We start from the raw sequence: 57,299 nt of genomic DNA on the forward strand, positions 1-57,299 counted from the left end.
GCCGTCTCCACCACGTCGTCCAGCGTCGCGACCTGGTACCCGTCCATCGCCGCCTGCAGCGCACAGATCGGGTCGATCTCCGTCACGATCACACGCGCACCCTGACCGCGCAGCGACTCGGCGCAGCCCTTGCCGACGTCGCCGTAACCGAAGACGACCGCCGTCTTGCCACCGATGAGGACGTCCGTGGCGCGGTTGATGCCGTCGATCAGCGAGTGGCGGCAGCCGTACTTGTTGTCGAACTTCGACTTGGTGACGGCGTCGTTCACGTTGATCGCCGGGAAGAGCAGGTCGCCCTCCGCCATCATTTCGTACAGGCGGTGGACACCGGTGGTGGTCTCCTCGGTGACGCCGCGGATCTCGGACGCGAGCTGCGTCCACTTCTGCGGGGACTCGCCGAGGGTGCGGTTGAGCAGCGTGAGGATGTAGGAGTACTCCTCGGAGTCCGCCGTCGACGGGTCCGGGGCCGCGCCGGCCTTCTCGAACTCGACGCCCTTGTGGACGAGGAGGGTGGCGTCACCACCGTCGTCGAGGATCATGTTCGGGCCGCCGGTGGGGGTGTTCGGCCAGGTCAGCGCCTGCTCCGTGCACCACCAGTACTCCTCCAGGGTCTCGCCCTTCCAGGCGAAGACGGGGACGCCGGCCGGGGCCTCGGGGGTACCGGTCGGGCCGACCGCGATGGCGGCGGCCGCGTGGTCCTGCGTGGAGTAGATGTTGCAGGAGGCCCAGCGGACGTCGGCGCCGAGCGCGACGAGGGTCTCGATCAGCACCGCGGTCTGGACCGTCATGTGCAGGGAGCCGGTGACGCGGGCACCCGCGAGCGGCTGCGAGGGGGCGTACTCCTTGCGGATCGACATCAGGCCGGGCATCTCGTGCTCGGCCAGGGTGATCTCCTTGCGGCCGAAGGCGGCGAGGGAAAGATCAGCGACCTTGAAGTCGGTCAAGTCGGCAGTCATGCGTGTGCTCCTCGTGGTCGAGAGGTGGGTACGGCTGAGCCGTGCACCAGCGGGACCGGTGCACCGAGCACAGTCCGTCGGAGGCCCTCTCTCCCCACGGCCGGTCGCGAGGACCGCCCGACCGCCATCAGCGGCGACGCCTGACACTGCTGAAGAATCTACACCGATCGGCGCAGTGCGCCCCAGCTAGTCGCGGAACCGTCCACGCCGGGCTTCCGGGCCGTCCGGTGGGTCGCGGAACCGGCCAGGTCCCGGCTTCGGGCCGTCCGACGGAACTTTTTAGGGTCTTTTGGACTTTTGATCCACCCCTTATGTGGGAGACGATGCCGGTGGATCGGAACATCCGCGCGGTCCACGGCGTGAGGAGACAGCAGTGACCAGTCCGGCAGGCCCTTCGGGCAGTGGGGGCGCGAGCGGGCAGGAGCGCGTCAAGCTGCTCGCCGTGACCGCGTGCCCCACGGGAATCGCGCACACCTACATGGCCGCGGAAAAGCTCCAGCAGGCGGCCGAGCGCCTCGGCATCGACATGAAGGTGGAGACGCAGGGCTCGATCGGAGCCGAGAACGTCCTCACTGACAACGATGTCAGGCAGGCGGACGGCATCATCATCGCCGCCGACAAGGAGGTCGACCGCGAGCGCTTCATAGGCAAGCGGGTCCTGTCCGTCGGCGTCGCGGACGGCATCCACAGGCCCGAGGAACTCATCGCGCGCGTGCGGACCGCGCCGGTGCAGGAGGGCACGGCGGCCGCGGCCGGTTCCGGCGGCGGCGGCAAGGAGCGCAGCCTCGCGTACAAGGCGCTGATGAACGGCGTCTCGTACATGATCCCGTTCGTGGTGGTCGGCGGTCTGCTGATCGCGATCGCGCTGGCGCTCGGCGGCCACGCCACCGAGACGGGCTACGTGGTCACTCCGGGCACCTTCTGGGACCACATCTTCCAGATCGGTGTCCTGGGCTTCACCCTGATGATCCCGATCCTGTCCGGCTACATCGCCTACGCCATCGGCGACCGGCCCGCGCTGGTGCCGGGCATGATCGGCGGCTTCATCGCGAACACCGGCTCGCTCTACGACTCCAAGGCGGGCGCGGGCTTCATCGGCGCCATCGTCACGGGCTTCCTGGCCGGCTTCCTGGTCCTGTGGATCAAGAAGGTCAAGGTTCCCAAGGTCGTCCAGCCGATCATGCCGATCATCGTGATCCCGATCATCGCCACGACGGCGCTGGGCCTCTTCTTCATCTACGTCATCGGCAAGCCGATCTCGTGGATCTTCGAGAACCTGACCAGCTGGCTGTCCGGGATGACCGGCACCAGCGCGATCCTGCTCGGCGCGCTGCTCGGCCTGATGATCGCCTTCGACATGGGCGGTCCGGTCAACAAGACGGCCTTCCTCTTCGGTACGGGCCTCATCGCCTCCGGCAACTACGCGGTCATGGGCATGTGCGCCGCGGCCATTCCGGTCATGCCGCTCGGCCAGGGCCTGGCCACGGTGCTGCGCCGCAAGCTGTACTCCGACCAGGAGCGGGACACCGGCATGGCGGCCCTCTTCATGGGCATGTTCGGCATCTCGGAAGGCGCCATTCCCTTCGCCGCGGCCCGCCCCGCCATCGTCATCCCCGCGAACATGCTCGGCGGCGCCGTCGCCGGTGCCATCGCGGGCGTCGCCGGCGTCGGCGACCACGTCCCCCACGGCGGCCCCGTCGTCGCCGCCCTCGGCGCGATCAGCGGCTGGGTCTGGTTCCTCATCGCCATCGCGGCCGGCACGGTGGTCACCGCGCTCACCACGAACGCGCTGATCGAGCTGAAGGCGCGCAAGCAGAACGGCGGCGCGGCCGTCTCCGGGAGCGGCGCGCTCGCCCCCGAGCCGGCCCTCGCGGGGGTCGGAGCGGGTACCGGCGCCGGCGCCGGTACGGCCGTACGGACGGCCCCCGCGGGCACGGCGGGCCTCGCGCCCGCCACGGCGGACGGGAAGGCGGAGGTGCTCTCCGGCTACCTGACCGAGCAGACGGTGAAGACCGAGCTGGCCGCGGACGGCAAGGAGGCCGCGATCCGCGAGATGGCGGCGATGCTGGCCACCACCGGCAACGTCCGGGACACCGAGGAACTGGTCCGGGTCGCCCTGGCCCGCGAGGCGCAGGGCACCACGGGGCTCGGCGAGTCGATCGCCATCCCGCACGCCAAGACGGACGCGGTCAGCCGCCCCACCGTCGGCTTCGCCCGGTCCACCGAGGGCATCGAGTGGGGCGCCCTGGACGGTACGAAGGCCCAGCTGGTCTTCATGATCTCCGTACCGGAAGCCGCCGCCGGCGACGAGCACCTGCGGATCCTCGCGCTGCTCTCGCGCAAGCTCATGGACTCCGACTTCCGGGCCCGGCTCCAGTCGGCGCCGGACGAGGCGGCCATCCTCGACGTGCTGCGCGAGATCCGGTAGCCCCCGCCCCCTCCTCGCGTCCCCCGGGCCCCGTACCGCCACCTCGGTGGTACGGGGCCCGCGTGCGCTGCGTACGCTTCCCCGCGCACACAGGTACGTCGGAGGGGCACGGCAGATGGAACAGGATCGGGAACGGCGCGGGCCGGGACGCAGACGCGGGATCTGGGCGGTGGCGCTGCTCGGGCTGGGCGCGCTGCTGGTCGTCGGGGTCGGGTGGGGCAGCGGACTGTTGTCGAAGAAGGAGTACGACCTGCGCTCCGTGCCCGGCGCCTCGATGGACCCGACCCATCCGCCCGGCAGCGAGGTGTGGCTCGAACGGCTGGCCGCGCGCGACGTGGCGCGCGGGGAGGTCGCGCTGCTCGCGCCCCCGGCGTCGTGGGGCGTCGACGGGGACCTCCTCACGCGCGTGGTGGCGGTCGGTGGGGACCGGATCTCCTGGGCCAAGGGCGATGCCGCGCTGACCTTGAACGGGAAGCCGCTGGTCGAGCCGTACCTGAAGGACCCGGCCGTGCCGGCGGTGGTCCCCTTCGACGTGACCGTGCCCGAGGGCCGGATGTTCGTCATGGGCGACAACCGCATCGACTCGGCCGATTCGCACATGCGGATCGCGGACGACGGCGGGAGCGTGCCGATGTCGGCCGCGTGGGGGGTCGCGGTCGGGGCCCCGACGGGGCTGCTGGCGGCCGGGGCGGTGGCCCTGCTGGGCGTGCCGGTCCTGCTGACCGGTGGCGGGCTCGGCATCGCGTCTCTGGTGGCGCGTCGGCGGGCGGCCCGGCGGACGTCGGGGCTCCCGTCTCCCGCGGCGCTCTGAACGCGCGAAGGCCCCCCGCACCCAGTGGTGCGGGGGGCCTTCGCGCGTACGGGGCCGGGGGCCGTCAGTGGCCGTCGGGGCCGCCGGGGGCGGCGGCCGGGTTGACGCCCTTGGCCGCCGCCTCCGCGTTGTAGATGTCGGGCTCCAGGTAGATCACGCGGGCGATCGGGACGGCCGCGCGGATGCGCGCCTCGGCCGCGTTGATGGCATTGGCGACCTCGGTGGCGGTGTCGTCGTGCTGCACCGCGATCTTGGCCGCGACCAGCAGTTCCTCCGGGCCGAGGTGCAGGGTGCGCATGTGGATGACGCCGGTGACGGTGTCCCCGTCGACGACCGCGGCCCGGATCTTCTCGACCTCGTCGGCGCCCGCGGCCTCGCCCAGCAGCAGGGACTTGGTCTCCGCCGCCAGGATGATCGCGATGGCGATGAGCAGGACGCCGATGCACAGGGTGCCGATGCCGTCCCAGACGCCGTCGCCGGTGGCCAGGGCGATGCCGACGCCGCCGAGGGCGAGGACGAGGCCGATCAGCGCGCCGAAGTCCTCCAGGAGGACGACGGGCAGCTCGGGGGCCTTGGCCCGCTTGATGAACTGGCCCCACGACAGCGAGCCGCGGATCTCGTTCGACTCCTTGATCGCGGTGCGGAAGGAGAAGGACTCGGCGACGATCGCGAAGATCAGGACGCCGACCGGCCAGTACCAGTGCTCGATGGCGTGCGGTTCCTTGATCTTCTCGACGCCCTCGTAGATGGCGAACATGCCACCGACGGTGAAGAGCACGATGGAGACGAGGAACGCGTAGATGTAGCGCTCGCGGCCGTAGCCGAAGGGGTGTTGCGGGGTCGCCTCGCGCTGGGCCTTCTTCCCGCCGAGGAGCAGCAGGCCCTGGTTCCCGGAGTCGGCGAGCGAGTGGACGCTTTCCGCGAGCATCGAGGACGAGCCGCTGAAGAGGAACGCCACGAACTTGGCTACAGCGATGGCGAGGTTGGCGGCGAGTGCCGCCACGATCGCCTTGGTACCGCCCGACGCGCTCATGGTGTGGTGACTTCCCTTCATCGGTACGGCGGCCCTGGCCGGGGCGCCGTGCTACGGCCGCACATTGTTGCAGCAGCCGTGGCCACGGACGGTACGTCAGAGCACCACCGTGGCGCGGAAAACCGTACCGGTACCGGACAGGACGGGCTTTTCGCCCGCCGGGACGAACACCGATTCGCCCGGGGCCAGGGTCAGTTCGCCGACGCTCGGGGCGCCCGCGGTGCAGAGCAGGATCTGCGGGGCGGCGTCCGGGAGGGTGCGCGCGGCGCCGCCGGGGGCGAGGACGAAGCGGGAGAGCCGGAATTCGTCGATGGGGGTCGCGTAGACCTCCTCGCCGTCGCCGTCGTCCTCGGGGCGCAGCACACCCGGGTCGCCGGACTCGAAGCGGACGATCTTCAGCAGCTCGGGCACGTCCACGTGCTTGGGGGTGAGTCCGGCGCGCAGCACGTTGTCGGAGTTGGCGAGGAGTTCCACGCCGAGCCCGTCGAGGTAGGCGTGCGGGACCCCGGCGCCGAGGAACACGGCTTCGCCGGGCTGGAGCCGGAAGTGGTTCAGCAGCATGGCCGCGATCACCCCGGGGTCGCCCGGGAAGTGGTGGACGAGCGCCGCGTAGGGCGCGTACGGGCCCCCCAGCCGCTCGGCGGCGGCCGCGGCCTCGGTCACGGTACGGGCCATCTCGGCGCGGTCCGCGGTCAGGACGGCGGTGAGCACCTCGCGCAGCGCCGCCTCCTGCGGGTGGGCGCGCAGCAGGTCGACGTACGGCTTGAGGCTGTCCACCTCCAGGCCCGCGAGCAGGTCGGCGGCCTCGCGCGGCGGGCGGAAGCCGCACAGCCCGTCGAAGGGGGTGAGGGCGCAGAGCATCTCGGGCTTGTGGTTGGCGTCCTTGTAGTTGCGCTCGCCCGCGTCGATCGGGACGCCGCGGCGCTCCTCGTCGGCGAAGCCCTCCCGCGCCTGGGCCAGGTCGGGGTGGACCTGGAGGGAGAGCGGGGCGCCGGCCGCGAGGAGCTTGAGCAGGAAGGGCAGCCGCGGCCCGAACCTGGCGACGGTGGCGGTGCCCAGCTCGCCCTCGGGGTCGGCGTCGATGACCTCGGACAGGGTCGTCCCGCCCGTGCCCCGGTCGAGCCGGGAGGGGGCGCCGGGGTGGGCGCCCATCCACATCTCGGCCTGGGGCTCGCCGGTGGGCTCGATGCCGAGCAGCGCCGGGATGGCGGTGGCCGAGCCCCAGGCGTAGGGGCGGATCGTGTTCGTGAGGCGGTCCATCGGTCTTCGTCTTCCTGGGTGGAGGGCGGGGCACAGGTGCGTGCCCTCAGGTACGTCCCCTGGTGGCCAGCGCGAGGTAGGCGGTGGCGAAGTCCGTGACGGCGAGGAGTTCGGCGAGCTGTTCGAGATCGCCGCCCTCCTCCGGTTCGATCTCGCTGATGGCCGTGTCGTGGCTGTGGGCGAGTTCGCGTGCGGCGGGCGCGGCGGAGAGTCCGCCGGTGGGCCGGTCACGCAGCAGGACGACCCGGGCGTGCAGAGCCTGCGGCTCCTCGACCCGGTCACGGAAGAAATCGTCGGGGTCGGCGCCCGCGGCGAGGGTGCCGGCGAGCAGGACCCCGTGGGCGGGCAGCGCCTCGGGCAGTTCGGCCGCCAGCGCGGGGCGCCCCGCCAGTTCGGCGAGGGTGGCGGCGAAGCGGCGGCCGGCCGGGCCGGCGGCGGCGCCCTCGCTCCAGATCAGGGCGAGGGAGTCGGCGAGCTCGGAGGCGAGGGTCTTGGCCGGGTTGCCGTACGTCGCGATCGCGGGTCCGCAGCGTTCGGCGGTGCGGTCGAGGCGGTCGGCGACCAGCTGGAGGGTGGCGGGGGCGGCGGCGACCAGGCCGAGCTTGTCGAGGAGGACGAGCAGCGGGGTCAGCAGGGCCCAAAGGGCTCCGGGGCCGGCGGCGGCGCTCTCGTCGTACTCCTGGTACGGCGCCTTGGCCATCGGTACGAAGAGCCCGTGCGCGCCGAGGACGGCCTCGCTGAGCGGGGAGCGCTCGGGGGCCACCGCGACGATGGTGCAGCCGCGCCGGTAGGACTGTTCGACGAGGGCTTCGAGGCCGGACTCGGTGCCGTCGGTGGTGGTCAGGAGCAGCAGGTCCACCGGTCCGGCCCAGCCGGGCAGGGTCCAGCGCATGGCGCCGGCGGCGGGGGCCACGCCGGCCGGGTGCAGTCGGGTGACCGGGGCCACGGCGCCCGCGAGGGCGGCGATCAGGTCCGCGACGCCGGTGGCGGCGGTGCCGGAGCCCGCGACCATGACGGCGCGCGGGCGCCCGTCGGGGCGCAGGTCGTCCAGGCCGGCCTCGGCCGCGTGCCGCACGGCGGTGCGGACCCGGGCTCCGGCGTCGGCCGCGCCGCGGAGCAGGCCGCTGCGGTCTGCGCGGGCCAGCTCCTCGGGTGCGTCGAGGAGCGAGTCGTCGAGCATGGCGGGCCTCCGGTCGTCGTCAGGGGCGTCTCGGGCCCAACGTAGCGCCCGGAGGGAGCGCGGGGTGCGGATTGCCGATCACCGCGCTCCGGACGCGACGGTTCACCGGATCAGGCCGGGCGGCGGGCCTCGTCGACGAGGAGGACGGGGATGCCGTCGCGCACGGGGTACGCGAGGCCGCAGTCCTGACCGGTGCAGATCAGCTCGGGCGTGTCTGCGTCGGCCGACTGGTCACGCAGCGGGGCGTGGCAGGCGGGGCAGGCGAGGATCTCCAGAAGGCCGGCTTCGAGCGGCATGGGGCGTCCCTTCGAACATGCGGATTGGGCTGCGGATTGGGCTGCGGATTGGGCTGCGGATTGGGCTGCGGATTGAGCCAGGTCAGCGTACCGCCGGGCCGCGACTCGCGCGGCCCGGCGGTGGGTGGTGCGGGGTGGAGCGGTGGTGCGGGGCGGCGGTCAGGCGCGCACGAGCGCCAGCACCTCGTCGCGCACCTTGTGCAGGGTCGCGGTGTCGCGGGCCTCCACGTTCAGGCGCAGCAGCGGCTCGGTGTTGGAGGGGCGCAGGTTGAACCACCAGTCGGCGCCGGTCACGGTGAGGCCGTCGAGCTCGTCGGTGTCCACGCCGTCCTGGCCGGCGTACGCCGCCTTGACGGCGGCCATCCGGCCGGCCTGGTCGGCGACGGTGGAGTTGATCTCGCCGGAGCCCTGGTAGCGGTCGTAGGAGGCGACCAGCTCGGAGAGCGGGCCTTCCTGGCCGCCGAGGGCCGCGAGGACGTGGAGCGCGGCGAGCATGCCGGTGTCCGCGTTCCAGAAGTCCTTGAAGTAGTAGTGCGCCGAGTGCTCGCCGCCGAAGATGGCGCCGGACTTGGCCATCTCCTCCTTGATGAAGGAGTGGCCGACGCGGGTGCGGACGGGGGTGCCGCCGTGCTCGCGGACGACCTCGGGGACGGACCAGGAGGTGATCAGGTTGTGGATCACGACGCCGGTGCCGCCGTTGCGGGCCAGCTCGCGGGCCGCGACGAGGGCGGTGATCGCGGAGGGGGAGACGCCCTCGCCGCGCTCGTCGACGACGAAGCAGCGGTCGGCGTCGCCGTCGAAGGCGAGGCCGAGGTCGGCGCCCTCGGCGAGGACGCGGGCCTGGAGGTCGACGATGTTCTTCGGGTCGAGGGGGTTGGCCTCGTGGTTCGGGAAGGTGCCGTCGAGCTCGAAGTACATCGGTACGAGCTCCAGCGGGAGCCCGTCGAAGACGGTGGGGACGGTGTGGCCGCCCATGCCGTTGCCCGCGTCGACGACGACCTTCAGGGGGCGGATCGAGGTGAGGTCGACCAGACCCTTGAGGTGCTCGGCGTACCCGGCGAGGGTGTCGCGCTCGGTGATGGTGCCCGCGGCGACCGGGGCGGTCTCGGGGACGCCCTCCTCGGACCACTTCTCGACCAGTTCGCGGATCTGCGAGAGGCCGGTGTCCTGGCCCACGGGGGCGGCGCCCGCGCGGCACAGCTTGATGCCGTTGTACTGGGCGGGGTTGTGCGAGGCGGTGAACATGGCGCCCGGCAGGTCGAGCAGGCCGGAGGCGTAGTAGAGCTGGTCCGTCGAGCAGAGCCCGATCAGGGTGACGTCGACTCCGCGGGCCGCGGCGCCGCGGGCGAAGGCGCCCGACAGGCCCGGCGAGGAGGGGCGCATGTCGTGGCCGATGACGATCGCCGAGGCGTTCGTGACCTCTACGAACGCCGCGCCGAAGAGCTCCGCCAAGCGCTCGTCCCACTCGTCCGGGACGACGCCCCGGACGTCGTACGCCTTGACGATGTTCGAAAGATCAGCAGCCACTGCCTGCCCTCCTGAGGGTTCTGTGCGGGGCACCAAACCTACCCTGGCCGCCGGGCATCTCTTCCGACGATCGGGTGAAGGGCAGGGGGTGTCCGGCGGGTTCAGGACTCCGGGGAGCGCAGGACCCGCAGGTGGCCGCGCCGGGTCGGCCCGTTGGCCTGGCCGGGGGTGGCGGAGGGATTCGTTCCGCCGGGGCCGCCGCTCTGCGGGCTGCCGCCCTGGGAGCCGGTGTTGCGTTCGATGCGCTCGTGCGGGCGCGCTGCCTCGCGCACGGCGTTGGCCAGGGCTTCTAGGTCGTCGCCGCTGGGCCGGGAGGGTGCGCCGGCGTCCGCCAGCCGTACGACGTCCCAGCCGCGGGGCGCGGTGAGGCGCTCCGAGTGCTCGGCGCACAGGTCGTAGCAGTGGGGTTCGGCGTAGGTGGCGAGCGGGCCGAGGACTGCGGTCGAATCGGCGTAGACGTACGTCAGTGTCGCGACGGCAGGGCGGCCGCACGCGGTGCGAGAACAGCGACGTACAAGGCTCACGACGTTGGACGGTACCGCACTCTTGACCGGGCCGCGACGACTCCCCCGCGGCCGGGTGCCGTGTCGTCAGCCGATCCCTGGCCGGGGGTCGTTGCGGGCCACCCCCGGCGTGGCGTCGAGGGCTACCCTGCGAGGGTGATGGACACCCCTCTGACTCCCCCTGCCGATGGACCTCCCCAGGAACCGCGCACGCGTAGGCGCGACCGGCACGGGCGGGGGATGCGCGGACCGCTCGCTCCCCCGCAGGTGCCGTTGGCCGCCAGTCGGGCGGAGCTCTTCGGGGATCTCGTGCGGGACTCGGTCGAGCGGTTGGAGCGGCGCTGGCCGCAGCTGGCCGAGGTGGAGTTCATGGTGGGCGAGGTGCCGGCGCCGCCCGGTGGGCCGGACGGCGGCTGGAACGACGAGGCGGTCCCGCTGGGCGGGACGGTCGCGCCCGACGGGGGTCGGGCCGCGCGGATCGTGGTCTACCGGCGGCCCGTGGAGATCCGGACGAAGTCGCGGGACGAGCGGGCGGTGCTCGTGCACGAGATCGTGGTGGAGCAGGTCGCGGAGCTGCTCGGGCTCACGCCCGAGACGGTGGATCCGCGTTACGGGCAGGAGTAGCTGGGGGGGCGGTCGGGGCGGGGGGCCGCTGGGCGGGGGCGGTCGGGGCGGGGGGCCGCTGGGCGGGGGCGGTCGGGGCGGGGCGGTCGGGCCGGGGCGGTCGGGCCGGGGCGGTCGGGCCGGGGCGGTCGGGCCGGGGACGGGCACGAGTGTCTCCTCGGCTCGCGGCTGCGGGGTGGTCGGAGGAGGGGCGCGGTGGGGACCGCTCGTCCTTGCGGGGACACTCCTGCCCGTCCCCGGCCCGACCTCGGGCGGACGCTCCCCTGCACGGCCCCGGCCCGACCTCGGGCGGGCGCTCCCCTGCACGGCCCCGGAGCGGCCGTGAGGGGGGGACAGGCCTGCCGCCCCGGAGGGGCCGTGAGGGGGTCAGCGGGTCAGGATGGAGAGGTCCTGGACGGCCTTGGGGACCTGGACCGAGCCGTGGTCGTCCACGAAGGTCTGGATCGTGAACATCGGGACGCCCTCGTGCGGCAGGGACAGCGTGCGGGACGCGTGGACCGGGCCGCCCGAGAGGGTTTCGACGGTCAGCGCGTAGGAGCCCTTGCCGCCCGTCGGCGCGGGCGGCTGCGGGACGAGCAGGGTGGTGCCCGCCTTGACGGTGAACTCCTTGGCGGCCGCTTCGCCGCCCTGGGTGCCCGGGGAGGCGGTGATGCGGACCTTCGCGTCCGCCGCGCCGGCCGGCACGGTCAGCGACATGGTGGTCGCACCCGTGTCGGTGCGGTTGTCGGCGACGGTGGCGCGGGCGCCGACCGGGCCGGAGGCCGCGATGAAGCCGAGTTCCTGCTTGGCCCCGGTGCCCCTGACGACGCGGAGCGCGGCCACCACCGGGACGGCCTTGCGGCTGTCCGAAGGCGTCAGGACGAGTGAACCGGCTTCGCCCCGGGTGACGTCCTTGAGGTCGACGCTCGCCGACATGCCGCCCTTGACGTGCAGTTGTTCGTTGCCCGCCGGGGTGATCGAGGCGCCGGGTCCGGCGAGCCGCAGCTTGAGGTCCGCGTCCTCCTCGCCGGGCGCGTAGGCGATCAGCCGTACGGAGGTGGCGTCGGCCGGGATCCCCGGCAGGACGAGGGAGCCCGCCGGGTCGGTGGAGGCGGGCAGCCAGTCCGTGCCGACGCCCTCCTCCGCGACCTGGACGGAGGCGCCGACCCGACCCGAACGGGTGGTCACGCGGGTGGTGACGTCGGCGATCTGGGCGGTGGGCGCGATGGTGGAGAGCAGTACCGAGACGCTGGACTTCGGGCCGATCTTGATGTTCTCGCCGCTGCCGGCCTCGGTCTTCAGGGCGCCTTCGGGGCCGAAGAGCTGGACGTCGACCACGGCGGGGGTGTCGTCCGCGTTCGTGAGGTGGACGTAGTCCTGGCGGCCCTTGGCCGTGCTCGTGCCGGGGAACCAGAACTCGGTGCCCGGCGCGGTGCAGGCGACCCCGAGCAGGCCGCGCGCCTGGCCCACGGCGACCTGGGTGGTCTGCTGGGCCGTCCAACCGGGGGCCAGGACGCCGTCGGCGGTGCCGGTGAGCGCGGGGGCCTCGGCGCCGGTGGAGGTGGCGCCGACGGGGGTGCCCGGGGTCTTGGGTTCCAGCACCGGCTTGGCGTCCTTGGTGGCGCCGGTGAGCCGGGCGCTGCCCTTGGCCTGCGGCTGGGGCTTGCCCGGGGTGATCGTCGTGTAGGTGGTGTCGGCGATGTCGGAGGTGCTGGGCGCGGGGCAGACCAGGGTGGAGCGTTCGACGGGGAGCCGGGCGGCGGACCGCTGGTGGCCCTTGGCGTCGGGGGCGGCCGGGGCCGCGGGCGCGGTGAGGACGGCGATGCCCGTCACGGCGGCGAGGGCGGCGGTGACGGCCGCGAGGGTCAGGGGGGCGCGCTTCACTGCTGGGGGCTCCCGTCCGGGCGCTGGATGGGCCGTCCGTAGGCGTCGTACTGGACGTACGCGTCGTAGTCGTGGGTGGGGGCGGGGGCGTAGCCGTTCGGCTGCTCCGGTGGGTACTGCTGCCGCGCGGACGGGTCGTACTGCTGGGCGGGCTGTTGGTAGTGGCCATACTGGGGGTCCGGCTGCTGGCCGTAGCCGGGGGCGTGGCCCTGGTCGGCGTACGTCGGGTCCTGCTGGGCGTACGCGGGGTCCTGCTGGGCGTACGCCGCGTACTCGCCGTGCGGGTGGTCCTGCTGGGTCGGGATCTGCGCGTACGGGTCGGCCACGGCGGCCTCCTGCGCGGCGGGGGCGGCGGCGGGCGCGGCCTCGGCGCGCAGGCGGCGGGCGCGGCGGCCCTCGCCGGCTTCGGCCGGTCCCGGCTGGGCCGGTACGGCGCCCTCCTCGTCCGGCAGGTCGTCGTCCAGGCTGCGGCGGCGGCCCGGCAGGGCCATCACGAGGAGCAGCACGGCGAGCGCGCCCTGGGCCCAGTGCCAGCCGGTGCGGGCCAGGGAGTCGGCGTGGACCAGGCTCAGGCGGCCGCCCGCGGCGGGGAGTTCGAAGCCCTGGGCCCAGCCGTCGACCGTCTTGGCCTTCAGCGGCTTGCCGTCGAGGGTGGCCCGCCAGCCGGGGGCGGCCCGGTCGGCGACCCGCAGGACGCGACCCGACTCACCGGCCCCGATCTTGGCGTGCACCTCGACGGGGCCGGAGGCGACCGGGATCGGGGCCTCGCCCGGCTTGCCCGGGACGATCACGACGCGGGCGACCTGGCGGTCGACCCGCCACAGCGCGTCGCCGTCGAGCTGGCTGAGGCGACTCAGGCCCGGGGTGGCGTCGAGGACCCGGCGGATCTGCTGCGGGGCGCCGTCGCGGACCAGGACGTAGCGGATCGCGAAGCCGCCGAGCTGGGCGCTCTGGTCGGCGCCGGAGCCCGCGACCAGGCTGGAGACGACCTTGTCGAGGCGGCCGTCGCTGCCCGCGGAGGCGGCGAGTTCGGCATCGCCGAGGCGGCCGCCGGAGCCGCGGACCAGGGTGTAGTCGACCTGGGCGGGCGAGGCGCCGCCGAGGACGAGGGTGCGGGCCTGGTCGCGGGTGCCGCTCTCCTCGGCGACGAAGGCGGGCACCTGGACGGGGTCGCGGCGCTCCAACGGGCCGTCGGCCCCGCCGAGCATCCACCCCGCGGCGAGCACCAGCGGGCCCGCGGCGGCGGCGAGGGCGACGAGCGCGGCGAGCGGCTGGCGCCAGCCGAAGCTGCGGGCGGCGACGCGTTCCTTGGCGCCGTCGGCCCCGACGGCGGCGGCGGCGAGCAGGGCCAGGCCGTAGACGAGGGTGCCGGGACCGGCCCAGGCGGTGCGGTTGACCAGGACGGCGAGGAGCAGCCCGGTGAGCGCGACGGCCCAGGCCGCGGTGACGGCGAAGCGGCGCTCGGCGCGCAGCAGGGCGGCCAGCGCGGCGACGACGACGCCGAGCAGGAGCAGCCCGGCGCCGGCGCGCGGCCCGCCGGGGCTGGTGCCGAGCAGGTCGAGGGCGGAGGCCCCGCCGGCGCCGTACGCCAGGCCCGCCTCGCGCAGGAAGGCGGCGGGGTGGGTGAACAGGCCCAGCGACCAGGGGGCGAGGACCAGGAGCGGGACGGTGAGGGCGGCGGCCAGCCGGGGGGCGTACGTCTTCCACTCGGCCCGGCGCACGACCAGCGCGGCGAGGCCGAGGACGGCGGCGAGCGGCCAGAGCACCGGGGTGAAGGCGCTCGCCACGGTCAGGAGCAGGGTGTACGTCCACACCGCGCGCCAGCTGCCCTTGACGCCCTCGGCCGGCGAGTCCGCGAACCCGCAGGCGCTGACGGCGCTGCGGGCGATGAGGGGCAGCAGGACGGCCAGGACCGCGGTGCCGAGGCGGCCGGTGGCCAGCGCGCCGGTGATGGCGGGGAGGAAGGCGTAGGCGACGGCGGCCCAGGCGCGCAGCAGCCGGGAACCGACCAGCGGCCGGGAGGCGAAGTAGGCGGTGAGTCCGGCGAGCGGGACCGAGCAGACGAGGAGCAGGGTCAGCGCGGTCTGGGTGGAGCCGAACAACAGCGTGGCGAGCGCGCCGAGGACGGCGAGGTAGGGGGGTGCGCCGGCGGTGGAGCCGGTGCCGACGGGGTGCCAGTCGTCGGTGTAGCCGTGCCAGAGGGCGAGGGCGCCGTCGGGGGCGGGGAGCAGGGCGCCGCCCATCAGGGAGCCGCCGCCGAGGAGGCCGCGGCAGGCGACGAGGGAGGCGAGGAGCAGGAGGGCGAAGAGGACGGGCGCGGGCTTGCGGGCGATCCGCTTGAGGCGCGCGAACTGCTCGATCTCCAGGAAGTCGGCGTCGTCGCCGCCGGGTCCGGATTCGACGGCGCCGCCGTGCCGGCTGGCGCGGGCCGGTTCGGAGTCGCGGTCGGCGCCGAAGTATCCGGCGAGTTGTTCGACGTTGGCGCGCAGGGTGGCGCCGGGCGGCGGGAAGAGCGGGCGCAGTTCCCCGGCGGGGACGGCGGGGCGGCCGCGGCGTCTGCGGGCGCCGAGGATCCTGCCCGGGCGCAGCAGGGTGCCGAGCAGGCCGGCCACCTCGTCGACGGCCTGGCCGGGAGCCTTGCCGACGAGGTAGGCGAGGGTGCGCAGGGCGGTGCCGAGGAGGATGCGGAGCAGGACGTAGGGCAGGGCCCGGCCGGAGGAGTTGACGAGCACCGTGTAGGTGGCGCCGGCCTTGTCGACGCGGTGGGGGCTGACGGCGGAGCGCCCGGCGCAGTCGACGGTGCGGCGTTCGCGGGCGGAGGCCTCGGCGTGGCGCAGTACGGCGTCGGGGGCGACCAGGACGGTGTGGCCCGCGTTCTGGACGCGCCAGCACAGGTCCACGTCGTCGCGCATCAGGGGCAGTCGGCGGTCGAAGCCGCCGAGCGCGTCGTAGACGTCGCGGCGCACCAGCATGCCCGCGGTGGAGACGGAGAGCACCGGGCGGACCTGGTCGTGTTGGCCCTGGTCCTGTTCGCGCCGGTCCAGGCCGGTCCAGCGGCGGCCGCTGCGGGCGATGCTGACACCGGCTTCGAGCAGTTGCTTGGCGTCGTACCAGCCGCGCAGCTTGGGGCCGATGACGGCGGCCTCGGGGTTCTCCTCGGCGACGCGCAGGAGTTCGGCGAGGGCGTCGGGGGCGGGCGCGCAGTCGTCGTGGAGCAGCCAGAGCCACTGGACGGGCTCGCCGTACGGCAGTTCGGGGAGGTCGTAGTGGTCGTCCTGCCAGGTGCGGCTGACGGGGTCCCAACCGCTGGGGCGCTTGAGGTAGGTCAGCTCCTCGGGGGTGAGGACGCCGGCGGTGCGGGCGGCCTCGTCGACCGCGGTGCCGAATCCGGTGCGGCGGGCGAGGTGCAGGACCCGGTCGTCGCCGAAGGCCTCGGCGAGCAGCCGCGCGGAGTCGTCGGAGCTGCCGTTGTCGGCGGCGACGTGGTTCTGCGCGGGCCGTTCCTGGCCGAGCAGTCCGGAGAGGGTCCGGGGCAGCCAGCGGGCACCGTCGTGGGCGACGACGACCGCGGTGACGACGTGCCGGGGGAACTCGGGTACGGCGGCGCCCTGGTGGGAGGACGAGTGGCTGTGCAGGGACATCGCGGTACGGGCCCTCCGGCCGGGGGTCCGGGGGTGGTGTGCCCTCGGAGACTGCTGGACAGCGCCCCACACTAACGGCTGGGAACACGACGGTCCGCCTCCTGCGGGGAAGGTGCGGGAGGCGGACCGTTTGCTCTGTTACCCATTTGATGTGGTGTGCGTATCGCCCCGGTGCGGCGGGCCGGACCGGGTGGGCCGGGACGTATCGGCGCAATCAGACTGCGGCCTTTTTCAGCCGCCGGCGTTCACGCTCGGACAGTCCGCCCCAGATGCCGAATCGCTCGTCGTTGGCGAGGGCGTACTCAAGGCATTCGGAGCGGACCTCACAGGCGAGGCAGACCTTCTTGGCCTCGCGGGTGGAGCCGCCCTTCTCGGGAAAGAAGGATTCGGGGTCGGTCTGGGCGCAGAGTGCGCGCTCCTGCCAGCCGAGCTCCTCGTCCGCCTCCTCGACCAGCAGTTCCTGAAACAGCTCGGTCATGTGCGCCCCTCGCTCTGTTTTCGCGTCCCCGTGGTGTTGTCGTCACCGATAGCTACGGAACGACACGAGTGAAATTACAAGGCGGGGCTGCTGTGCAGTCAAGCCGAGATCTGCTATTGGGCCCCTTATTCACTCTGCGGAACCAAGCGTATGCAGAAAGTGTTCATATCGCCAAAAATCGTGACACATGCAACACGTACGGACGGATGGTGACCAGATGGTGCGTCAAGCCGCCCACGTCCAAGATCGACGCGCCGTTCCCGATCGAGGTTGCATTCCGGTCACGGAAGCGGCGCAGATCACATTCCGGTCACGAGGTGACGGGGTCGGGGTTCCCGTCTTGGCGTGAATCCGGTGCGGTTGCACCGCCACATCCCCGGCCGGGGGTTGCACAAACCTTTCTCCAGGCAACTTAACCGGATGAGGTGAAAGTTTCGGACCAAACCGGACATTGGGTTGACAGTCGCCCCCCGGAACCGGTCTCCTTGTTGCCATGTCAGCGCCCGCAGTCGCCACCCGGACCCCCATTCGTGGGTTCCTGTGCGCTGCCCAGGTTCGCTGTTGCTGTTGCAGCTGTTGATGCCCACGGAGCTCCGGCTCCCCCGAGCACCGGCTTCGCACCCCCAGCAACCGCCCGCGCGACCGCGCCACTGACATCCGTCGAGGTACCTCCGCAATGAACGCGACGCACACGACGCACACCCCGCAGCACGTCCCGCAGCACTCCCCCGACGCCCAGCGGGCGCAGCGGGGCCGGCAGGCCGCATGGCCGGTCGGCATGGAGAGCGACCTCCAGATCGCGGGCGACATCCTCTCCGTCCAGCACCTCCTCCAGCCGCAGCGCGAGCACCCGAGCACCGTCGCCGAATTCGTCGGGCTCGCCCGCTCGATCGCCGGCGACCGCTCCCAGTGGGAGCACCTCGTCGAGTACGACACCGCCTCCCGCTGGTACCACCGGCTGCGCACCGGCCCCGGCTACGAGGTGTGGCTGCTCAGCTGGGTCCCCGGCCAGGGCAGCGGCACCCACGACCACGGCCCGTCCTCCGGCGTGCTCACCGTCCTGGAGGGCGAGCTCACCGAGCACACCGACCGCGGACCGCGCACCCTCGCCGCCGGCAGCCAGCGGGTCTTCGCCCCCGGCTACGCGCACGAGGTGGTCAACGACGCCCTCGACGGCGCGATCAGCCTGCACGTGTACTTCCCCGGCCTGACCGAGATGCCGATGCACGACGACGTGCGCGGCGGCGCCCGCGAGGGCTCCCCCGAGGGCTCCCGCGACACGGTCCGGAGTAACGCCGCTCACTCCTGCTCCCCGGCCCGCCAGACGCCGGTATCCGCCTGACACACTGCGCTACATGCGCATTGTTGTACTGGCCGGCGGCATCGGCGGCGCCCGTTTCCTGCGGGGCCTCAAGTCGGCCGAGCCCGACGCGGACATCACGGTCATCGGCAACACCGGTGACGACATTCACCTGTTCGGGCTCAAGGTGTGCCCCGACTTGGACACGGTGATGTACACCCTCGGCGGTGGCATCAACGAGGACCAGGGCTGGGGCCGCACCGACGAGTCCTTCAAGGTCAAGGAGGAACTCGCGGCCTACGGGGTCGGACCCGACTGGTTCGGCCTCGGCGACCGCGACTTCGCGACCCACATCGTGCGGACCCAGATGCTCGGCGCGGGCTACCCGCTGAGCGCCGTCACCGAAGCGCTGTGCGACCGCTGGCAGCCCGGGGTGCGACTGCTCCCGATGTCCGACGACCGGGTCGAGACCCACGTCGCGATCACCGAGGCGGCCACCGGCGAGCGCAAGGTCATCCACTTCCAGGAGTACTGGGTCCGGCTGCGCGCCGCGGTGGACGCGGAGGCCGTCGTACCCGTCGGGGCCGAGCAGGCCAAGCCCGCGCCCGGCGTCCTGGAGGCCATCGCGGCCGCCGACGTGATCGTCTTCCCGCCGTCCAACCCGGTCGTCTCGATCGGCACCATCCTCGCCGTGCCCGGGATCCGCGAGGCCGTGGCAGCCGCCGGGGCGCCCGTGGTCGGGCTCTCCCCCATCGTCGGGGGCGCGCCCGTGCGCGGCATGGCGGACAAGGTGCTGGCCGCCGTCGGCGTCGAGTCCTCGGCCGCCGCGGTCGCCCTGCACTACGGCACCGGGCTCCTGGACGCCTGGCTCGTCGACACCTCGGACGCGGACGCGACCGCCGAGGTCGAGGCCGCCGGGATCACCTGCCGCGCGGTACCGCTGATGATGACCGACCTGGCCGCCACCACCGCGATGGCCCGGGCCGCGCTGGACCTGGCGGAGGCCTCCCGATGACCGCGGACGTCCCCTCGTACGCGCCGCCCGCCGTCCCCTCGTACGAGGTGCGGGCGGTGGCCGGGCTGCCGGAGGTCCGCCCCGGCGACGACCTGGCGGAGCTGATCGCGGGCGCCGCGCCCGATCTGCGCGACGGGGACGTCCTGCTCGTCACCTCGAAGATCGTCTCCAAGGCGGAGGGCCGCGTCGTCGCCGCGGACTCGCGCGAGGAGGCCATAGACGCCGAGACGGTACGGGTGGTCGCCCGCCGCGGCGCGCTGCGCATCGTCGAGAACCGGCAGGGGCTGGTCATGGCCGCCGCCGGGGTCGACGCCTCCAACACGGCACCGGGCACGGTCCTGTTGCTGCCGCTCGATCCGGACGCCTCGGCGCGCGCGATCCGCGACGGACTGCGCGCGGCGCTGTCGGTGGACGTCGGCGTCCTGGTGACCGACACCTTCGGGCGGCCCTGGCGCTCCGGGCTCACGGACGTCGCGATCGGCGCCGCCGGGGTCCGGGTCCTGGACGACCTGCGCGGCGGCACCGACGCCCACGGCAACCCGCTCAGCGCGACCGTCGTGGCCACCGCCGACGAACTGGCCGCGGCCGGTGACCTGGTCAAGGGCAAGGCGACCGGGCTGCCGGTGGCCGTCGTGCGCGGGCTCGGCCACCTGGTCGCCGAGGGCGGCTCGGCGCGCGAGCTGATCCGCTCCCCCGCCGACGACATGTTCCGGCTGGGGACCTCCGAGGCGGTACGGGAAGCCGTGCACGGGCGTCGGACGGTACGGGAGTTCACCGCCGAGCCGGTCGACCCGGGCGCCGTGCGCCGGGCCGTCGCAGCGGCCGTCACCGCGCCCGCGCCGCACCACACGACGCCGTGGCGCTTCGTTCTGCTGGAGTCGGCCGCGGCGCGGCTGGAGCTGCTGGACGCGATGCGGGACGCGTGGATCGCGGACCTGCGCCGGGACGGCAGGTCGGCGGAGTCGATCGCCAAGCGGGTCCGGCGCGGGGACGTGCTGCGCGCGGCGCCCTATCTGGTGGTGCCCTGCCTGGTGACGGACGGGGCGCACGACTACGGGCACGCGCGGCGGGACGCGGCCGAGCGGGAGATGTTCGTGGTCGCGATGGGCGCGGGCGTGCAGAACTTCCTGGTCGCGCTGGCCGGGGAGCGGCTCGGTTCGGCGTGGGTGTCCTCGACGATGTTCTGCCGTGACGTGGTCCGCAAGGTGCTGGGGCTCCCGGACGACTGGGACCCGATGGGCGCGGTGGCGGTCGGCCACGCGGCCGGGGCGCCGCGCGAGCGGGCGGAGCGGGACGCGGCTGACTTCATCGCGGTGCGGTGACCTGCCGGTAGGGGTGGCCGTGGCCGTGGCGCTCAGAGCAGGCCGATGTCGCCCCGGGGCATGCGCGGGGTGCGGCGGGGCGGGGTGCGGCCCGCGAGCAGGATCAGCCGGGCGGCGCGGTGGCGCTGGCCGCCGCCTTGGTCGGCGTACGGGGCCAGGAGGTGCAGCATCGCGGCGTCGTCGGCGTCGCGGTCGCCGGTGAGGGCGTAGCCGATGGTGCCCGGCAGGTGCAGGTCGCCGGTGGTGACGGCGTCGGCGGCGCCGTTGCTGCGCTGGAGGGTTTCGGCGGAGGTCCACGGGCCGATGCCGGGGACGGCCTCCAGTCGGGCGACGGCGGCCGGCAGGTCCATCGCCGCGGCCTCCTCCATGCGGGGCGCGACGCGGGCGGCGCGGACGATGGTGGCCGAGCGCTTCGCGTCCACGCCCGCCTTGTGCCAGTCCCAGGACGGGATCAGGGTCCAGGTACGGGGGTCGGGCATGACGTACAGGTCCGGGTGCGGGCCCGGGGCCCGCTCGCCGTACTGGCGCACCAGGCGGCGCCAGGCGCGGTAGGCCTCGTCGGTGGTGACCTTCTGCTCCAGGACCGTGGGGATCAGGGACTGCAGGACCAGCCCGGTCCGGGTCAGCCGCAGGCCCGGGCGGCGGCGGTGGCTCGCGTGCACGAGGCGGTGGCGGGGGACGAAGACGGCCGGGTCGTCGTCGGCGCCGAGCAGGGCGGGGAGGGCGTCGAGGGCCCATTCCGTACCGGGGCCCCAGGCGGCGGCGGTGACCGTGCGGTCGGCGGTGCGGGTCAGCCGGAGGGTGGCGGGGCCGGTGGGGGTGCGGGTGCCGAGCCAGACGGAGCCGTCGGGGGTGGTGCGGAAGGTGGGGTCGCCGGGGCCGTGGCGGAGCGGGCCGAGGGTCAGACCCAGCTCCAGGGGGCCGTCGGGGGTCCACTCCCGTTCCCGTGCCCGGGGGGCGGGTCCCTCCGGGGGGTGGGGCTGGGGGTGGGGCTGGGGGATGTCGGTGCGGCCGCCGCGGATCGCGGTGCGGGTGAGGGGATCGAAGCGGCCGGCCATGGCTCGAGCGTAGCCCTGCGGGTCGCTGGCCGGGGGCCGGGCCTCAAGCGCCGGCGGGCTGGGACGGGCCGGCCCGGGCCCATCGATCCCGCCCCAGCGGCTCCGCCCAGGCCCCCGCCTCAATCGCCGGCGGGGCTGGGGTGGCCGCGCCCAGGCTCCTGCCCGGGCTGAGGTGGGTGCGCCTCAAACGCCGGCGGGGCTGGAAGGGCCGGCCCCATCAAGCCCGCCCGGCGATTGAGGGCACCCGCCCGGAGGGCACACGGCCCGCAGCCAGAGGCTCCGCCCGAGGCCGCGCCTCAAACGCCGGCGGGGCTGGAAGGGCCGGCGCCATCGAGCCCGCCCGGCGATCGAGGGCACGGCGTCCGGCCCCCGTGGGCGCTATCGGCCCTGGAGGTGGGCCGAGGAGGTTCGGGTGGTGGGGAGCTTGCCGTAGAGGAGACGGCCCGGGCACTCCGTCGCGAAGCCGTCCCGGTGGCCGGAGATCACGTTCATCCGGACGTTCGTGCCCTTGTGGTAGAGGTTGCCCCCGGCCGACCGGAGCGTCGTCTTCGACAGCGGGTTCGCCCCGAACAGGCCCAGCTTCCACGCCGTCAGCCGCGCGACCGCGCTGACCGCCGCGGCCGGCGGCTGCGCGTCCGTGAAGGTGCCGATCACCGCGATGCCCATGCTGTCCGTGTTGAAGCCCATCGTGTGGGCCCCGAGCACCGGCTTGGCGACACCGCCCGCCCGGCCCTCGTACACGGTGCCGCACTTGTCGACGGCGAAGTTGTAGCCGATGTCCCGCCAGCCCTCGCTGACCACGTGGTAGCGGTACAGGCTGCGCAGCACCGCCGGGGCGTCCTTGCAGGCGTAGCCGTTGCCGGAGGCGGTGTGGTGCACGAAGGCCGCCTTGACCGTGTTCGTGTAGACGAACCCGGACTCGCGCAGCTGTTCGTCGGCGCCCCAGCCCCGCCGGGTGACGATGGCCGGGCGCGGGCCGATGTAGGGCCGGGCCGCCGGGCTGAGCGTGCCCTCGCTCGCGAGGATGGCGTCGGCGGTGGAGTCGGCCTTGTTCAGCGCCGGGATCAGGATGGCGCCGAGCGGTGCGTGCGGAACGTTGGCCGCCGAGGACTCGGCCATCTCCATGCTCATGCCGGGAGCCCCGACGGCCGTCTCCCCCTTGTCGTCCCCGGCCGGTTCGCCCGGCTCCGCGCCGTTCTTGGCGTCGGCGGCCGGGAGCGTGCGGACCGGTGCGGCCCCGGGGTCGACGAGCTCGATCCGCAGCCCGGACGGCAGCTTCGCGGCGCCCGGGACGCCCGGGACGGCCGCCCGGTCGCCGGAGCGGGGCGCGGCGGCCGGCTCGGCCATGACGCGGACCTCGACGCCGTCGGAGGCGCCGACCCACAGGGGGGCCGTGCCGCCCCGGACCCGGCCCGCGGCGCGTTCGGCGGTGTCCGGGTCGGCGGCGTGCTCGCTGTTGTGGGTCTCGACGTCCTGCCAGTCGGACCAGGTGCCGGCGGCGACGGAGCGGGTACGGACCTGGACCCGGCCGGTCAGTTGGGTGGCCGCGTCGTCCCAGACGACGCCGACCATGGAGAAGGTCCCCACGTCACGCGCGGGCAGACCCCTGGTTTCGGGGAGGCGGGGGGAGACGCTCATGCCGGGTACACCGGTGTCCCGGTCGGCCGCGGACCTGAGCGGGACGAGTGGCAGCGACTGGGTGGACCCGGCCGGGGCGGCCGGGGCCACGGGGGCCGCCGCCGTCACGGCCTGGGCCGCCGCCGCCGTGGGGAGGGCGAGGGCGAGCGGGAGGGACAGTGCGGCCGCGGTCGCGACGCCGATCGAGGAAGCAAGGAATCCACGCATGCAATGGATGCTGAACGCGCTTGTGGCCGGCCGCCATCCGAGAACTGACGGATCGTCGGTTGATCGGCCCGCCCCCTCCTCCGTACGGGGGAGGGGTATGACGGCCGTCCGGGGGAGGGCCCCGCGTAGCCTGAGCCGCGTGAACACCACTGACCGCACCCCTGCCGACCTGCTGCGATCCGCGCTCGCCGCCGACCCGGGCCGCCCTCTCGTCACCTTCTACGACGACGCGACGGGCGAGCGCGTCGAATTGTCCGTCGCGACCTTCGCCAATTGGGTGGCCAAGACCGCCAATCTGCTCCAGGGCGACCTCGGCGCCGAGCCCGGCGACCGGCTCGCGCTGCTGCTGCCCGCGCACTGGCAGAGCGCCGTGTGGCTGCTCGCCTGCGCCTCGGTCGGCGTGAGCGTCGAGGTCGGCGGGGATCCGGCCGACGCGGACCTCGTGGTGAGCGGGCCGGACACGCTGGAGGAGGCGCTGGCCTGTTCCGGGGAGCGGGTGGCCCTGGCGCTGCGGCCGCTGGGCGGGCGCTTCCCGCAGCCCCCGGCCGGCTTCGCGGACTACGCGGTGGAGGTGCCGGGGCAGGGCGACCGGTTCGCGCCCTTCGTGCCGGTCGATCCGGCGGGGCCCGCGCTGAGCGTCGGGGGCCGCACGCTCTCGTACGCGGAGCTGGTCGAGCTGGCCCGCACGGACGCGGCCGGGCGCGGGCTGGCCGCGGGCTCGCGGCTGCTGTCGGGACAGGGCTTCGACACCTGGGAGGGGCTGTCGGCGGGGCTGTTCGCACCGCTGGCCGCGGGCGCCTCCGTGGTGCTCTGCCGCCATCTGGAGCAGCTGACCGAGGGAGCCCTGGTCCAGCGGACCGAGAGCGAGCGCGTCACCCACACCGCCTAGGGGAGGTTTGAACCGTCGCGCCACCCCCACATCGCCCACCTGCGGGAACGCGCTATTTGTCACCCACACGGCCTAGTACGGCCCCCTGCCCCCGGGCCGCTCCGGCGACCCGGGGGCAGGATCGGCGTAGGCCCCGTACTCACCCGTACGGGGCTCTCGCCCAGCGGTGAGGGACGGACACGGACGTGACGGACGGCGCAGGCATAACCGGGCACACCGGTGCGGGCACGGGCGGTACGCCGCCCCCGCGCCGGCGGCGCCGGCTGCTGCGCTGGATCGGCCTCGGGCTGGTCCTCCTGGTCCTGCTGGGGGCCGCCGCGGGCTGGTGGATCTACCGCAGGCTCGACGGCAACATCAAGGAGGACACCTCCGCCGCCGCCGAGCTGCGCCGCTACGACCGCGAGCGCCCGGTGCACGTGGTGGACGGGGCGCAGAACGTCCTGCTGCTCGGCTCCGACTCGCGCTCCGGCGAGGAGAACTCCGGGTACGGGCAGGACGGCGGCACCCAGCGCTCGGACACCGCGATCCTGTTGCACCTGCCCGCGGACCGGCGCAGCGCCACCGCGGTGTCGATACCGCGGGACCTGATGACGACCGTACCGAGCTGCGTGAAGCCGGACGGGACCCGCACCGTCGAGCAGTTGGCCCAGTTCAACTGGGCCTTCGAGTGGGGCGGGGCGGGCTGCACGGTCCGCACCGTCGAGAAGCTGACCGGCATCCGGGTCGATCACCACATCGTGGTGGACTTCGGCGGCTTCAAGAAGGTGGTCGACGCGGTCGGCGGGGTCGAGGTCTGCCTCAAGGAGCCCGTCGACGACACCGACGCCAAGCTGAAGCTGCCCGCCGGCCGGCAGACCCTCCAGGGGGAACAGGCGCTCGGCTTCGTCCGGGCGCGGCACGGCCTGGGCGACGGCAGCGACACCGAACGCATGGACCGCCAGCAGGAGTTCCTGGGCTCGCTGGTGAAGAAGGTGCAGAGCAACGGGGTGTTGCTCAATCCGGCGAAGCTCTACCCGCTGCTGGACGCGGCGACCTCCTCGGTGACCACCGACCCGGGGCTGGCCTCGCTGCGGGGACTCTACGAACTGGTGCGCGGCCTGCGGGACATACCGACCGACCGGATCAACTTCCTGACCGTACCGCGCAGGCCGTACGCGGCCGACCCGAACCGGGACGAACTGGCCGAGCCCTACGCGGAGCGGCTCTTCCGCCAGCTGCGCATGGACGAGCCCGTGACAGTGGTCCCGTCCGCGCCCGTTGATCAGCGGGAACAGGCTGCGGGCACCGGCACGGGCGAGGGCAGCGGTGCGCCGACGGCCGGTACGGGAACCACCGCGAGCGCCTCCCCCGTCCCCACTTTCACGGGAACCACGGCGGGGACCGCCACCTGCCGGTAAAGCAATCCAAAAAGCCGGTGCCCGAACCGAGCGGGATGGGGCGATTGCCCAGTTATAGGGGGAGTGGAATTTCTCACCAGCATGGTTTGACAGTGAATTGGCCGGATAAGGTGAGCGATCCGGTGCGCGGGCGGGCCTGAGGCCGCGTACCAGCCGGATCGTTGACCGAGCGCCTGGGGGGAGGCGCGTCGCGAGGCACCCGACGGAGGACTCGAGCAACCGTGGATGCGCACAGCCGTGGGCGAGCAGAAGAAGTCGACCCCGCAGACCAGTGGGTCATCGACCCCCGCACGGGCAACTACGAGCTGCGACTGGACCGCTCCGCTGCGCAGCAGCCTTCCGTAGCCTCCTCCAGACGAGCCCGCGGCCCCTTCGCCTCCCCCCGGATCGCACCCCGCTCGGCCCGACCCGGCCGGTCCACGACGACTCCCGCGAACCCCGCGAGCCCCACCGCGCCGTCCCCGGGAGTGCCCAAACCCCGGCGCGGCGACGGCCCGGGCGGTGGGCGGCGCGGCGGACGCAAGACCGCCGGTGGCGGCGGTGGTCGCGGCCGACGCAAGGGCCTGGCCGTCGTCGGCGGCTCGCTCGCCTTCGTCCTGGTGGGCGGCGCGCTGGCCGGCTACCTGTACTACGACCACCTGAACGGCAACATCAAGACCACCGACACCCTCGGTGCCGGCCGCAACGGCTTCCAGAAGGACCAGCCGATCAACATCCTGATCATCGGCACGGACAAGCGGACCGGTGACGGCAACCAGGGCTACGGCGACTCGGACAGCCCCGGGCACGCGGACACCACCTTCCTCTTCCACGTCTCCAAGGACCGCACGAACGCGACGGCGCTGTCGATCCCGCGCGACCTGATCACCAACATCCCCACCTGCCCCACCAAGCAGCCCGACGGCTCGACGAAGAACATCCCCTCCCAGCGCGGGGTCCGCTTCAACACGAGCCTCGGCCAGGAGGGCCGTGACCCGGGCTGCACCATGCGCACGGTGCAGGAGCTGACCGGGATCCCGGTCGACCACTTCCTGATGGCGGACTTCAACGCGGTCAAGACGCTGAGCACCGCCGTCGGCGGGGTGCCCGTCTGCCTGGAGAAGGCCGTCAAGGACCGCGATTCGAAGCTGGACCTGACGGCCGGTGAGCACCGGCTCGACGGGGAGCAGGCGCTCGCCTTCGTCCGTACCCGGCACTCCTTCGGCAACGAGAGCGACCTGGACCGGATCAAGACCCAGCAGCAGTTCCTGAGTTCGATGATCCGCGAGATGAAGTCGAAGGACACGCTGAGCAGCCCCAAGAAGCTGTTCGCGCTCGCGGAGGCGGCCACCAAGGCGCTGAGCGTCGACAAGGGCATGGGGTCGATCTCCCAGCTCACGGCACTCGCCGGAGAGTTGAAGGGGATCAACCCCAAGAACATCACCTTCACCACGCTGCCGGTGCTCGACAATCCGGCCGAGCGGGTCAAGGCGACCGTGGTGATCAACCCGGGGCAGGCCGACCCCCTGCTCCAGATGATCCGCGGGGACGTCTCGCTGACCGCCGTGGAGCAGAAGGAGAAGGCCGCCGAGGCCGCGGCCAAGAGCAAGCAGGACGCGCTGCTCCAGGGCAACCGCGCGCCGGCCGCAGACGTCCGGGTGAGCGTGACCAACGGTGGCGGACCTCAGGGTTCCGCCTCCACCACGCTCGCGTGGCTGCAGAATTCCAAGGGCGTGGAGAGGTCGAGCAACCTGGGCAACGCGCCCGCGAAGCTCGACCGGACCACGCTGGAGTACGCGCCCAACCAGGCCGACCAGGCCCGGGCGCTCGCCGACATGATGGGCCTGCCCGCTTCGGCCCTGAAGCCCGGCACGGCGGACGCACCGCCGAAGACCCCGATGAAGCTCACGCTCGGCGCGGACTTCAAGGGTGCGGGGATCTCGCTCACGGCGCCGCAGCAGGCGCCCGAGGGAGTCCAGCGGGTCGAGGCCGACAAGGCCGTCTGCGCCAAATAGGGGGTCCCGATGGGTGACCGCCACAGGAATGACCGGCACAATGCCTGACGAATCAGGATCTTGAGGGGGGTACGTGTGACGCACAGCAACGTGCGCGGGGAGGGTGCGCCTTCCGGGGCCACCGGCGGCATACCCGGCAGCGGCGGTGGGGCGCCCGGCGCGGTACCCCGCCCACGCGAGGGCTCGGGGAGCGGAGCCGCCACCGGCGGCAACGGCCCCGGAGCGGGCGGTCCCGGAGCGGGCGGTCCGACGGGTCCGGGGCGGCGGGGGCGCAGACGCGTGCTGCGCTGGACGGCCTCGGTGCTGGCGTTCGTCATACTCGGGACGGCCGGCGCCGGATACCTGTACTACCGCTACATGAACGGCAGCATCAAGACCGACATCCTGAACCTCGGGGACAGCCGGCTGAAGGGGTCCAAGCCCAACGCCTTCGGGCAGACCCCGCTGAACATCCTGCTCATCGGCTCCGACGCGCGCAACGACAAGGAGAACCAGGCCCTCGGCGGGGCCAAGGACACCTTCGACGGGCCGCCGCTGGCGGACGTGCAGATGCTGCTGCACCTGTCGGCGGACCGCACCAACATGTCGGTCGTCTCGATGCCGCGCGACACCCTGATCAAGATGCCGAAGTGCACCGACACGGACGGCAAGGTCTACCAGGCCAGCAAGGGGCTCGTGCAGACCAACGAGTCGCTCAGCCGCGGCGGCCCCGGCTGCACGGTCGCGGCCTGGCAGGAGCTGACCGGCATCCCGATCGACCACTTCATGCTGATCGACTTCAAGGGCGTGGTGGCGATGGCGGACGCCATCGGCGGCGTCCCGGTCTGCGTCCAGCAGAACGTGATCTCGCGCAACAGCGAGGGCAAGGGCTCGGGCCTGAAGCTGCCCAAGGGCCAGAACGTCATCCAGGGCGAGCAGGCCCTGCAGTGGCTGCGCACCCGCTACGGCTTCGAGGACGGCACGGACATCGGCCGTACGCACGCCCAGCACATGTACATGAACTCCATGGCCCGCGAGTTCCGCAAGAACGCCAAGCTCACCAACCCGGTGAAGCTCAACAGCCTGGCGCAGGCGGCCATCAAGGCCATGGTCGTGGACACCGGCCTGAACAAGATCGACAAGCTGTTCGACCTCAGCATGGAACTGAAGAAGGTCCCCACGGGCCGGATCACCATGACGACCATGCCGTGGGTGTACAGCACCCGCGAGGAGGGCCGGGTCGAGCCGAAGGCGGTCGAGGCCGAGGAACTCTTCAAGATGGTCCGCGAGGACGTCCCGCTCGACGGCAAGGGCACCCCGGCGGCCGCCAAGTCCGCGGCTCCCGCGCCCTCGCAGTCCGCGGCCGTCCCCGCCGCGCCGCCCGCCAAGATCGCGGTCCTGGTGCGCAACGCGACCGGTGGCAAGGACGCCCCGGAGGACAAGGTCAAGGGCCGCTCGACCGAGGTCACCGCGCTGCTGTCGACCAAGGGCTTCACCAAGGCCGTGGCCGACAACCAGGTCGCCGGCGAGGACACCACGGTGGTCCGCTACGCCGGCCTGGACCAGGCCGCCGACGCGCAGGCCGTGGCCACCGCGCTCGGCCTGCCCGCCGGCGCCGTGCAGCGCTCGACGGACGTCAGCGGGATCACCCTGTTCGTGGGCAAGGACTGGCGCACGGGCGACGCCCCGGCGGCGCCCACCCCGACCCTGAACAAGGCCCCGGACTCGGCGCGCCCGCTCAACGGCGACGACGACAAGGAGTGCATGGCGATCCAGCCGGGCTTCACCTGGTAGCCACCGCGCGCGCATAGCGGGAGGGGCCCGGCGGATCGCATCCGCCGGGCCCCCTCTCGTACGTGCGCCGCGCGCCCTACGGCGCCGCCGGGGCGTCCTCGCGCATCGACGGGCGGCGGCTCGCGATGACCTTGTTCGCCAGGGAGCGCGGGCTCGTCAGGAAGCCGAAGCCCCAGGACATGTGCATCGTGGCCAGGGCCACCGGGATCTGCGCGCGGGCCTTCAGCGACAGCCCCTTGCCCGCGGGGACGGAGCCCGCGGTGATCGCGGCCAGGTAGCCCGCCGGGACCGCGAAGGCCCAAGGGGTGAGCGTCGCGCCGGCCACCGCGCCGGCGGCGATCGCGACGAGCGCGGTCGGCGGGGCGAGGTAGCGCAGGTTGATCGAGCCCGCGTGGTAGCGCGCCACGACGTGGCGCCAACGGCCGTAGTCCTTGTACTGCTTGGCCAGCGCCCGTACGGAGGGGCGCGGGCGGTACTGGACCTTCAGCTCGGGCGAGAACCAGATGAGCCCGCCGGCCTCGCGGATGCGGAAGTTCAGCTCCCAGTCCTGGGCGCGGATGAACTCCACGTTGTAGCCGCCTGCGCGCTCCAGCGCCTCGCGGCGGAACACCCCGAGGTAGACGGTGTCGGCGGGGCCCGCCTCGCCGCCGGTGTGGAAGGCGGCGTTGCCGACGCCGATCTTCGAGGTCATCGCGGCGGCGACGGCGTCTTCCCAGGCGTTCTCGCCCTCGGCGTGCATGATGCCGCCGACGTTCTGCGCGCCCGTCTCCTCCAGGAGGCGGACGGCGGTGGCGATGTAGTTCGCGGAGAGCATGCCGTGCCCGTCGACCCGTACCACGATCGGGTGACGTGAGGCCTTGATGGCGGCGTTGAGGGCGGCCGGGGTGCGACCGGTGGGGTTCGGGACGGTGTGGACGCGCGGGTCTTCACGGACGAGCTGGGCGGCGATCTCGTCGGTCCGGTCCGTGGACGGGCCGAGCGCGATCACCACCTCCATCTCGCCGGCGTAGTCCTGCCCCAGGATGTGCCGGACGGAGTCGCGCAGGTGGCGCTCCTCATTGAGCACCGGCATGATCACCGAGACTGCGGGCTGCTGGGTGGGCATGTGGTCCTTCGAGGTCGGGTATCGGTGTCACGTTACCGCGTACGGGGGAACCGGGGCGCGCCGGACGATCGGTACGGTCAGTCGCTGATCGTATGGGCCTACTGTTCGGACGGATCTGCCCCTGTTGCCGCCGCGGAGGTGCCCCACGTGTCCCCCGTGCCCCACCCGCACCGCTCCCCCCGCCCTGCACCCCCGCATCCCCCCAAGCGCGGCGGTGGCCCGGCCAAGCCCGCGCGCCGGCCGCGCTGGGGCGTACGGCTGGCGGCGACCGTATCGGTGGTGGTGCTGGGCTCCGGCGCGATCGGCCACGCGGTGATGACCGGGCTGGACACCGGGATCGAGCGGGTGGACCCCTTCAAGGACATGAAGAACCGCCCCCGGGCGGGCCACGGCATGAACTTCCTGCTCGTCGGCACCGACGGCCGGGACAAGATCAGCCCGGACCAGAAGCGCGACTACCGGCTCGGCGGGGCGCCCTGCCACTGCACGGACACGATCATGCTGGTGCACATCTCGGCCGACCGGGAGCGCGCCAGCGTGGTCAGCCTGCCCCGCGACAGCTACGCCGAGGTCCCCGAGCACACCGACGCCACGACCGGCAAGGTCCGGCGCGCGCACCCGGTGAAGCTGAACGCCGCCTACGCCGAGGGCGGGCCGAACCTGACCGTGCGCACCGTGGAGAACATGACCCGGGTGAAGATCGACCACTACCTGGAGGTCGACTTCACCAGCTTCATGAAGACCGTCGACGCGATGGGCGGGGTGGAGATCTGCACCGCCAAGCCCATGCAGGACTCCTACACGGGCCTCGACCTCCAGCCCGGCACGCACCGCCTCAACGGCGGCCAGGCCCTGCAGTACGTGCGCTCGCGCCATGTGGACGGGGCCTCGGACCTGGGCCGGATGCAGCGCCAGCAGCGCTTCGTCGCGGCGCTGATCAAGCAGTCCGCCGGTGGTGGGATGCTGCTGAACCCGGTGAAGTTCAAGCAGGTCAGCTCGACCCTGCTGGGCTCGGTCCGGGCCGACCGGGGCTTCGGCTCCGAGCAGATGCTGGCGCTGGGGCAGGCGATGCGGGACTTCGCCCCGTCGTCCTCGGAGTTCGCGTCCGTACCGGTCGGCGACGCCTCCTTCCCGGTGAAGGGGCTCGGCGAGACCGTCAAGTGGGACGAGGCGAAGGCGGCCAAGGTCTTCGCCGCGCTGCGCGACGACCGCCCGCTGGCCCCGGCCCGCCCGGCGGCCAAGGCGGGACGGGCGGCGCCGCAGCCCGCCGTACCGGTGGACGTGGCGCCCCAGCAGATCCGGATCCAGGTGGAGAACGGCACCCGGATCGACGGCATGGGCGGCCGCGTCGACGAGGCCCTGCGGGCCACCGGCTTCGACACCACCCGGGCCCCGGGCAACGCGGCCAGCCGGGAGATCAAGCGCACCGTGGTCACCTACGACCCGCGCTGGGACCGCTCGGCGCGGACGGTGGCCACCGCGCTGCCCGGCATCGAGCTGCGGGCGGTGGCCGGACAGGGGCGGACCCTGATCGTGACGGCGGGCTCGGACTACAAGAAGGTGGTCCCGGTCCGCGCCGAGGACCCCTACCAGGGCGAGTTCGGCGTGGTGACGGGCGACCAGGTGGTGTGCGGGAGCTGAGCCCCCGCCCCCGCACCGGCCGCCCGTACGGGGGCCGCCGCGATCAGCGGTTGCGCTCGACCAGCGTCACCTGGAGCCCGCGCACCTTGGTGCTCTGCACGACCTTGTAGTGCGCGCGCAGCGCGTCGGCCTCCGCCGCGGGCAGCTTGTGGAACGGGTCCTTGGTCCCGCTCCAGGTGACCACCCAGATCCGGCGGGTGTCGCCGAGGCAGGCGGTCGGCTGGGCGCAGGCCACCGGGAACAGGTCGTCGTTGGCGACGGCCGACTTAGAGGCGAACACGTCGCGCAGCTTGACCCGGTCCGGCAGGTTGTACTCGACCTGGTAGTCGACCATGTAGACGCTGTCGTTCCCGCGGACCGGTACGAAGCCGTCGCCGGGCCGGTAGCCCTTGGTGATGACGTTCGCCACGGAGGCGCCGACGACGCCCTTCTCCTTGGAGAGCTCGGCGCGCAGCTGGACCTGGTCCGTGGCCCCGAGACCGACGATCAGCACCAGCCCGACCGCACCGGCCGCGCGGGGCTTCAGCGCGGCCAGTCCGGCCGCGGCCAGCACCACCCAGGCGGGCACGGTGAAGGCGAGGTAGCGGTCGAAGAAGTAGGCGGTGCTGCCCTGCGAGACGATCCAGCAGCCCGCCATGGGCAGGGCGCCGACCAGCGCGATCTCCATGGCCGGGCGCCGCCCGCGGCTCCAGGCGAGCGGCAGCGCGGCGGCGGCCAGCACGCCCGCCGCGACCAGCGGCGAGCCGAAGAGGCTGTTCCACACCTCGGCGATGGTGCGCAGGTGCGGGGTGGTCAACCAGCTGATCTGGCGGCCGACCTGGCTCTGGCCCAGCAGCACCAGCGGCAGGACGGGCAGCAGGGCGAGGACGACGGCCAGCGCGTACCCGACGGCGAGCCGCCACCGGCGGGCCCGGCGGGCCCGCAGCAGCACGATCACGGCGTGCGGCAACAGGACGAGCAGCGAGACGATGTGGAACAGTCCGGCGGCGCAGATCGCGACGGAGTACGGCAGCCAGCGCCGCACGCCCGGCCGCTCCAGCGCCCGCAGCAGCAGCCAGGTCGCCGCGGCGACGGCGAGGACGACGAAGGCGTACGAACGGGCTTCCTGGGCGTAGCGGCTGACGACCGGGACCAGCGCGAAGAGCAGCCCGGCGAAGACCGCGGTGCGGCGGTCGAAGAGCGTGCGCGCCGTCAGTACGACGAAGGCGGCGGCCCCGGCCATGGCGAGCGCGGAGGGCGCGCGCAGGGCGACCAGGGAGTCCCCGAAGAGCGAGGTCCAGCCGTGCAGGACCAGGTAGTAGGCGCCGGAGACGGCGTCCACGTTCCCGAGCATGTCGAGCAGGTCACCGGTGTCGCGGGTGGCCGCGCTCCAGCTGGCTATCTCGTCGCGCCACATCTGCGGGGTGCCGCTGCCGACGAGCCCGACGGCGAGGGTGAGCAGGGCCGCCCAGAGCCAGTCGGGGGCGGTGCGGCGCCGGGCCCCGGGGGCGGTGGTGCGGGGCGCGGGGACGGGGGCGGTCCGGGTCTGGGTGCGACTCATCGGCCGTGGCCTTCCGCGTGGGCTCGGGCGGCTTCCGGCGCGCCCGCGGGGGCGGGCAGCACGGTGGCCGGGTCGCCGGCGCGGCGCCGGACGGGCGGGTCGGTCTTCGGTAGCGAGAGGCCGGGGGCGTCCAGCATCCGCTTGACCAGGGCCGACAGCGGCCGCTCGGCGTAGCGGTGGACGATCCAGGCCAGCAGCAGGATCGCGGCCAGGGCGAGGGCGAGCATCGGGTAGACGCCCACGCCGTTGTTCCGGCCCCAGGTGATCAGGGCGAAGCCGATCTCCTGGTGCAGCAGGTAGACGGGGTAGGTGAGGGCTCCGGCGACGGTGAGCCACTTCCACTGGATCCGGTCGAAGGCGCCCAGCGCGATGGCCAGCACGATCCCGAACGCCAGCAGGGAGAAGCCCGCCATGACGTTCCAGCTCAGCTTGTGCATGACGCCGTACTCGTAACTGCCCTTCGTGCCCAGCAGCATGTGCTGGGCCACCAGCCAGGAGAACCCGACCACGCCCAGCAGCAGCCAGTTCACCCCGAAGCGGTAGATCAGGAACATCGCCACGCCTGCGATGAAGTACGGGGCGTACTCCGGCATCGCGAACATCTTCAGCAGCGCCATGTCCGACTGGCCGGCGACCACCGCGAGGACCATCCAGATCCCGCAGAACGCCAGCACCCGGCGGTAGGTCAGGCCGAGGGCCACGACGACCGCGAAGACCAGGTAGAAGCGGAGCTCGACCCAGAGCGTCCAGTAGACCGGGTCCACTTCGGAGACCCCGAGCGGCTGCTGGAGCATGGTGAAGTTGGTGAAGATGTCGGACTTGCTGAGGTGGCTGCGGCTGGGGCGGGCCGTGGCCGCGTAGTTCACCACGAGGGCCGTCAGGATGATCGCGACCCAGTAGGCCGGGAAGAGGCGCACGACCCGGGAGGTGAAGTACTGGCGCGGGGTGCGGCCCCAGCAGGACATGCAGATGACGAAGCCGCTGATCATGAAGAACAGCTCGACGCCGAGGAATCCGTAGGCGGTGAAGCGGTGCACGTCCGGCATCAGCTTCTGCGGGGTGCCGCCCCAGATCTCCGGGTAACGGTTGACACCGGTCCAGTGGAACGCGACCACCATGAGCGCGGCGATGAGGCGGAGCCCGTCGAGCGCGCGCAGCCGGGGCCGCCGGGCGGGGGCCGCTGGGGCCTCTGCCGGGCGGTGCTGCGGGGCGGCGGACACGTGGACCCCGGGTGCCGGGGAGGGCGGTACGACCGTCGACATATGAGGAGCTTCTCCGCAGCAGAGCCGGATACGGGCGGACGCCCCCGAGCCCGGCGAACCGGGCCGGGCAGAACGTCAGCTCATCAGTCTACGTGCGCCCGTCCGGGGGACGGGACGGCCCGGGGTCCCGAGTGAGCGACACCTCAGTGCGGCGGGCGGCCCGGTGCGGCGGGCGGCCCGGTGCGGCGGGCGGCCCGGTGCGGCGGGCCGCGGCGGCTCACTCGGCGTCGAAGCCCTGGGCCGCCCGCTCCTCGCGCAGCGCCATGATCGCCCGGCGGCGGGCGAGGCGGTGCGTGCGGCGGATCTCCGCCTCCTGGTAGCGGCGCCGGTCCTGGTCGGTCTCCGGGAGCACCGGCGGCACGCTGCGCGGCTTGCCCTCGGCGTCGACGCCGGTGAAGACGAGGTAGGCGCTGCCGACCTGGGTGGCGGGGGTGGACTCGTTCCACCGCTCGGCCAGGACCCGTACGCCGATCTCCATGGAGGAGCGGCCGGTCCAGTTGCACTGGGCCTTCACGTGCACGAGGTCGCCGACCCGGACCGGCGCGAGGAAGGCCATCTCGTCCATGGAGGCGGTGACGGCGGGGCCGCCGCTGTGGCGCCCGGCGACGGCACCGGCCGCGTCGTCCACGAGTTTCATGATCACGCCGCCGTGCACCGTGCCCAGGAGGTTGGTGTCGTTGGCCGTCATGATGTGGCTCAGGGTGGTGCGCGAGGCCGAGATCGGCTTGCCGGGCGCCTGTGCACCCTGGTCGCCCCGCACGTCCGGTGTGTCTGTCATACCGCCACCTTAAAGCTGTCGCGGATGCATCAGCTGTGCAACAGCACCGGTACGAAGCCCCGCCCGCCCTGTCCGGGGGCCCTCCCGGGCAGGCATCCTTAGGACATGAATGACTGGCCTGATGGGCGGCGGAACGAGAACCGCGACGACCGGTACGGACGCGGGGGCGCCCAGGCGCGCCCGGAGGACGCCCAGCGGATGCCGCACGTCCAGCGCCGGCAGCCGCAGCGCCCCGGCCAGCAGCCCGGACGCCCTCCCGTACCTCCGCAGGGCCGCCCCGCGCAGGCGCCGCCCGGCTACGGCGTACCGCCCCAGCAGCAGTCCCACGACGGCGGCTACGACGGCGGCTACAACACCGGGCAGGTCTACGGTTCCCCCTCCCCCCAGCGCCCCGGCGGACCGGGCGGCCCCGCGGGCCCCGGTGGTCCCGGCGGACGCGGTGGGCCCGACCGTGCCCCGGGGGCCGCACCGGACTGGCGCAAGCGGATCAAGATCGGTTCGATCGTGCTGGTCTCGGCGCTGGTCGTGACCACCGTCGGCACCTACTTCTGGGCCGATTCCAAGGTGCGCCGCGAGGTCGACCTCTCCAAGGTCATCGAGCGCCCCAAGGAGGGCGACTGCACGACGTACCTGATCGTCGGCTCCGACAGCCGCGAGGGGCTGTCCGACGAGGACAAGAAGAAGCTCCACACCGGCTCGGCCGAGGGCAAGCGGACCGACTCGATGATGATCCTGGCGGCCTGCTCCAGCGGGAACACCATGGTCTCGCTGCCGCGCGACTCCGATGTGGAGATCCCCTCCTTCATCGGCTCGCAGTCCGGCAAGAAGTTCCCCGGCAAGGGCAAGCGGGAGAAGCTCAACGCCGCCTACGCCGACGACGGGCCGGAGCTGCTGGTGCGCACCGTGGAGTTCAACACGGGCCTGCGCATCGACCACTACGCCGAGATCGGCTTCGCGGGCTTCGCGAACATCGTGGACGCGCTCGGCGGCGTGGACATGAACATCGAGAAGGGCTTCAAGGACGAGAAGTCCGGGGCCGACTTCAAGGCGGGCGAGCAGACCCTCAACGGCGAGCAGGCGCTGGCCTTCGTCCGGACCCGCTACGCCTTCGCCGAGTCGGACCTGGCCCGGACCAAGAACCAGCAGAAGTTCCTGTCGACCCTGGCCCACCAGGCGGCGACGCCGGGCACGATCCTGAACCCGTTCCGGCTCTACCCGACGCTGGGCGCCGGTCTGGACACGCTGATCGTGGACAAGGACATGGGCCTGTGGGACCTGGGCGAGATGTTCTTCGCCATGAAGGGCATCAGCGGCGGCGACGGCGTCTCGCTGAACATGCCGATCTCCGGTGAGCGCAATGGCAACCTCATCTGGGACAAGACGAAGGTGCAGCAGCTGGTCAAGCAGATCCAGAGCGACCAGAAGGTGACCGTGACGGGCAACTAGGGCGTCACGGGAGGTGTGGTGCGGTGATCGGAAGGTTCCGGTCGCCGCGCCGCGTCGTACCGCACCGCACCGCACCGCACCTGCCGTTCACTCGGTCACTCGATCAAGAGGCTGCGTCCGTGCGCGACGGCGCCCCGGCCCGAGGGGATCTCCTGCGCCACGTCCCCGTCGCACTGGGGGCCCGACCAGATCTGGGCCGTCGCGTCCGTGCCGTTGAACACCCGGGACGGAACGAAGTCGCCCAGCCCGTAGCAGCCTGCCGGGTCGCCGTACCGCGCACCGTCGATGATCAGGGCCCCCCGGGCCGCCTGCGCCACACCCGGGGCCGCCAGCGCCAGCACCGCGGCCGCCGCGCACGCCCCGAGAAGCTTTGCCGCACGTCGCATCATTCGCCTACCTCTTTCCTCTCCCCGACCAGCTGACATCACAGACCGTAGGGTGTCGGACACGATCCGTGACACGGCGTGCGGGAGCGCGAGGGGGGCGTGCGGAGCACGGGAAGGGCCCGCCGGACGACGTCCGGCGGGCCCTTCCCCTACGTGTGTGCGCGTGCTCGGATCAGCGGCGGGCGCGGGCGCGCAGCTTCCACGGCATGGCGATCGACTCCAGCTGGACCGCGAGGTTCATCTTGGACTCGCCGACGGTGCGGTCCTCGAAGTGGATCGGGACCTCCATGACCTGGAAGTCACGGCGCAGCGCCTTGAACTTCATCTCCACCTGGAAGCTGTAGCCCGCGCTGCCGACCGACGCGAGGTCGATGGCGCGCAGCGCCTCGGCGCTCCACATGTTGAAGCCGCCCGTGATGTCGCGGACGCGGGTGCCCAGGATGGTGCTGGCGTAGGCGTTGGCCCAGCGCGAGAGCAGCTTGCGGTGGGCGCCCCAGGCGTCGGAGAGGGTGCCGCCGGGGACGTAGCGGCTACCGACGACGAGGCCCGCTCCGGTCGACATCGCCACGCCCAGCATCTCGGCGATCTTGGCGGAGGGGTGCGAACCGTCGGCGTCCATCTGCAGGACGTAGGCGGCGCCGTCCTCGACGGCCTTGGCCATGCCCGCGGCGTAGGCGCGGCCGAGGCCGTCCTTCGTGGTGCGGTGCAGGACCGACATGCGGGGGGTGCCGTCCTCGGCGAGGTGGCCCTCGGCGAGGTCCTCGGCGATCTGGCCGGTGCCGTCGGGCGACGAGTCGTCGACGACCAGGAGGCGCAGGCCGGGCAGCTCCAGGCCCATCAGCAGCTCGACCATGCCCGGCAGGTTGCCCGCCTCGTTGTACGTGGGCATGACCACGGTCAGCGGGGTGTGTGCCCACGCATCGGGAAGCGCGGGGGACGCGGTCGCGGCCGCGGCCGGGGCCGAGGTCTCGCGGGGGGTCTTCTGCTCGCCTATCACAGGGTTACGCCTCACTGAAGTCGGTCGGTACGCGCACGCATCCGGCCCGGGGTCACCGGTCCGACGAGAAGCGCACGGCGGCGGGAGGCAGCTCTGCCTCACACCACACCCGCACCCCGGCGCGAAGTTCGTTGTCGGCGCCCACCAGTGCTCCGTCCCCGATGACCGCGCCGTCCAGCACCGTGCGCGCGCCCACGGCGGCGCCGGCACCGATCAGGGACGCGGTCACATGCGTGTCCGGACCGATGGTGGCGCCGTCCAGCACGATGGAGCCCAGTACGACGGCGCCCGATTCGATCCGGGCACCGGCACCCACAACGGTACCTCCCGAAACCTTCGCCCCGTCCGCCACCTGTGCGCCGGGCAGGACCAGGACCTCACCGCGCGGGCCGGGAACGGCCGGGGAGTCGACGACCCCGCGGACCAGGTCGGCGGAGGCCTGGACGAAGGACTCGGGCTTGCCGAGGTCCAGCCAGTAGGTGTCCTCGGTCTTGCCGTGCAGCTTGGCGCCGGAGGCGAGCAGGCCGGGGAAGGTCTCGCGCTCGACGGAGACCGGTCGACCGACCGGAATGGAGTCGATCACCGAGCGGCGGAAGACGTAGCAGCCGGCGTTGATCTGGTCGGTGACGATCTCCTCGGGGGTCTGCGGCTTCTCCGTGAAGGCCAGCACCCGCCCCTCGGCGTCGGTGGGGACCAGACCGAAGGCGCGCGGGTCCTCGACCCGCACCAGGTGCAGGGAGACGTCCGCGTCGGCGGCCCGGTGGGAATCGACCAGGCCGCGGATGTCCAGGCCGGTCAGGATGTCGCCGTTGAAGACCAGGACGGGCTCGTCGGCGCCGCCGGTCAGCAGTTCGGCGGCGTTGCGGATGGCGCCGCCGGTGCCGAGGGGCTCGTCCTCGACGACGTACTCCAGGTGGACGCCGAAGTCGGAGCCGTCACCGAAGTAGGGCTCGAAGACCTCCGCCAGGTAGCAGGTGGCCATCACGATGTGCGTCACACCGGCGTCGGCGGCCCTGGCTATCTGGTGGGCGAGGAACGGTACGCCCGCAGCCGGAACCATCGGCTTGGGGGTGTTCACCGTGACGGGGCGCAGTCGCGTCCCCTGCCCACCGACCAGCAGGATCGCTTCCGTCATTTCTTCTCCCCAACAGGTTCGGGCGCACGAAGGTTCAAATTTAGCCCACTCGGGGACGTACCGAGGCCGGAGGTGACGGGCCCCACGGGGTGCGGGGGGCGTGGCGGGCCCGGCCGGCCGGGCCCGGCGCCCGGAACACCGGTGCCCACGCGGCGGGTCGGGGGCCCTGCGCACGCGCCCGGGCCGGTCGCCCCCCGCGGAAGGAGGGGCGACCGGCCCGGGACGTTGTTGCGGATTTGGTACGCACGCCCGCCCCGTGCGCGCGTCAGACGACGGTGCCCTGGTACAGCCAGCCGGCGCCGAAGCCGTCGAAGAGATAGGCCGACGCGCTGTCGCCGGACCCCGCGAGGATGTAGTCGACGTGGGTGTCGCCGTTGAAGTCCGCGAACTGCACGTTGCCCTGCACGGTGGTCACGCCGCCGACGATCTGCCCCAGGTTGCCCCAACTGCCGTGGCCGTCGCCGCCGCGGTTGGCGTACCCGCTGACGGCTCCGTTGCCGCCGATCGTGAGGTAGTCGGCCCGGCCGTCGCCGTCGATGTCGGCGAGGCGGACCCGGGAGCGGTCCGTCGTGGTGCCGGAGGCCACCTGGTTCAGGACCTGCCAGCCGGCGCCGGTGTCGCCGCCGCGGTTGACGTAGACGACGATGGCGCCGTTGTCGGCGATGGTCGTGTAGTCGGTCCGGCCGTCGCCGTCGAAGTCGGCGAAGCGGACCTGGTCCTGCTTGGTCGTGGTGCCCGTACCGATCTGCCCGACGCTCTGCCAGCCGCCGTGTCCGTCACCGCCCCGGTTGAGGTAGACGACGACGGAGCCGTTGGCGTTGACGAGGATGTAGTCCGCCTTGCCGTCGCCGTCCCAGTCGGCGAACCGGGCGCGGGTGCGGTCGGCCGTGAGGCCGGTCGCGACCTGGCCGTAGTTCTGCCAGCCGCCGCCGGAGTTGCCGCCGCGGTTCAGCTTGACGGTGACGGCGCCGTTGTCGGCGACGACGAGCTGGTCGGTCCTGCCGTCACCGTCCCAGTCGGCCCAGCGGACGCGGGCGGCGCCGCCGACCTCGTTGCCGGCCCGCGGCGCGGGCGCGTGCTGCGTCCAACCGTCGCTGACCGCCTGCTCGATGGCGGCGTTGAAGGCGCGGGCCATCTTGTCGTAGCCGAGGGTATTGGGGTGCAGGCCGTCGGCCAGTTCCGTCGCGGCGTCGAGCTTGGGCGGCTCGACGAAGCGGAAGTGCTGGCCTGCGGAGCGGCGGGAGGCTTCCTGGCCGCGGAGCACGGTGTTGAAGGTGGCCGCGCGCTGCTCCTGGCCCACGGTGTCGGTCAGGAGGCCCTGCACGAGGACCGTGACCCCGGGCTTGCGCGCCTGGATCCCGTCGACGAGCGTGGAGAGCCGGTTCGCGGCGGCGACCGGGTCGGAGCCCGTCTGACGGATGTCGTTGATGCCGAGGTGGAGCAGGACCACGTCCGGGTTGGCGGCGGTCTGCCACTCGTTGATCTTCGCCCGGACGTCCTCGACCACCCATCCGCTGTTCCCGTTGTGGTCGGGGTCGGGGAAGTTGCCGAGGGCGCGGCTCCCCACGAGGTCCGGGAGGTAGCGGGTCTGACCCGCCATGAGGTTCCACAGGGGCTGCCGGTATCCGGCGAAGGGCGAGGGCGATCCCACTCCCTCGGTTATGGAGTCGCCGAGGGGCATGATGTGGAGGAGCGGCGGGGAGGGCTGGGCCGCCGCGGTGGCCGGGGTGGCGCCGAGGCCGAGGAGGGCGGCGCCTGCGAGCAGGGCGAGGCTGAGGTGCGCGGTGCGCTTCATCACGGGTCTGGGACCTTCGGTCAAGAGGGACTGCGACGCGGGGCGTCTTCGCATGACGGGGCTGGGCGCGGCCCGGGAGATGGCGTACGGGGCCGCGGAGCGGGTCAGCCGGTCACGCGGAGCTCGACGACGACGGGGCCCGTGGCACCCAGCGGCTTGTCGACGATCCTGGCGTAGCTGTTCTTGGCGACGTCCACGTTCGCGGTGGTCGCGGCGACCGAGGTGAACGTGGCGTTCACGGGGTGCGCACCGGCGTCGAGCGCGAAGACGCGGTCCGATTCGAGGGTGATCCGGCCCGTCTGCGAATGGACGGTGAAGCAGTAGATGGGCTTGCGCTTGGCCGCGGGGTCCTCGTAGGTGTAAAGGCGCACCTGGGACGTGCTGGTCCCGCATTCGGCGAGGGTGATCCCGCCGTCCCCGCGGACCAGCTTGATCCCGTCCTTCGCGAGGATCGCGGCGGCGTTCGGGTACGGCGACACCTGAGCCACGGGGACCGCGGGCGACGCCGGGGCGGACGCGGCGGCGGAGGGCGACGCGGAGAGCGACGCGACCGGCGAAGGGGACGTCGAGGCCGAGGGCGCGGGCGACGTGGCGGCCGGGCCGGAGGGCGTCCCGGGCGCCGCCGGAGCCGCCGCGGAGGAGCCCGCGCTCCCCTCGGCGGTCGCCGCGTAGGCCCCGAAGGCGCAGAGCGAGGTGACCGCTATGGCGGCTATGACGGGTTGACTCACGCGCGAGAACACCGGGCGGGGCCCTTTCGGAGGCGGCAGGATCAGCGACCACCAAGATGTGGATCTTGGTGGTCATTCGAAGATATCCCAATACCGCCGCGCCGCCCGGGAGTTTGTGACGGACCCGCTCCGGGAGCGCGCCAAGGGGACGACGACGTCCGGGCCCCCGGCGGAACGCCGGGGGCCCGGAGGTCCGAGGTCGGAGGCCGTTACGGCAGGTTGCGCGCCATGACGATGCGCTGGACCTGGTTCGTGCCCTCGTAGATCTGCGTGATCTTCGCGTCGCGCATCATGCGCTCCAGCGGGTAGTCACGGGTGTAGCCGTAGCCGCCGAGGAGCTGGACCGCGTCCGTGGTGACCTCCATGGCCACGTCGGAGGCGAAGCACTTGGCCGCGGCGCCGAAGAAGGTGAGGTCCTCGTGGCCGCCGCCGCCGGAGACGCGCTCGGACTTGGCCGCCGCCGCGTAGGTCAGCTGACGGGCCGCCTCCAGCTTCATGGCCATGTCCGCGAGCATGAACTGCACGCCCTGGAAGTCGCCGATCGGCTTGCCGAACTGCTTGCGCTCCTGGACGTAGCCCTTGGCGTAGTCCAGGGCGCCCTGGGCGATGCCGATCGCCTGGGCCGCGATGGTGATGCGGGTGTGGTCCAGGGTCTTCATGGCGGTGGCGAAACCGGTGCCCTCGGCGCCGATCATGCGGTCGGCCGGGATGCGCACGTTGTCGAGGTAGACCTCGCGGGTCGGCGAGCCCTTGATGCCGAGCTTCTTCTCCGGGGCGCCGAAGGAGACGCCCTCGTCCGACTTCTCGACCACGAAGGCGGAGATGCCCTTGGAGCGCTTCTCGGGGTCGGTCACGGCCATCACCGTGTAGTACTCGGAGACGCCCGCGTTGGTGATCCAACGCTTGACGCCGTTGAGCACCCAGAAGTCGCCGTCGCGCACCGCGCGGGTCTTCATGCCGGCCGCGTCCGAGCCCGCGTCCGGCTCGGAGAGCGCGTACGAGAACATCGCGTCGCCCTTGGCCAGCGGGCCCAGGTACTTCGCCTTCAGCTCCTCGGAGCCGGAGAGGATCACCGGGAGCGAGCCGAGCTTGTTGACGGCCGGGATCAGGGAGGAGGAGGCGCAGACGCGGGCCACTTCCTCGATCACGATCACGGTGGCCAGGGCGTCCGCGCCCGCGCCGCCGTAGCTCTCGGGCACGTGGACGGCGTGCAGGTCGCTGGCGACGAGCGCGTCCAGGGCCTCCTGCGGGAAGCGGGACTCCTCGTCGACGGCCGCCGCGAACGGAAGGATCTTGGCCTCGGCGAGCGAGCGGACCGACTCGCGGAGCATGTCGTGCTCCTCGGCCGGGCGGTACAGGTCGAAGTCGGCAGAACCCGCCAAGACTCTCACTCCCCAAGGTGATGCGTGATGCTAACTACCGTTAAGTAACCCAGAGCTTAGTGTCCCGACCCGATCACGGATACGTGAGCCGCACGTGAGTTGCGTGACAGCGGGTGCGACCGCGGCCCGCGACAAAGGGGACAGGGGGAACGTCCCCCCGCGCACGCCCGACTATGCTCGGTGGCCGCGAACGGCACCACACCCTTGGAGCACGCATGGCCCCCAAGATCACTGTGATCGGTACCGGCTACCTCGGCGCCACCCACGCCGCAGCCATGGCCGAACTGGGCTTCGACGTGCTGGGGCTGGACATCGTCCCGGAGAAGATCGAGATGCTGGCCGCCGGCCGGGTCCCGATGTACGAACCGGGGCTGGAGGAACTGCTCGCCACGCACGTCGCCGGGCTGCCGGGCGCGAGCGGACGGTTGCGCTTCACCACCTCCTGGGAGGAGGTCGGCGCCTTCGGCGACGTCCACTTCGTCTGCGTGAACACCCCGCAGAAGCACGGCGAGTACGCCTGCGACATGTCCTACGTCGACTCCGCCATCGAATCCCTGGCCCCGCACCTGACCCGGCCCGCCCTGGTCGTCGGCAAGTCCACCGTCCCGGTGGGCTCGGCGGCGCGGCTGGCGGACCGGCTGGCCGAGCTCGCCCCGGCGGGCGCGGACGTCGAGCTGGCCTGGAACCCCGAGTTCCTGCGGGAGGGCTTCGCGGTCCAGGACACCCTGCACCCGGACCGGATCGTGATCGGCGTCCAGGGCGAGACGGCGAAGAAGCTGCTGCGCGAGGTGTACGCGACCCCGCTCGGCGAGGGCTCGCCGCTCGTGATCACCGACTTCCCGACGGCGGAGCTGGTCAAGACCGCCGCGAACTCCTTCCTCGCCACGAAGATCTCCTTCATCAACGCGATGGCCGAGGTCTGCGAGGCCGCGGGCGGCGACGTGGTCAAGCTGGCCGAGGCGATCGGGCACGACGACCGGATCGGCGCGAAGTTCCTGCGCGCCGGGATCGGCTTCGGCGGCGGCTGCCTGCCGAAGGACATTCGGGCCTTCATGGCCCGCGCCGGCGAGCTGGGCGCCGACCAGGCGCTGACCTTCCTGCGCGAGGTCGATTCGATCAACATGCGCCGCCGCGGGCACATGGTCGAGCTGGCCCGCGACGCGGTCGGCGGGTCCTTCCTCGGCAAGCGCGTCGCCGTGCTCGGCGCCACCTTCAAGCCGGACTCGGACGACGTGCGGGACTCCCCCGCGCTGAACGTGGCCGGCCAGATCCACCTCCAGGGCGGCCAGGTCACCGTCTACGACCCCAAGGGCATGGACAACGCCCGCCGCGTCTTCCCGACCCTGGCGTACGCCGACTCCGCGGTGGCGGCGGTGACGGGCGCGGACGTCGTCCTGCACCTCACCGAATGGCGCGAGTTCCGCGAGCTGGACCCGGCGGCGCTGGCCCCGCTCGTCTCGGACCGCCTCGTCCTGGACGGCCGCAACGCGCTGGACTCCGCGCGGTGGCGCGCGGCGGGCTGGACCTACCGGGCGATGGGCCGCCCGCGCGCGTAACGGCGTACGGGTCCCGCGCGGGCCGGTCTCAGGTGGTGCGGGCGGCGGCGCGGTAGGTGCGCATCTTGGCGCGCGCGCCGCAGACCGACATCACGCACCAGCGGCCCCGACCCGCCGGGCTGCGGTCGTAGTACGCCCACTGGCAGTCCGGCGCCGCGCAGGCCTTCAGCCGCGGCCAGGTGCCGTCCGCCGCCGCCGCGGCGACGGCCGAGGCCACCCGTGCCAGCAGCGTCGGCTCCCCCGCCGGAGCCGCCGGGGCCAGGGTCGCCGCGCCGTCCGGAGCGATCCGGACCGTGAGCGGGGCCGCGGCCAGCAGGGCGTTCAGATCCTCCAGCGCGCCGGGGGCCACCGGGTGCCCGGCGTGGGCCCGACAGGCGGCGCGCAGGCCCTCGCGCAGCTCGGTCGCCTCCGCGAGCGCCGGTCCGGACAGCCCGAACTCCCGCGCCAGCCGGTCCTCCCCGGTGTCCACGCTCAGCGTGTTGACGAGGGCCTCCACCCACGCGAGGTCCCCGGGTGCCGGTGCTCGTTCCCCGCTCATGTCCTCGACGTTACCCCTTGGCCCGGCGAGGCGGTAACGCCTACAGTGAGGGTTACCGGTAAACACCTTCTACAGGTAACCGGCCATCGCAACGGAGGAGAGACCATGGCCATCGCCGCGCTCGGCACCGTCGTCGTCGACTGTCCCGACCCGCTCGCCCTCGCCACCTTCTACGCCGGCCTGCTCGGCGGCACGCCCAGCCCGGACGAGGACGGCTCCTGGGTCGACCTCGCCGGCCACCCGGGCACCGCGCTCGCGTTCCAGCTGGCTCCCGGGCACGTGGCGCCGAAGTGGCCCTCGGACGGGGGCGCGCAGCAGTTCCATCTCGACCTGACCGTCGACGACCTGGACGCGGCGCAGGCCCGGATCCTGGACCTGGGGGCGACGCCCCTGGACCTGGGCGGGCCCGACCGCACCTACCGCGTGTACGCCGACCCGGCCGGGCACCCGGTCTGCCTCTGCGCCTGCTGATCGCCTTCCCGGCCGAGCCCGTGTTTCGGGTGCGGGCCGTGTGCCCTCAATCGCCGGGCGGGCTTGATGGGGCCCGCCCCAGCCCCGCCGGCGTTTGAGGCGGGGACAATTCAGCCCCGCCGGCGTTTGAGGCGATGGCCCGGGCGGAGCCTCCGGGTGCGGGTCGTGTGCCCTCCGGGCGGGTGCCCTCAAACGCCGGGCGGGCTTGATTCCCGGGCGGGCTTGATGGGGCCCGGGCGGGCTTGATGGGGCCTGCTCCAGCCCCGCCGGCGATTGAGGCGACGGGCTCGCTCAGCTGCCGGCGCCGCGCCGGTGCTGGGCCGCGCGGGCGGTGAATTCCGCGTCGCGCAGCACGCGCTGGGCGTTGTCCCAGGTCAGCAGGGTCAGGTCGGTTTCCGACCAGCCCCGGTCGAGGAGTTCGGCGATCAGTCGGGGATAGCCGGACGCGTCGGTCAGACCGGCCGGGCGGGGGGTGGCCGGTTCGCTGCCGAAGGCAGCGCCGAGGCCGACGCAGTGCGGGCCCGCCACCGCCCGCACGTGGTCGAGGTGGTCCGCCACCACGTGCAGAGAGTCGCCGGTCTGGGCGGAGGCGAAGGTGACCATGCACAGGCCGCCCGCGGCCCGCAGGGCGAGCAGCACCTCGTCGGAGACGTTCCCGGGGTGCGGGGTGAGCGCGGCGGAGGCCGTGTGGGAGATCAGTACGGGGGCCTTCGAGGCGCCCGCGATCTGCACGGCCACGGCGTCGTCGCAGCCGGTCAGGTCGATCAGCACCGCGAGCCGGTTCAGCTCCCGCACCACCTCGTGCCCGAAGGCCGTCAGCCCCCGGTCCGCCCACGCGGCGCCGGCCGGCGCCATGCTGCGCACGCCCAGGGCGTGCAGGGCCCGCAGGGTGCCGAGCGAGTCGGTGAGCGTGCGGCCGGGCGCCGGGCCCAGGAAGGAGGCGATCCGCCCGCGGTTGCGCGCGTCGGCCATGTCGTCCGCGCACAGGGCGAGGCTCAGGCTGTCGGGGTAGCGCCGCATCATCGCCTGCGCGACGTCGATCTGTTCGAGGGTCTCCGCCACCACCCGGTCCTGCCCGGGGGTGAGCAGCGACCAGAACTGGGCACCGACCGCGCCGGCCCGCAGCCGGGGGATGTCGGTGTCCACGCCGCCCTCGGGGGTGCCGATGTTGTCGTGGTACGGGCTCTGGCGCAGCGTCCACAACAAGGTGTTGCACCCGTCCGCGACGGGATGGACGGCCAGCAGCGCGGCGGCCCGGTCGAGGGCCCCGGGCAGGCCCGGGGCGGGCGCGGGGGCAGCTCCGACGGAGCCTGGGGAGGCGGGGGCGGAGCCCCCGTGCGCGGGGTCGTCCTGCAGGTCGGCCATGGCGTTCGCTCCGGTCTCGGCGGCAGCGGGGAGGGAGAAGTGTTGCCACCGTGACATGGGGGACGCCCGGGTTCGCGGCGGATGTGGCGTTCGGGTGGCGCGGGGCCCGTGGACCCCGCGCCGACCTGCACGTCCGCCGCCCGCGGCCGGTGCCGCGACCCGGGAGGGAGCCCGCCTAGAGCTGCGGCCGCACTAGAGCACCGCGTTCGACGGGCCGCGGCTCGCCGACAGGTCGGCCGCCACCGACTCCGCGTCCCGCAGCGCCCGTACCGCGTTCGACCAGGTGAGCTTGGCCAGGTCGGCCCGCGACCAGCCGCGGGTCAGCAGCTCCGCGATCAGGTTCGGGTAACCGGACACGTCGTCCAGCCCGGCCGGGGTGAAGGCCGTGCCGTCGAAGTCGCCGCCGATGCCGATGTGGTCCACGCCCGCGACCTCGCGCATGTGGTCCAGGTGGTCGGCGACCGTGGCCGCCGTGGCGAGCGGGCGCGGGTTCGCCGCCTCGAAGGCCCGGTGCAGGGCCATCGCCTCGGGCCCGGTGTCCAGGTGGTGCAGCCCGTGCGCGCGCAGGTTCTCGTCGGCGGAGGCGGTCCAGGACACCGCCGCCGGGAGGATGAACTTGGGCACGAAGGTGGCCATCGCCACGCCCCCGTTGGCCGGGAGCAGCGCGAGCACGTCGTCCGGGACGTTGCGCGGGTGGTCGCAGATCGCCAGCGCGGACGAGTGCGAGAAGATCACCGGCGCCACCGAGACGGCGAGCGCGTCGCGCATGGTGGTGGCCGCCACGTGCGAGAGGTCCACCAGCATGCCGATGCGGTTCATCTCGCGCACGACCTCGCGGCCGAAGTCCGTGAGCCCGCCGTGGCGCGGCTCGTCGGTCGCCGAGTCCGCCCAGTCGATGGTGTCGTTGTGCGTGAGCGTCATGTAGCGGACGCCGAGCAGGTGCAGGGAGCGCAGGGTGGCCAGCGAGTTGTTGATGGAGTGGCCGCCCTCGGCGCCCATCAGCGAGGCGATCCGGCCGTTCGCCCGCGCCGCCTCCATGTCGTCCGCCGTGAGCGCCCGGACCAGGTCGTGCGGGTAGCGCTCGATCAGCTGGCCGACCGCGTCCATCTGTTCCAGGGTGGCGCTGACCGCCTCGTCGCCCGCGAAGTCGGAGCGGACGTAGACGGACCAGAACTGCGCCCCGACCCCGCCGGCGCGCAGCCGGGGGATGTCGGTGTGCAGGTGCGCGGACTGGTCGGCGGCGATGTCCCGCTGGTCCAGGTCGTAGCGCACCTGGTGGCGCAGCGCCCAGGGCAGGTCGTTGTGGCCGTCGACCACCGGGTGCTCGGCGAGCAGTTCCAGCGCCTCGTCCAGGCGCTGCGCCGCGCTCACTTGCCGAACCCGAAGGAGTCCGCGCCGGCGACCTTGGCCCGCAGTCGCTTGCCCTTCTCGGTGGCCTGGTCGTTCAGTTCCTGCTGGAACTCGCGCATCCGGCCCATCAGCTCCGGGTCCTGGGTGGCGAGGATCCGTACGGCCAGCAGCCCGGCGTTGCGCGCGCCGCCGACGGAGACGGTGGCGACGGGAACCCCGGCGGGCATCTGGACGATCGAGAGCAGCGAGTCCATGCCGTCGAGGTACTTGAGCGGCACCGGTACGCCGATCACGGGCAGCGGGGTCACCGACGCCAGCATCCCGGGCAGGTGCGCGGCGCCGCCGGCGCCCGCGATGACCGCCTTCAGTCCGCGCCCGGCGGCCTGCTCCCCGTACGCGATCATCTCGCGCGGCATCCGGTGCGCGGAGACGACGTCCACCTCGTAGCGGACCTCGAACTCGTCGAGCGCCTGGGCGGCGGCCTCCATCACGGGCCAGTCGGAGTCCGAGCCCATGACGATGCCGATGACCGGCCCCGCCGAAGACGCGGCGGACCCGGCGGACGCCGAGGACGCCGACGGTGCGGAGGAGGTACCAGGAGTGCTCATTCGGTGATCGTCCCTCTGAGGTAGCCGGCTGCGTGACGTGCGCGCTCCAGCACATCGTCCAGGTCGTCGCCGTAGGTGTTGACGTGGCCGACCTTGCGGCCCGGTTTCACGTCCTTGCCGTACATGTGGATCTTCAGCTGGGGGTCGTGCGCCATGCAGTGCAGGTACGCCGCGTACATGTCGGGGTAGTCCCCGCCCAGTACGTTCGCCATGACCGTCCAGCGGGCGCGGGGGCGCGGGTCGCCCAGCGGGAGGTCCAGGACCGCGCGCACGTGGTTGGCGAACTGCGAGGTCATCGCGCCGTCCTGGGTCCAGTGCCCGGAGTTGTGCGGGCGCATGGCCAGTTCGTTGACCAGGATCCGGCCGTCGCGGGTCTCGAACAGCTCGACGGCCAGGTGGCCGGTCACGTCGAGCTCCTTGGCGATCCGCAGGGCGAGGGCCTGGGCCTCGCCCGCGAGGGCCTCGGAGAGGTTCGGGGCGGGGGCGATCACCGTGTCGCAGACCCCGTCCACCTGGACGGACTCGACGACCGGGTACGCCACGGCCTGGCCGTGCGGGGAGCGGACGATGTTGGCCGCCAGCTCCCGTACGTAATCGACCTTCTCCTCGGCCAGGACCGGCACGCCCGCCTTGAAGGGCGCCTCGGCGTCCTCCTCCGTGCGCACGAACCACACGCCCTTGCCGTCGTACCCGCCGCGCACGGTCTTGAGGATGACGGGGAAACCGCCCACCTCGGCCGCGAAGGCCACCGCGTCCGCCGGATCGCTCACGATCCGGTGGCGGGGGCTGGGCGCGCCGATCGCGTCGAGCCGGGCGCGCATCACCCCCTTGTCCTGGGCGTGCACGAGCGCGTCGGGCCCCGGGCGGACGGGGATGCCGTCCGCTTCCAGGGCCCGCAGGTGCTCGGTGGGGACGTGCTCGTGATCGAAGGTGATCACGTCGCAGCCGCGCGCGAAGGCGCGCAGCGTCTCCAGGTCGCGATAGTCGCCGATGACGACGTCGCTGACGACCTGGGCCGCCGAGTCCTGTGGGCTGTCACTGAGGATCTTGAATTTGATGCCGAGGGGGATACCCGCCTCGTGGGTCATGCGGGCGAGCTGTCCGCCGCCGACCATGCCGACTACCGGGAACGTCACTCCTCCAGGGTATCGGCCGGATTCCGCCATTCGGACGCCGGCCGGGCCGGATCACGTCCGGCGGGGAGGTCTACGCGCGTCCCGCCCGCTGCTCCGCGCGGGTGTCGGAAGGCACACGCGTTTGGTTGGGCCGAGACTTAACATGGACAGGTTGGAACCATCGACCGGCAGGGACTGAACCATCACATGAGCACCCCGAAACACGTCACCTTGAGCGAACGCTTCCGCGGCATCGGCCGGGAGGTCATCAAGTTCGGCGCGGTCGGCGGTATGGGCGTGCTCGTCAACTTCGGCGTCTTCAACCTGCTCCGGCACACCACCGACCTGGCCGTCGTGCGCGCGAGCGTCATAGCCATCGTCGTGGCGATCATCAGCAATTACATCGGGTTCCGGTACTTCACCTACCGCGACCGCGACCGCGGCAACCGGCGCCGCGAGATGACGCTCTTCGTCGCCTTCAGCCTGATCGGCATGGTCATCGAGAGCGGCGTGCTCTACGCGGCCACCTACGGCTTCGGCTGGGACAGCAACCTGCAGAGCAACATATTCAAGTTCCTCGGCATGGGCGTCGCGACCGTGTTCCGCTTCTGGTCCTACCGGACCTGGGTCTTCCGCGCCCTGCCCGAGTCCACCCCCGCCGCCGCGACCACCGTGGTCGCCGCGCAGCGCGAGGGGGACGCCGCCCAGGCCGCCCCGGACGCCCCGGCCGCGGGCGCCGTCTCCCCCGAGCCCGCCCCGGAGCCGGCCGCCCGCTAGTACGCCTGGTACGCGTCGTACGCCTGGTACGCCAGTACCTAGCGGACCGGCTGCTCGTGGTCCACCCGCTCCGGCGCCGTCCGGCTCAGGAAGAGGGCGAAGACCGGCGGCTGCGCCTGGAGCAGTTCGAGCCGGCCGCCGTCCGCCTCGGCCAGGTCCCGGGCCACCGCGAGGCCGATGCCCGTGGAGTTCCGCCCGCTGATCGCCCGCTCGAAGATCCGGTTGCCGAGGTCCGAAGGCACTCCCGGACCGTCGTCCGTCACCTCGATGACCGACTGGTTCCCGGTCACCCGGGTGCGCAGGGCGACCGTTCCGCCACCGTGCATGAGCGCGTTCTCGACCAGCGTCGCCAGCACCTGGGACACCGCTCCCGGCGTGCCCACGGCCCGCATCCCCTGCTTCCCCGAGCGCACGATGGCGCGCCCGGCGCTGCGGTAGGCCGGCCGCCACTCCTCCACCTGTTGTTTGACGATCTCGTCCAGGTCGAAGGGGACCGCCGAGCCCGTGCGCGGGTCGCGGGAGTTCGTCAGCAGCCGTTCCACCACGTCCGTGAGCCGCTCCACCTGGGTGAGGGCGATGCTCGCCTCCTCCCGTACGGTCTCCAGGTCGTCCGTGACGGTGATCTCCTCCAGCCGCATCGACAGCGCGGTCAGCGGGGTGCGCAGCTGGTGCGAGGCATCGGCGGCCAGGCGCCGCTCCGCGGTCAGCATCCGCCCGATCCGCTCCGCACTGGCGTCCAGGACGTCCGCGACCCGGTCCAGCTCGGGAACCCCGTACCGCTTGTGGCGCGGCCGCGGGTCCCCCGAGCCGAGGCGCTCGGCGGTCTCGGCGAGGTCGGTGAGCGGGGAGGCCAGCCGGTTGGCCTGGCGCACCGCGAGCAGGACGGCCGCCACGACGGCGAGCAGGGCGACGGCGCCGACCACCGCGAGGGTGCGGCCGACCTCCTTGGTGACCGTGGAGCGGGACTCCTCGACCACCACCACCTCGCCGTTCTCGCCCTTGGCGGTGCCGCGCAGGGCGCTGCCGTCGACGGGCACGCCGATGTCGACCGGGGGCTTGCCGGGGACCTGGATGCGGGCGTAGCGCCCGGCGTCCAGCTGCTCGCCGAGCGAGCGGGCGTCGATCGGCTTCTTCTCCAGCACGTTCGACTCGACGATGCCGACGAGGCGCAGGGCCTCGGATTCGACGCTGTCCTGGGCGCTGTTCGTGATCGTCCGGGTCTCCACGATCACGAGGGAGATCCCGAACACGGCGATCACGACGAGCACCACGGCGAGCGTGGAGTTGATCAGGCGGCGGCGCATGCCTTAGAGGATGCCCTAACGGGTGCCCCCGGGGCGGTCAGCTCTTCTCGAAGCGGAAGCCCACGCCCCGGACGGTCGCGATGTAGCGCGGGTTCGCGGCGTCGTCGCCCAGCTTCTTGCGCAGCCAGGAGATGTGCATGTCCAGGGTCTTGGTCGAGGACCACCAGGTGGTGTCCCAGACCTCGCGCATGAGCTGGTCGCGGGTGACGACCCGGCCCGCGTCGCGCACCAGGACCCGCAGCAGGTCGAACTCCTTGGCGGTGAGCTGGAGCTCCTCCTCCCCCATCCAGGCGCGGTGCGACTCGACGTCGATCCGCACCCCGTGGGTGGCGGGCGGCTGGGCGGGCTCGGCGGCGCCGCGCCGGAGCAGGGCCCGGACCCGGGCCAGCAGCTCGGCGAGCCGGAAGGGCTTGGTCACGTAGTCGTCGGCCCCGGCGTCCAGTCCGACCACGGTGTCGACCTCGTCGGCCCGGGCGGTCAGGACCAGGATCGGGAAGCCGTGGCCCTCGGCACGCAGCCGGCGGGCGACCTCCAGGCCGTCCATCCCGGGCAGGCCCAGGTCCAGGACGACAAGATCGACGCCGCCCTGCAGTCCCGCGTCCAGAGCGGTCGGGCCGTCCTCACGGACCTCGACCTCGTACCCCTCCCGGCGCAGGGCGCGGGCCAGGGGTTCCGAGATGGATGCGTCGTCCTCGGCGAGCAGTACACGCGTCATGTGGGTGATGGTAGTCCGCGGCGGGCGGCCGCAGGGCTGCACCCGGACACCCCTGTCGATCTAGTCTTGTAGTCGGCTCACGACCTTCGATTGTGATCAAACGGTTCCCCGGAATCCTGTGATCCATATCTCAAGTCCTTTCATATGCCGCAGTGTCGTGTCGTATGGTGTCGAGGCGCCTGATGCACTACCCCGGGGACCTTTGCGCCGAAAAGCGAGCCAAAGGTCTCTACTTCTGTCCTGACCGGCGAGCCAGTCTCTTGGGACTGCCCTTAGCCGGGCTTGATGACAGTGAATGACCTGTGGGCCGGGCCCTGCGCGCGAAGATGCGCGACAGGGCGTGGATCCCGGTGACGGATGTCCCTTCGCGGCCGAGACGGCCGCGAGACCCCTGGGCGTGGGGCGGGGCGCTCGACGCCGGTGCCGGCCACCCCCCACCGGGCGCCGTTCCGCTCACGAAGCGAGGCGTCCCGATCAAGCAAGGATCGACCATGGCTTCCAGCCTGACGGAGGGTTCGGCGGACTCGTCCACCGAAAAGACCTTCTTCGGCCACCCCCGTGGCCTGGCCACTCTGTTCATGACCGAGATGTGGGAGCGCTTCTCCTACTACGGCATGCGCGCACTGCTCGTGTACTACTTGGTCTCGGGCGGCGCCGACGCCGCCACGGGCAGCCAGGGCGGCGGCCTGGCCATGACGGCGGCCACGACCACGGCCATCTACTCGGTCTACGTCTCCATGGTCTACCTCATGGCGATGCCGGGCGGCTGGTTCGGTGACCGTGTCTGGGGCGCCCGCAAGACGGTCGCCATCGCCGGCTTCGTGATCATCGCCGGTCACGTGTCACTGGCCGTTCCCGGCCAGGCGATGTTCTTCGTCGGTCTGATCCTGGTCGCGGCCGGTTCGGGTCTGCTGAAGGCCAACATCTCCACGATGGTCGGTCACCTCTACGACGGTCCCGAGGACCCGCGTCGTGACGGTGGCTTCACCCTCTTCTACATCGGCATCAACCTCGGTGCCTTCGTCGCCCCGTTCGTCGTCGGAACGGTCGGCAAGGAACACAACTGGCACCTGGGCTTCGCCCTCGCCGCCGTCGGCATGGCCCTGGGTCTCACCCAGTTCCTGCTGGGCACCAAGCACCTGAGCCCGAAGAGCAGCGAGGTCCCGAACCCGCTGTCCGCCGAGGAGCGCAAGGCCGTCCTCACGAAGGTCGCGTTCGTGGTCCTGGGCATCGCCGTCTTCTACGGCGCCGTGATCGCCCTGGGTGCGTACACGCTGAACTGGGCGCTGGTCCCGCTGACGCTGGCCGGCCTGTTCATCCCGATCGCCGTCCTGACGCGCATCAAGCGCGACAAGGACCTCTCGGGCACCGAGCAGTCGAAGATGACCGCGTACATCTGGTTCTTCGTCGCCGCCGCCGTCTTCTGGATGATCTACGACCAGGGCGGCTCCACGCTCTCCCTGTTCGCCGACGGCAAGACCGCCGACACCGTCTTCGGCTTCGGCTTCTCGGCCACCTGGTACCAGTCGCTGAACCCGCTGTTCGTCATGGCGCTGGCCCCGGTCTTCGCCTGGCTGTGGCTGTGGCTGGCGCGCAAGAACCAGGAGCCGAACACCATCGTGAAGTTCGCGATGGGTCTGGTCCTGGTCGGCGCCTCGTTCTTCGTCTTCATCGTCCCGATGAACATGGCGTCGGACGGCAAGGTCTCCCCGATGTGGCTGGTCTCGATCTACATGATCCAGACCATCGGCGAGCTGTGCCTCTCCCCGGTCGGCCTCTCGGTCACCACGAAGATGGCTCCGCAGAAGTACGCCTCCCAGATGATGGGCGTCTGGTTCCTCGCGGTCACCGCCGGTGACTGCACGACCAGCCTCCTGTCCATCGGTGGCGTGGACCTGAACGGCACCTGGGTCATCGGCCTGGAGGCGGCGGCCGCCGTCCTCGCTGGCTTCGCGATCTACTCGTACCGCAAGAAGGTCCAGGCGCTCATGGGCACCGTGCACTGACGCACGACCCGCACGCGCGCTGAGCACGTACGCGACGGCCCGGCACACCGGAAGGTGTGCCGGGCCGTCGCGCGTGCGCGTGCGGTGCCTACCTCGTGCCGCGCAGCCGGCGCCACGGGGTGAAGGTGAAGACCGCGCCGCCGAGCAGCACCACGGTCCCGGCGACCAGCGCCAGGGCCTTGATGCCGCCGTCGTCGGAGGCGCCGGTCTCGGCCAGGCCGCCCGCGGCCGCCGCGGCGGAACCGCTCGTGCCCGAGGTGCCGGAGCCGCCCGGCTGGGCCGCCGTGTCGAGCTCCAGGGAGACCCCGCTGGTGGTGGCCTTGCAGGGCACGTTGATCGGCGGGGCACCCGCCGACATCGTGACGTCGATGGTCAGCTGGTCGGGGGTGAGCGTCACCTTGCCCGTCTTGCCGGGCGTGTAGGTGCCGCTCATGTCGCTCAGGCTGACCGGCGCCTTGTCCGGGATGGGCTCCGCGTTGGCCGGGCCCGTGACCTTGACCGTGCCGCTGTCGGCGCCGCCGAGCTTGATGTTCATCGAGGGCTTGAGGGCGCCCGCCGGCAGGGCCATCGGGCTGGCCATGGCTCCCTTGGCGGTCTTGACGGTCAGGGCGTAGGCGCCGCCGTTCTTCTTGGCGCTGATCGTGACCGGGGTCTTGATGCCCCCGGGGACGACCGCCCCGCAGTCGTAGGTGACGTCCACGGCCTTGCCCGGGAAGTCGGTCTGCCCGCCGCTGCCGCCGGTGGTGGCCCCACCCGTGGTGGTCGCCCCACCCGTGGTCGTGGCCCCGCCCGTGGTGGTCGCCCCGCCGGTCGTGGTCGCGCCGCCCGTGGTGGTGCCCCCGGTCGTCGACCCGCCGCCCTCGACCTTGATGGTCGCCCCGGCCTTCACCGTCTCCTTCGGCGAGCACTTGGTCTCGGTGGTCATGATCTGGTTGACGTTGATCGTGTACTTGTCGGGCGTGAGCGTGATGTCGCCCGCCTTCTCGATCTTGAGCTTGCCCTTCATCTCCGACAGCACCATCTGGCTGTTCTTGGGGATCGGCGGGTTCTGGCGCGGGCCCTGGACCGCCACGGTGCCGCTCTGGGCCCCGCCGACGGTGACGTTGCCGCTCGGCTGGACGACGTCCTTGTTCAGGTCCAGCACATCCGGGTTCTTCGACGCCGCCTTGACCGTCTTCCAGCTGATGTCGACGGTGTCACCGACCTTCGCGGTCGCCGGCGCGGTGATCGCCACCGTCGTCTCGCCCTGGATCGGGGGGAGATTGCTGATGGCGGGCGGGATGCACTCGGTCTTGAAGGTGATCTCGGCGGCCTGGGCGGGGGTCGCCGCCAGCAGGATCCCCGCCCCGCCGAGCATCAGCGCGACCCCGGCCGCGCTCATCCTCCGTTGGGTCTTCACGACTGTCCCTTCGTTGTCGGATGGTCTTCTGACGGTGCGGATGTCTGTACGGGTGGTGCTCCCGGAGCGTCGGCGCCGTCCGGGGTGAACCACGGCAGTACGGCCGTGGCGGTCTGGGGGGACGGCGCCGGCGGGCGCCGCGGGGGGCCGCCGGGGCGGCGTACGACGCCCGGGACGCGCGGCAGCCGCGCGGTGACGGCGTTCGCCGGATCGCGCGGGGCGTCGGCGGGCGGGCTGCCGCGGTGACGGCCGGAGCCGGGGGTGCGCGGGCGGACCTTGTCGACGACGGCCATGCCGACCCGGAAGAGCGCGGCGGGGATCACCAGGCACAGCAGCCCCCAGAAGAGGAGGACGCCGTAGGGCCGGTCCACCCCCCAGGGCTGGGTGGCCAGGACCTTCTCGCCGTACTTGAGCGAGAGCGTGTAGTCGCCGTACGCGCCCGCGCCCAGCTCGACGTCGATCGCGACCCGGGCCTTTTGACCGGGCGGGATCGTGCCCTTCCACCGGTGTTCCTCCCAGGTCGGCGCGAACACCCCGTGGGCGGTGCCGATCTGGAAGACGGGATCGGTGACCGGGGCCGAGCCGAGGTTGCCGACCGTGACCACGAACCGGCGGCCCGGCGGAGCGCCGAACCAGGTCAACACACCGTCGTCGCCCTCCAGTTGGACACCGGTCAAAAGGGCGAGGCGGCCCGTGCCGGACTCCGC

General features: G+C 72.8%; 47 protein-coding genes (1 of these 47 running past the window's edge). 16 read left to right on the plus strand and 31 right to left on the minus strand.

What is annotated here, in order from left to right; all coding sequences use genetic code 11:
* Positions 1–956, minus strand: a 956-nt coding sequence (locus ACIQWR_RS34890; RefSeq protein WP_404018121.1) for an adenosylhomocysteinase, incomplete at its 3' end; no start/stop codon positions are given.
* A gap of 373 nt (positions 957–1,329) precedes the next feature.
* Between ACIQWR_RS34890 and ACIQWR_RS34895 the strand changes: the two genes are divergently transcribed.
* Both ACIQWR_RS34895 and lepB read left to right on the plus strand, forming a co-directional pair.
* Complete coding sequence (locus tag ACIQWR_RS34895) at positions 1,330–3,384, plus strand: fructose-specific PTS transporter subunit EIIC (RefSeq protein ID WP_404018124.1); 2,055 nt, start codon at positions 1,330–1,332, stop codon at positions 3,382–3,384.
* Positions 3,385–3,499: 115 nt separating this feature from the next.
* On the plus strand, positions 3,500–4,195 hold the full coding sequence (gene lepB / locus ACIQWR_RS34900) for a signal peptidase I (RefSeq protein WP_404018127.1): 696 nt from the start codon (positions 3,500–3,502) through the stop codon (positions 4,193–4,195).
* A gap of 64 nt (positions 4,196–4,259) precedes the next feature.
* Here lepB and ACIQWR_RS34905 read toward each other — a convergent pair whose 3' ends face one another.
* The 6 genes from ACIQWR_RS34905 to ACIQWR_RS34930 all read right to left on the minus strand — a co-directional run bounded on the left by ACIQWR_RS34905 (position 4,260) and on the right by ACIQWR_RS34930 (position 10,015).
* Positions 4,260–5,228, minus strand: coding sequence for a cation diffusion facilitator family transporter (locus tag ACIQWR_RS34905; protein WP_404018130.1), 969 nt, complete (start codon positions 5,226–5,228; stop codon positions 4,260–4,262).
* A gap of 96 nt (positions 5,229–5,324) precedes the next feature.
* On the minus strand, positions 5,325–6,488 hold the full coding sequence (gene manA, locus ACIQWR_RS34910; RefSeq protein ID WP_404018133.1) for a mannose-6-phosphate isomerase, class I: 1,164 nt from the start codon (positions 6,486–6,488) through the stop codon (positions 5,325–5,327).
* A gap of 46 nt (positions 6,489–6,534) precedes the next feature.
* Entirely contained in the window at positions 6,535–7,668 is a 1,134-nt protein-coding gene (locus ACIQWR_RS34915) for an SIS domain-containing protein (protein ID WP_404018136.1), read from the minus strand.
* Positions 7,669–7,778: 110 nt separating this feature from the next.
* Entirely contained in the window at positions 7,779–7,964 is a 186-nt protein-coding gene (locus ACIQWR_RS34920) for a Trm112 family protein (protein ID WP_399267812.1), read from the minus strand.
* Between the two features lie 159 nt (positions 7,965–8,123).
* Positions 8,124–9,491 (minus strand): phosphomannomutase/phosphoglucomutase, encoded by a 1,368-nt coding sequence (locus ACIQWR_RS34925; RefSeq protein WP_404018139.1) that lies wholly within the window; start codon positions 9,489–9,491, stop codon positions 8,124–8,126.
* Between the two features lie 101 nt (positions 9,492–9,592).
* A complete protein-coding gene (locus tag ACIQWR_RS34930) occupies positions 9,593–10,015 on the minus strand; it encodes a DUF3499 domain-containing protein (protein ID WP_404018142.1) in 423 nt (140 codons plus the stop codon).
* Between the two features lie 138 nt (positions 10,016–10,153).
* Here ACIQWR_RS34930 and ACIQWR_RS34935 point away from each other — a divergent pair, with 138 nt between their 5' ends.
* A complete protein-coding gene (locus ACIQWR_RS34935) occupies positions 10,154–10,618 on the plus strand; it encodes a metallopeptidase family protein (protein WP_354382901.1) in 465 nt (154 codons plus the stop codon).
* 366 nt (positions 10,619–10,984) lie between these two features.
* On the opposite strand, the gene ACIQWR_RS34940 is transcribed toward ACIQWR_RS34935, so the two are convergent.
* The 3 genes from ACIQWR_RS34940 to ACIQWR_RS34950 all read right to left on the minus strand — a co-directional run bounded on the left by ACIQWR_RS34940 (position 10,985) and on the right by ACIQWR_RS34950 (position 16,600).
* A complete protein-coding gene (locus ACIQWR_RS34940; RefSeq protein WP_404018145.1) occupies positions 10,985–12,481 on the minus strand; it encodes a DUF5719 family protein in 1,497 nt (498 codons plus the stop codon).
* A complete protein-coding gene (locus tag ACIQWR_RS34945; protein ID WP_404018147.1) occupies positions 12,478–16,122 on the minus strand; it encodes a glycosyltransferase in 3,645 nt (1,214 codons plus the stop codon). Before ACIQWR_RS34945 ends, ACIQWR_RS34940 begins: the two co-directional genes overlap by 4 nt.
* A 214-nt stretch (positions 16,123–16,336) precedes the next feature.
* Positions 16,337–16,600: a WhiB family transcriptional regulator gene (locus tag ACIQWR_RS34950; protein ID WP_003983763.1), complete on the minus strand. Its 264-nt coding sequence runs from the start codon at positions 16,598–16,600 to the stop codon at positions 16,337–16,339.
* A gap of 778 nt (positions 16,601–17,378) precedes the next feature.
* Between ACIQWR_RS34950 and ACIQWR_RS34955 the strand changes: the two genes are divergently transcribed.
* The 3 genes from ACIQWR_RS34955 to ACIQWR_RS34965 are packed head-to-tail and all read left to right on the plus strand — an operon-like array spanning position 17,379 to position 20,237.
* Positions 17,379–17,942 (plus strand): cysteine dioxygenase, encoded by a 564-nt coding sequence (locus ACIQWR_RS34955; RefSeq protein WP_404018385.1) that lies wholly within the window; start codon positions 17,379–17,381, stop codon positions 17,940–17,942.
* 13 nt (positions 17,943–17,955) lie between these two features.
* Complete coding sequence (cofD, locus tag ACIQWR_RS34960; protein WP_404018149.1) at positions 17,956–18,915, plus strand: 2-phospho-L-lactate transferase; 960 nt, start codon at positions 17,956–17,958, stop codon at positions 18,913–18,915.
* The gene (locus ACIQWR_RS34965; RefSeq protein WP_404018151.1) at positions 18,912–20,237 is read left to right on the plus strand and encodes a coenzyme F420-0:L-glutamate ligase; all 1,326 of its coding nucleotides are present in this window, start codon (positions 18,912–18,914) and stop codon (positions 20,235–20,237) included. Before cofD ends, ACIQWR_RS34965 begins: the two co-directional genes overlap by 4 nt.
* A gap of 32 nt (positions 20,238–20,269) precedes the next feature.
* Here the strand turns inward: ACIQWR_RS34965 and ACIQWR_RS34970 are convergent, their stop codons facing one another.
* Entirely contained in the window at positions 20,270–21,295 is a 1,026-nt protein-coding gene (locus tag ACIQWR_RS34970; protein WP_404018154.1) for a DNA-3-methyladenine glycosylase family protein, read from the minus strand.
* A gap of 378 nt (positions 21,296–21,673) precedes the next feature.
* Positions 21,674–23,140 (minus strand): peptidoglycan recognition protein, encoded by a 1,467-nt coding sequence (locus tag ACIQWR_RS34975; protein WP_404018157.1) that lies wholly within the window; start codon positions 23,138–23,140, stop codon positions 21,674–21,676.
* Positions 23,141–23,279: 139 nt separating this feature from the next.
* On the opposite strand from ACIQWR_RS34975, the gene ACIQWR_RS34980 reads away from it, so the two are divergent.
* The 4 genes from ACIQWR_RS34980 to ACIQWR_RS34995 all read left to right on the plus strand — a co-directional run bounded on the left by ACIQWR_RS34980 (position 23,280) and on the right by ACIQWR_RS34995 (position 29,193).
* Entirely contained in the window at positions 23,280–24,029 is a 750-nt protein-coding gene (locus tag ACIQWR_RS34980; protein ID WP_404018159.1) for a TIGR03089 family protein, read from the plus strand.
* 185 nt (positions 24,030–24,214) lie between these two features.
* A complete protein-coding gene (locus ACIQWR_RS34985; RefSeq protein ID WP_404018162.1) occupies positions 24,215–25,426 on the plus strand; it encodes an LCP family protein in 1,212 nt (403 codons plus the stop codon).
* 221 nt (positions 25,427–25,647) lie between these two features.
* Entirely contained in the window at positions 25,648–27,420 is a 1,773-nt protein-coding gene (locus tag ACIQWR_RS34990) for an LCP family protein (RefSeq protein ID WP_404018164.1), read from the plus strand.
* A gap of 75 nt (positions 27,421–27,495) precedes the next feature.
* Complete coding sequence (locus ACIQWR_RS34995; RefSeq protein ID WP_404018166.1) at positions 27,496–29,193, plus strand: LCP family protein; 1,698 nt, start codon at positions 27,496–27,498, stop codon at positions 29,191–29,193.
* A gap of 76 nt (positions 29,194–29,269) precedes the next feature.
* Here the strand turns inward: ACIQWR_RS34995 and ACIQWR_RS35000 are convergent, their stop codons facing one another.
* Entirely contained in the window at positions 29,270–30,298 is a 1,029-nt protein-coding gene (locus ACIQWR_RS35000) for a glycosyltransferase family 2 protein (RefSeq protein ID WP_404018169.1), read from the minus strand.
* Positions 30,299–30,454: 156 nt separating this feature from the next.
* On the opposite strand from ACIQWR_RS35000, the gene ACIQWR_RS35005 reads away from it, so the two are divergent.
* Entirely contained in the window at positions 30,455–31,939 is a 1,485-nt protein-coding gene (locus ACIQWR_RS35005; protein ID WP_404018387.1) for an LCP family protein, read from the plus strand.
* A gap of 43 nt (positions 31,940–31,982) precedes the next feature.
* Here the strand turns inward: ACIQWR_RS35005 and ACIQWR_RS35010 are convergent, their stop codons facing one another.
* From ACIQWR_RS35010 to ACIQWR_RS35020, 3 genes are all read right to left on the minus strand, one after another.
* On the minus strand, positions 31,983–33,479 hold the full coding sequence (locus ACIQWR_RS35010) for a glycosyltransferase family 39 protein (RefSeq protein ID WP_404018172.1): 1,497 nt from the start codon (positions 33,477–33,479) through the stop codon (positions 31,983–31,985).
* A complete protein-coding gene (locus ACIQWR_RS35015) occupies positions 33,476–34,741 on the minus strand; it encodes an acyltransferase family protein (protein WP_404018175.1) in 1,266 nt (421 codons plus the stop codon). The genes ACIQWR_RS35010 and ACIQWR_RS35015 overlap by 4 nt, the downstream gene beginning before the upstream one ends.
* Before the next feature lie 217 nt (positions 34,742–34,958).
* Positions 34,959–35,519, minus strand: a complete 561-nt coding sequence (locus tag ACIQWR_RS35020) for an acyl-CoA thioesterase (protein ID WP_404018177.1) — start codon at positions 35,517–35,519, stop codon at positions 34,959–34,961.
* A gap of 105 nt (positions 35,520–35,624) precedes the next feature.
* On the opposite strand from ACIQWR_RS35020, the gene ACIQWR_RS35025 reads away from it, so the two are divergent.
* A complete protein-coding gene (locus tag ACIQWR_RS35025; RefSeq protein WP_404018180.1) occupies positions 35,625–36,965 on the plus strand; it encodes an LCP family protein in 1,341 nt (446 codons plus the stop codon).
* A 95-nt stretch (positions 36,966–37,060) separates the two neighbouring features.
* Here the strand turns inward: ACIQWR_RS35025 and ACIQWR_RS35030 are convergent, their stop codons facing one another.
* The 6 genes from ACIQWR_RS35030 to ACIQWR_RS35055 all read right to left on the minus strand — a co-directional run bounded on the left by ACIQWR_RS35030 (position 37,061) and on the right by ACIQWR_RS35055 (position 43,388).
* Entirely contained in the window at positions 37,061–37,351 is a 291-nt protein-coding gene (locus ACIQWR_RS35030; RefSeq protein ID WP_404018183.1) for a hypothetical protein, read from the minus strand.
* Positions 37,352–37,523: 172 nt separating this feature from the next.
* Entirely contained in the window at positions 37,524–38,348 is an 825-nt protein-coding gene (locus ACIQWR_RS35035; protein WP_404018186.1) for a polyprenol monophosphomannose synthase, read from the minus strand.
* 52 nt (positions 38,349–38,400) lie between these two features.
* Complete coding sequence (locus tag ACIQWR_RS35040; protein WP_354382917.1) at positions 38,401–39,483, minus strand: NDP-sugar synthase; 1,083 nt, start codon at positions 39,481–39,483, stop codon at positions 38,401–38,403.
* Positions 39,484–39,748: 265 nt separating this feature from the next.
* Complete coding sequence (locus tag ACIQWR_RS35045) at positions 39,749–41,278, minus strand: FG-GAP-like repeat-containing protein (RefSeq protein ID WP_404018189.1); 1,530 nt, start codon at positions 41,276–41,278, stop codon at positions 39,749–39,751.
* 104 nt (positions 41,279–41,382) lie between these two features.
* The gene (locus tag ACIQWR_RS35050; RefSeq protein ID WP_404018191.1) at positions 41,383–42,006 is read right to left on the minus strand and encodes a hypothetical protein; all 624 of its coding nucleotides are present in this window, start codon (positions 42,004–42,006) and stop codon (positions 41,383–41,385) included.
* Positions 42,007–42,215: 209 nt separating this feature from the next.
* Entirely contained in the window at positions 42,216–43,388 is a 1,173-nt protein-coding gene (locus ACIQWR_RS35055) for an acyl-CoA dehydrogenase family protein (RefSeq protein WP_404018194.1), read from the minus strand.
* A gap of 215 nt (positions 43,389–43,603) precedes the next feature.
* Here ACIQWR_RS35055 and ACIQWR_RS35060 point away from each other — a divergent pair, with 215 nt between their 5' ends.
* Positions 43,604–44,944, plus strand: a complete 1,341-nt coding sequence (locus tag ACIQWR_RS35060) for a UDP-glucose dehydrogenase family protein (protein WP_404018197.1) — start codon at positions 43,604–43,606, stop codon at positions 44,942–44,944.
* A 28-nt stretch (positions 44,945–44,972) separates the two neighbouring features.
* Here the strand turns inward: ACIQWR_RS35060 and ACIQWR_RS35065 are convergent, their stop codons facing one another.
* A complete protein-coding gene (locus ACIQWR_RS35065; RefSeq protein ID WP_404018199.1) occupies positions 44,973–45,482 on the minus strand; it encodes a CGNR zinc finger domain-containing protein in 510 nt (169 codons plus the stop codon).
* A 105-nt stretch (positions 45,483–45,587) separates the two neighbouring features.
* Here ACIQWR_RS35065 and ACIQWR_RS35070 point away from each other — a divergent pair, with 105 nt between their 5' ends.
* On the plus strand, positions 45,588–45,953 hold the full coding sequence (locus ACIQWR_RS35070) for a VOC family protein (protein ID WP_404018202.1): 366 nt from the start codon (positions 45,588–45,590) through the stop codon (positions 45,951–45,953).
* 291 nt (positions 45,954–46,244) lie between these two features.
* Here the strand turns inward: ACIQWR_RS35070 and ACIQWR_RS35075 are convergent, their stop codons facing one another.
* The 4 genes from ACIQWR_RS35075 to ACIQWR_RS35090 form a co-directional block, all read right to left on the minus strand.
* Positions 46,245–47,375 carry a membrane dipeptidase gene (locus tag ACIQWR_RS35075; RefSeq protein ID WP_404018205.1) on the minus strand — a complete coding sequence of 377 codons (1,131 nt, stop codon included), beginning with the start codon at positions 47,373–47,375 and terminating at the stop codon, positions 46,245–46,247.
* Between the two features lie 135 nt (positions 47,376–47,510).
* On the minus strand, positions 47,511–48,689 hold the full coding sequence (locus ACIQWR_RS35080) for a dipeptidase (protein WP_404018209.1): 1,179 nt from the start codon (positions 48,687–48,689) through the stop codon (positions 47,511–47,513).
* Positions 48,686–49,183: a 5-(carboxyamino)imidazole ribonucleotide mutase gene (gene purE / locus ACIQWR_RS35085; protein ID WP_404018390.1), complete on the minus strand. Its 498-nt coding sequence runs from the start codon at positions 49,181–49,183 to the stop codon at positions 48,686–48,688. The genes ACIQWR_RS35080 and purE overlap by 4 nt, the downstream gene beginning before the upstream one ends.
* Before the next feature lie 89 nt (positions 49,184–49,272).
* The gene (locus tag ACIQWR_RS35090; RefSeq protein ID WP_404018211.1) at positions 49,273–50,412 is read right to left on the minus strand and encodes a 5-(carboxyamino)imidazole ribonucleotide synthase; all 1,140 of its coding nucleotides are present in this window, start codon (positions 50,410–50,412) and stop codon (positions 49,273–49,275) included.
* 186 nt (positions 50,413–50,598) lie between these two features.
* On the opposite strand from ACIQWR_RS35090, the gene ACIQWR_RS35095 reads away from it, so the two are divergent.
* On the plus strand, positions 50,599–51,168 hold the full coding sequence (locus ACIQWR_RS35095) for a GtrA family protein (RefSeq protein WP_404018213.1): 570 nt from the start codon (positions 50,599–50,601) through the stop codon (positions 51,166–51,168).
* Positions 51,169–51,206: 38 nt separating this feature from the next.
* On the opposite strand, the gene ACIQWR_RS35100 is transcribed toward ACIQWR_RS35095, so the two are convergent.
* A complete protein-coding gene (locus ACIQWR_RS35100) occupies positions 51,207–52,472 on the minus strand; it encodes an ATP-binding protein (protein WP_404018216.1) in 1,266 nt (421 codons plus the stop codon).
* A gap of 37 nt (positions 52,473–52,509) precedes the next feature.
* Positions 52,510–53,187: a response regulator transcription factor gene (locus ACIQWR_RS35105; RefSeq protein ID WP_283450654.1), complete on the minus strand. Its 678-nt coding sequence runs from the start codon at positions 53,185–53,187 to the stop codon at positions 52,510–52,512.
* A gap of 491 nt (positions 53,188–53,678) precedes the next feature.
* Here ACIQWR_RS35105 and ACIQWR_RS35110 point away from each other — a divergent pair, with 491 nt between their 5' ends.
* Complete coding sequence (locus ACIQWR_RS35110) at positions 53,679–55,193, plus strand: peptide MFS transporter (protein ID WP_404018221.1); 1,515 nt, start codon at positions 53,679–53,681, stop codon at positions 55,191–55,193.
* Between the two features lie 88 nt (positions 55,194–55,281).
* Here ACIQWR_RS35110 and ACIQWR_RS35115 read toward each other — a convergent pair whose 3' ends face one another.
* Together ACIQWR_RS35115 and ACIQWR_RS35120 are read right to left on the minus strand one after the other, a co-directional pair.
* Positions 55,282–56,574, minus strand: coding sequence for a hypothetical protein (locus ACIQWR_RS35115; RefSeq protein ID WP_404018392.1), 1,293 nt, complete (start codon positions 56,572–56,574; stop codon positions 55,282–55,284).
* A gap of 14 nt (positions 56,575–56,588) precedes the next feature.
* Positions 56,589–57,299, minus strand: partial view of a neocarzinostatin apoprotein domain-containing protein gene (locus ACIQWR_RS35120; RefSeq protein ID WP_404018223.1) — the 3' portion only. The gene runs 486 nt beyond the window's last position; only the last 711 of its 1,197 coding nucleotides appear in the window; its start codon lies off the right edge, out of view — the gene reads right to left on this strand; it ends in the stop codon at positions 56,589–56,591.

Source organism: Streptomyces sp. NPDC098789, from assembly GCF_044759975.1.
Taxonomy (GTDB): domain Bacteria; phylum Actinomycetota; class Actinomycetes; order Streptomycetales; family Streptomycetaceae; genus Streptomyces.

What these genes read in the sequence shown, in the direction of transcription:
- ACIQWR_RS34920 (WP_399267812.1), bottom strand. Translation starts at nt 7,964, where the DNA reads ATGCCGCTCGAAGCCGGCCTTCTGGAGATCCTCGCCTGCCCCGCCTGC.
- ACIQWR_RS35030 (WP_404018183.1), bottom strand. Translation starts at nt 37,351, where the DNA reads ATGCGACGTGCGGCAAAGCTTCTCGGGGCGTGCGCGGCGGCCGCGGTG.
- purE (WP_404018390.1), bottom strand. Translation starts at nt 49,183, where the DNA reads ATGGGCTCGGACTCCGACTGGCCCGTGATGGAGGCCGCCGCCCAGGCG.
- ACIQWR_RS35100 (WP_404018216.1), bottom strand. Translation starts at nt 52,472, where the DNA reads ATGCGCCGCCGCCTGATCAACTCCACGCTCGCCGTGGTGCTCGTCGTG.
- ACIQWR_RS35015 (WP_404018175.1), bottom strand. Translation starts at nt 34,741, where the DNA reads ATGTCGACGGTCGTACCGCCCTCCCCGGCACCCGGGGTCCACGTGTCC.
- ACIQWR_RS35045 (WP_404018189.1), bottom strand. Translation starts at nt 41,278, where the DNA reads ATGAAGCGCACCGCGCACCTCAGCCTCGCCCTGCTCGCAGGCGCCGCC.
- ACIQWR_RS35070 (WP_404018202.1), top strand. Translation starts at nt 45,588, where the DNA reads ATGGCCATCGCCGCGCTCGGCACCGTCGTCGTCGACTGTCCCGACCCG.
- manA (WP_404018133.1), bottom strand. Translation starts at nt 6,488, where the DNA reads ATGGACCGCCTCACGAACACGATCCGCCCCTACGCCTGGGGCTCGGCC.
- ACIQWR_RS34915 (WP_404018136.1), bottom strand. Translation starts at nt 7,668, where the DNA reads ATGCTCGACGACTCGCTCCTCGACGCACCCGAGGAGCTGGCCCGCGCA.
- ACIQWR_RS35010 (WP_404018172.1), bottom strand. Translation starts at nt 33,479, where the DNA reads ATGAGTCGCACCCAGACCCGGACCGCCCCCGTCCCCGCGCCCCGCACC.
- cofD (WP_404018149.1), top strand. Translation starts at nt 17,956, where the DNA reads ATGCGCATTGTTGTACTGGCCGGCGGCATCGGCGGCGCCCGTTTCCTG.
- ACIQWR_RS35065 (WP_404018199.1), bottom strand. Translation starts at nt 45,482, where the DNA reads ATGAGCGGGGAACGAGCACCGGCACCCGGGGACCTCGCGTGGGTGGAG.
- ACIQWR_RS34970 (WP_404018154.1), bottom strand. Translation starts at nt 21,295, where the DNA reads ATGGCCGGCCGCTTCGATCCCCTCACCCGCACCGCGATCCGCGGCGGC.
- ACIQWR_RS35060 (WP_404018197.1), top strand. Translation starts at nt 43,604, where the DNA reads ATGGCCCCCAAGATCACTGTGATCGGTACCGGCTACCTCGGCGCCACC.
- ACIQWR_RS34950 (WP_003983763.1), bottom strand. Translation starts at nt 16,600, where the DNA reads ATGACCGAGCTGTTTCAGGAACTGCTGGTCGAGGAGGCGGACGAGGAG.
- lepB (WP_404018127.1), top strand. Translation starts at nt 3,500, where the DNA reads ATGGAACAGGATCGGGAACGGCGCGGGCCGGGACGCAGACGCGGGATC.
- ACIQWR_RS35000 (WP_404018169.1), bottom strand. Translation starts at nt 30,298, where the DNA reads ATGCCCACCCAGCAGCCCGCAGTCTCGGTGATCATGCCGGTGCTCAAT.
- ACIQWR_RS35075 (WP_404018205.1), bottom strand. Translation starts at nt 47,375, where the DNA reads ATGTCACGGTGGCAACACTTCTCCCTCCCCGCTGCCGCCGAGACCGGA.
- ACIQWR_RS35040 (WP_354382917.1), bottom strand. Translation starts at nt 39,483, where the DNA reads ATGACGGAAGCGATCCTGCTGGTCGGTGGGCAGGGGACGCGACTGCGC.
- ACIQWR_RS35115 (WP_404018392.1), bottom strand. Translation starts at nt 56,574, where the DNA reads ATGAGCGCGGCCGGGGTCGCGCTGATGCTCGGCGGGGCGGGGATCCTG.
- ACIQWR_RS34975 (WP_404018157.1), bottom strand. Translation starts at nt 23,140, where the DNA reads ATGCGTGGATTCCTTGCTTCCTCGATCGGCGTCGCGACCGCGGCCGCA.
- ACIQWR_RS34905 (WP_404018130.1), bottom strand. Translation starts at nt 5,228, where the DNA reads ATGAGCGCGTCGGGCGGTACCAAGGCGATCGTGGCGGCACTCGCCGCC.
- ACIQWR_RS35110 (WP_404018221.1), top strand. Translation starts at nt 53,679, where the DNA reads ATGGCTTCCAGCCTGACGGAGGGTTCGGCGGACTCGTCCACCGAAAAG.
- ACIQWR_RS35025 (WP_404018180.1), top strand. Translation starts at nt 35,625, where the DNA reads ATGAATGACTGGCCTGATGGGCGGCGGAACGAGAACCGCGACGACCGG.
- ACIQWR_RS35095 (WP_404018213.1), top strand. Translation starts at nt 50,599, where the DNA reads ATGAGCACCCCGAAACACGTCACCTTGAGCGAACGCTTCCGCGGCATC.
- ACIQWR_RS35105 (WP_283450654.1), bottom strand. Translation starts at nt 53,187, where the DNA reads ATGACGCGTGTACTGCTCGCCGAGGACGACGCATCCATCTCGGAACCC.
- ACIQWR_RS34945 (WP_404018147.1), bottom strand. Translation starts at nt 16,122, where the DNA reads ATGTCCCTGCACAGCCACTCGTCCTCCCACCAGGGCGCCGCCGTACCC.
- ACIQWR_RS34955 (WP_404018385.1), top strand. Translation starts at nt 17,379, where the DNA reads ATGGAGAGCGACCTCCAGATCGCGGGCGACATCCTCTCCGTCCAGCAC.
- ACIQWR_RS35020 (WP_404018177.1), bottom strand. Translation starts at nt 35,519, where the DNA reads ATGACAGACACACCGGACGTGCGGGGCGACCAGGGTGCACAGGCGCCC.
- ACIQWR_RS34965 (WP_404018151.1), top strand. Translation starts at nt 18,912, where the DNA reads ATGACCGCGGACGTCCCCTCGTACGCGCCGCCCGCCGTCCCCTCGTAC.
- ACIQWR_RS34935 (WP_354382901.1), top strand. Translation starts at nt 10,154, where the DNA reads ATGGACACCCCTCTGACTCCCCCTGCCGATGGACCTCCCCAGGAACCG.